The 57,671-nt window shown below is 58.8% G+C and carries 40 protein-coding genes and 4 pseudogenes (1 of these 44 cut by a window edge); 26 read left to right on the top strand and 18 right to left on the bottom strand.

What is annotated here, in order from left to right:
• Positions 1 to 1,247, top strand: partial view of an oxygen-independent coproporphyrinogen III oxidase gene (hemN, locus tag XH88_RS08720; RefSeq protein ID WP_271614999.1) — the 3' portion only. It extends 91 nt beyond the left edge of the window; only the last 1,247 of its 1,338 coding nucleotides appear in the window; its start codon lies beyond the left edge, outside the window; its stop codon occupies positions 1,245 to 1,247.
• Positions 1,248 to 1,655: 408 nt separating this feature from the next.
• Here the strand turns inward: hemN and XH88_RS08715 are convergent, their stop codons facing one another.
• A complete protein-coding gene (locus XH88_RS08715) occupies positions 1,656 to 2,174 on the bottom strand; it encodes a hypothetical protein (protein ID WP_271614998.1) in 519 nt (172 codons plus the stop codon).
• A gap of 408 nt (positions 2,175 to 2,582) precedes the next feature.
• Between XH88_RS08715 and XH88_RS08710 the strand changes: the two genes are divergently transcribed.
• Entirely contained in the window at positions 2,583 to 3,017 is a 435-nt protein-coding gene (locus XH88_RS08710) for a hypothetical protein (RefSeq protein ID WP_271614997.1), read from the top strand.
• A 759-nt stretch (positions 3,018 to 3,776) separates the two neighbouring features.
• Positions 3,777 to 5,066 carry a carbohydrate porin gene (locus XH88_RS08705; protein ID WP_271614996.1) on the top strand — a complete coding sequence of 430 codons (1,290 nt, stop codon included), beginning with the start codon at positions 3,777 to 3,779 and terminating at the stop codon, positions 5,064 to 5,066.
• Positions 5,067 to 5,309: 243 nt separating this feature from the next.
• Here XH88_RS08705 and nolL read toward each other — a convergent pair whose 3' ends face one another.
• The 3 genes and pseudogenes from nolL to XH88_RS08690 form a co-directional block, all read right to left on the bottom strand.
• Positions 5,310 to 6,395, bottom strand: coding sequence for a nodulation factor fucose acetyltransferase NolL (nolL, locus tag XH88_RS08700; RefSeq protein ID WP_333909241.1), 1,086 nt, complete (start codon positions 6,393 to 6,395; stop codon positions 5,310 to 5,312).
• A gap of 721 nt (positions 6,396 to 7,116) precedes the next feature.
• A complete protein-coding gene (locus tag XH88_RS08695) occupies positions 7,117 to 9,375 on the bottom strand; it encodes a hypothetical protein (RefSeq protein ID WP_271614994.1) in 2,259 nt (752 codons plus the stop codon).
• An 860-nt stretch (positions 9,376 to 10,235) separates the two neighbouring features.
• Positions 10,236 to 11,675 (bottom strand): annotated as a pseudogene (locus XH88_RS08690) (NEL-type E3 ubiquitin ligase domain-containing protein); the annotation flags it as partial.
• Positions 11,676 to 11,818: 143 nt separating this feature from the next.
• Here XH88_RS08690 and XH88_RS08685 point away from each other — a divergent pair.
• Positions 11,819 to 13,017: pseudogene (locus XH88_RS08685) on the top strand (NEL-type E3 ubiquitin ligase domain-containing protein).
• A 541-nt stretch (positions 13,018 to 13,558) separates the two neighbouring features.
• On the opposite strand, the pseudogene XH88_RS08680 reads toward XH88_RS08685, so the two are convergent.
• The 4 genes and pseudogenes from XH88_RS08680 to XH88_RS08665 form a co-directional block, all read right to left on the bottom strand.
• Positions 13,559 to 13,843 (bottom strand): annotated as a pseudogene (locus XH88_RS08680) (pectinesterase family protein); the annotation flags it as partial.
• Between the two features lie 15 nt (positions 13,844 to 13,858).
• The gene (locus XH88_RS08675; protein WP_271614993.1) at positions 13,859 to 14,443 is read right to left on the bottom strand and encodes a pectinesterase family protein; all 585 of its coding nucleotides are present in this window, start codon (positions 14,441 to 14,443) and stop codon (positions 13,859 to 13,861) included.
• A gap of 81 nt (positions 14,444 to 14,524) precedes the next feature.
• Positions 14,525 to 14,857, bottom strand: a complete 333-nt coding sequence (locus XH88_RS08670) for an IS4 family transposase (protein ID WP_271614992.1) — start codon at positions 14,855 to 14,857, stop codon at positions 14,525 to 14,527.
• Between the two features lie 288 nt (positions 14,858 to 15,145).
• A complete protein-coding gene (locus XH88_RS08665) occupies positions 15,146 to 16,021 on the bottom strand; it encodes an IclR family transcriptional regulator (RefSeq protein ID WP_271614991.1) in 876 nt (291 codons plus the stop codon).
• Positions 16,022 to 16,110: 89 nt separating this feature from the next.
• Here XH88_RS08665 and XH88_RS08660 point away from each other — a divergent pair, with 89 nt between their 5' ends.
• The 6 genes from XH88_RS08660 (at position 16,111) to XH88_RS08635 (ending at position 24,178) form a co-directional block, all read left to right on the top strand.
• Positions 16,111 to 17,295 carry an ABC transporter ATP-binding protein gene (locus XH88_RS08660; protein ID WP_271614990.1) on the top strand — a complete coding sequence of 395 codons (1,185 nt, stop codon included), beginning with the start codon at positions 16,111 to 16,113 and terminating at the stop codon, positions 17,293 to 17,295.
• A gap of 12 nt (positions 17,296 to 17,307) precedes the next feature.
• Positions 17,308 to 18,426 carry an ABC transporter substrate-binding protein gene (locus tag XH88_RS08655; RefSeq protein WP_271614989.1) on the top strand — a complete coding sequence of 373 codons (1,119 nt, stop codon included), beginning with the start codon at positions 17,308 to 17,310 and terminating at the stop codon, positions 18,424 to 18,426.
• Entirely contained in the window at positions 18,426 to 20,228 is a 1,803-nt protein-coding gene (locus XH88_RS08650) for an ABC transporter permease subunit (RefSeq protein ID WP_271614988.1), read from the top strand. Before XH88_RS08655 ends, XH88_RS08650 begins: the two co-directional genes overlap by 1 nt.
• Before the next feature lie 53 nt (positions 20,229 to 20,281).
• A complete protein-coding gene (locus XH88_RS08645; protein ID WP_271614987.1) occupies positions 20,282 to 21,415 on the top strand; it encodes a M24 family metallopeptidase in 1,134 nt (377 codons plus the stop codon).
• Between the two features lie 11 nt (positions 21,416 to 21,426).
• Entirely contained in the window at positions 21,427 to 22,200 is a 774-nt protein-coding gene (locus tag XH88_RS08640) for a gamma-glutamyl-gamma-aminobutyrate hydrolase family protein (protein WP_271614986.1), read from the top strand.
• A gap of 613 nt (positions 22,201 to 22,813) precedes the next feature.
• Positions 22,814 to 24,178, top strand: coding sequence for an MmgE/PrpD family protein (locus XH88_RS08635; RefSeq protein WP_271614985.1), 1,365 nt, complete (start codon positions 22,814 to 22,816; stop codon positions 24,176 to 24,178).
• Positions 24,179 to 24,773: 595 nt separating this feature from the next.
• Here the strand turns inward: XH88_RS08635 and XH88_RS08630 are convergent.
• Positions 24,774 to 26,114, bottom strand: coding sequence for an amidase (locus tag XH88_RS08630; protein WP_271614984.1), 1,341 nt, complete (start codon positions 26,112 to 26,114; stop codon positions 24,774 to 24,776).
• Between the two features lie 1,007 nt (positions 26,115 to 27,121).
• On the opposite strand from XH88_RS08630, the gene XH88_RS08625 reads away from it, so the two are divergent.
• From XH88_RS08625 to XH88_RS08600, 6 genes are all read left to right on the top strand, one after another.
• On the top strand, positions 27,122 to 27,940 hold the full coding sequence (locus XH88_RS08625; protein WP_271614983.1) for a hypothetical protein: 819 nt from the start codon (positions 27,122 to 27,124) through the stop codon (positions 27,938 to 27,940).
• 337 nt (positions 27,941 to 28,277) lie between these two features.
• Positions 28,278 to 29,303 carry a D-alanine--D-alanine ligase family protein gene (locus XH88_RS08620; protein ID WP_271614982.1) on the top strand — a complete coding sequence of 342 codons (1,026 nt, stop codon included), beginning with the start codon at positions 28,278 to 28,280 and terminating at the stop codon, positions 29,301 to 29,303.
• Positions 29,304 to 29,869: 566 nt separating this feature from the next.
• Complete coding sequence (locus XH88_RS08615) at positions 29,870 to 31,135, top strand: ATP-grasp domain-containing protein (protein ID WP_271614981.1); 1,266 nt, start codon at positions 29,870 to 29,872, stop codon at positions 31,133 to 31,135.
• Between the two features lie 228 nt (positions 31,136 to 31,363).
• Positions 31,364 to 32,359 (top strand): prephenate/arogenate dehydrogenase family protein, encoded by a 996-nt coding sequence (locus XH88_RS08610; protein ID WP_271614980.1) that lies wholly within the window; start codon positions 31,364 to 31,366, stop codon positions 32,357 to 32,359.
• Between the two features lie 538 nt (positions 32,360 to 32,897).
• Positions 32,898 to 33,404, top strand: a complete 507-nt coding sequence (locus XH88_RS08605; RefSeq protein WP_271614979.1) for a hypothetical protein — start codon at positions 32,898 to 32,900, stop codon at positions 33,402 to 33,404.
• Positions 33,405 to 34,204: 800 nt separating this feature from the next.
• Positions 34,205 to 35,644: an amidase gene (locus XH88_RS08600; protein ID WP_271614978.1), complete on the top strand. Its 1,440-nt coding sequence runs from the start codon at positions 34,205 to 34,207 to the stop codon at positions 35,642 to 35,644.
• Between the two features lie 514 nt (positions 35,645 to 36,158).
• On the opposite strand, the gene XH88_RS08595 is transcribed toward XH88_RS08600, so the two are convergent.
• Positions 36,159 to 37,124, bottom strand: coding sequence for a GlxA family transcriptional regulator (locus XH88_RS08595; RefSeq protein WP_271614977.1), 966 nt, complete (start codon positions 37,122 to 37,124; stop codon positions 36,159 to 36,161).
• An 87-nt stretch (positions 37,125 to 37,211) separates the two neighbouring features.
• On the opposite strand from XH88_RS08595, the gene XH88_RS08590 reads away from it, so the two are divergent.
• The 7 genes from XH88_RS08590 to XH88_RS08555 all read left to right on the top strand — a co-directional run bounded on the left by XH88_RS08590 (position 37,212) and on the right by XH88_RS08555 (position 45,203).
• The gene (locus XH88_RS08590; protein WP_271614976.1) at positions 37,212 to 38,462 is read left to right on the top strand and encodes a sarcosine oxidase subunit beta family protein; all 1,251 of its coding nucleotides are present in this window, start codon (positions 37,212 to 37,214) and stop codon (positions 38,460 to 38,462) included.
• A gap of 24 nt (positions 38,463 to 38,486) precedes the next feature.
• Entirely contained in the window at positions 38,487 to 38,759 is a 273-nt protein-coding gene (locus tag XH88_RS08585; RefSeq protein ID WP_271614975.1) for a sarcosine oxidase subunit delta, read from the top strand.
• Positions 38,756 to 41,725, top strand: coding sequence for a sarcosine oxidase subunit alpha family protein (locus XH88_RS08580; RefSeq protein ID WP_271614974.1), 2,970 nt, complete (start codon positions 38,756 to 38,758; stop codon positions 41,723 to 41,725). The genes XH88_RS08585 and XH88_RS08580 overlap by 4 nt, the downstream gene beginning before the upstream one ends.
• Positions 41,726 to 41,729: 4 nt before the next feature.
• Positions 41,730 to 42,263: a sarcosine oxidase subunit gamma family protein gene (locus XH88_RS08575; RefSeq protein ID WP_271614973.1), complete on the top strand. Its 534-nt coding sequence runs from the start codon at positions 41,730 to 41,732 to the stop codon at positions 42,261 to 42,263.
• Between the two features lie 68 nt (positions 42,264 to 42,331).
• Positions 42,332 to 43,219 (top strand): formyltetrahydrofolate deformylase, encoded by an 888-nt coding sequence (gene purU, locus XH88_RS08570; protein ID WP_271614972.1) that lies wholly within the window; start codon positions 42,332 to 42,334, stop codon positions 43,217 to 43,219.
• Positions 43,220 to 43,222: 3 nt separating this feature from the next.
• A complete protein-coding gene (gene folD, locus XH88_RS08565; protein WP_271614971.1) occupies positions 43,223 to 44,128 on the top strand; it encodes a bifunctional methylenetetrahydrofolate dehydrogenase/methenyltetrahydrofolate cyclohydrolase FolD in 906 nt (301 codons plus the stop codon).
• A gap of 859 nt (positions 44,129 to 44,987) precedes the next feature.
• A complete protein-coding gene (locus XH88_RS08555) occupies positions 44,988 to 45,203 on the top strand; it encodes a hypothetical protein (RefSeq protein ID WP_271614970.1) in 216 nt (71 codons plus the stop codon).
• Positions 45,204 to 45,492: 289 nt separating this feature from the next.
• Here XH88_RS08555 and XH88_RS08550 read toward each other — a convergent pair whose 3' ends face one another.
• The gene (locus tag XH88_RS08550) at positions 45,493 to 46,533 is read right to left on the bottom strand and encodes a pectinesterase family protein (RefSeq protein WP_271614969.1); all 1,041 of its coding nucleotides are present in this window, start codon (positions 46,531 to 46,533) and stop codon (positions 45,493 to 45,495) included.
• A 222-nt stretch (positions 46,534 to 46,755) separates the two neighbouring features.
• Entirely contained in the window at positions 46,756 to 48,054 is a 1,299-nt protein-coding gene (locus tag XH88_RS08545) for a glycoside hydrolase family 28 protein (protein ID WP_271614968.1), read from the bottom strand.
• A 323-nt stretch (positions 48,055 to 48,377) separates the two neighbouring features.
• On the opposite strand from XH88_RS08545, the gene XH88_RS08540 reads away from it, so the two are divergent.
• Positions 48,378 to 48,587: a hypothetical protein gene (locus XH88_RS08540; protein ID WP_271614967.1), complete on the top strand. Its 210-nt coding sequence runs from the start codon at positions 48,378 to 48,380 to the stop codon at positions 48,585 to 48,587.
• Positions 48,588 to 48,670: 83 nt separating this feature from the next.
• Here XH88_RS08540 and XH88_RS08535 read toward each other — a convergent pair whose 3' ends face one another.
• The 5 genes and pseudogenes from XH88_RS08535 to XH88_RS08520 all read right to left on the bottom strand — a co-directional run.
• Positions 48,671 to 48,934 (bottom strand): hypothetical protein, encoded by a 264-nt coding sequence (locus XH88_RS08535; RefSeq protein ID WP_271614966.1) that lies wholly within the window; start codon positions 48,932 to 48,934, stop codon positions 48,671 to 48,673.
• A gap of 747 nt (positions 48,935 to 49,681) precedes the next feature.
• Positions 49,682 to 49,957: a hypothetical protein gene (locus XH88_RS39040; protein ID WP_333909240.1), complete on the bottom strand. Its 276-nt coding sequence runs from the start codon at positions 49,955 to 49,957 to the stop codon at positions 49,682 to 49,684.
• Positions 49,918 to 50,388 (bottom strand): hypothetical protein, encoded by a 471-nt coding sequence (locus tag XH88_RS08530; protein WP_333909239.1) that lies wholly within the window; start codon positions 50,386 to 50,388, stop codon positions 49,918 to 49,920. Before XH88_RS08530 ends, XH88_RS39040 begins: the two co-directional genes overlap by 40 nt.
• Positions 50,385 to 50,951, bottom strand: a complete 567-nt coding sequence (locus XH88_RS08525; RefSeq protein ID WP_271614965.1) for a hypothetical protein — start codon at positions 50,949 to 50,951, stop codon at positions 50,385 to 50,387. Before XH88_RS08525 ends, XH88_RS08530 begins: the two co-directional genes overlap by 4 nt.
• Before the next feature lie 686 nt (positions 50,952 to 51,637).
• Positions 51,638 to 52,121 (bottom strand): annotated as a pseudogene (locus XH88_RS08520) (DUF932 domain-containing protein); the annotation flags it as partial.
• 8 nt (positions 52,122 to 52,129) lie between these two features.
• Here XH88_RS08520 and XH88_RS08515 point away from each other — a divergent pair.
• Together XH88_RS08515 and XH88_RS08510 are read left to right on the top strand one after the other, a co-directional pair.
• Positions 52,130 to 52,570 carry a hypothetical protein gene (locus tag XH88_RS08515; RefSeq protein ID WP_271614964.1) on the top strand — a complete coding sequence of 147 codons (441 nt, stop codon included), beginning with the start codon at positions 52,130 to 52,132 and terminating at the stop codon, positions 52,568 to 52,570.
• A gap of 82 nt (positions 52,571 to 52,652) precedes the next feature.
• Positions 52,653 to 52,952, top strand: a complete 300-nt coding sequence (locus tag XH88_RS08510) for a transposase (protein ID WP_442868424.1) — start codon at positions 52,653 to 52,655, stop codon at positions 52,950 to 52,952.
• Positions 52,953 to 52,985: 33 nt separating this feature from the next.
• Here XH88_RS08510 and XH88_RS08505 read toward each other — a convergent pair.
• On the bottom strand, positions 52,986 to 57,671 hold a 4,686-nt coding region (locus tag XH88_RS08505), incomplete at its 5' end, for an amino acid adenylation domain-containing protein (protein WP_442868423.1).

Genomic DNA, 57,671 nt, shown 5'->3' with positions numbered 1-57,671 from the left:
GTGCCAAGACTTGTGAGACATGGTTGAGGCGGCTGCCGCCCGACGATCCGGTGTCGCTATACATCCACGTTCCGTTCTGTCGTTCTATCTGTTGGTATTGCGGCTTCCCTACAAGCCTCACTCGCAGCGAGCGACCGATCCGCAAATACTTGGCGGCGTTGCATGCCGAGATACGTTTGGTCGCAGAGCAAGCGCCTCGCGCTCTGCCGGTCAGCGACGTGCATTTCGGCGGCGGGACGCCGACCACCGTTGCACCGGCCGATTTCCTCGCCTTGATGGGACTCCTGCGACGCTGCTTCGCGTTCAGCAAATCAGCTACCATCGCCATAGAAATCGACCCGCGTGCGTTCACGGCCGAGATGGTCGAAACATTACAAGTGGCCGGCGTCAATCGCGCGAGCATCGGCGTGCAAAGCTTCGATGGGGTAGTTCAAAGGTCGGTGAACCGCGTGCAGAGCGAGGTGCAGACGGCGTCTGTCGTCGAAACTCTTCGCCAGCATGGGATAAGCCGCATCAATTTCGACCTCCTCTTCGGACTGCCGCATCAGACGGTGCGGTCTTGCGTGGACTCTACACGGACGGCTCTGGCGATGCGGCCAGACCGGCTTGCGGTTTTCGGCTATGCTCACGTCCCCTCTTATATGAAACGCCAGCGCCAGATCGATGAGACGGCGCTGCCGGACAATGTCGCCCGCGCGGAGCAAGCTGCGGCCATTGCAGATACGCTGGTCTCGGCCGGCTACCGCCAGATCGGGCTCGACCATTTCGCCCTGCCCAACGACGAGCTCGCGCTGGCGCAGAAATCGGGTCGGCTGTGCCGCAACTCCTTGGGTTATTCGGCTGATACCTGCAACACCGTAATCGGCTTAGGTCCGTCAGCCATCGGCCGTCTGCGTGAGGGTTACGTCCAGAACGAGATCGCAACCGCCTCCTATCGCCAACACATTCAGGCTGGTCGTCCGGCAACCTCAAAAGGCTACTGCCTCTCCCCCGAAGATCGCCTCCGCGCCGCAATTATCGAGCGTCTGATGTGCGATTTGCAGGCCGACGTACCAGCTATCTGTGCTGCTCACGGATTTGATCCGATTCCTCTTCTCAATTCGGCCAACCGGCTGGGAATGCTTGCCGAAGACGGGATAGTTGACATTGAAGAGGGATTCATTCGGGTCAGACAGGAACACCGGTTTCTCATTCGTGCTGTTGCTGCCGCATTCGACACCTATCTCGACCGTACCCCTATTAATTAAGCCGCGCATGTGAGCAGATTTCAATAATTTTAAGCTCTTCGCGACGGAATGATCTGAAGAGGCACCTCCGGCAGACAGGCCAGATTCCGAGGATGCAGCGGCGGTGTCACGACAACGACATCTCAGATTGGTCCCAAACCGAGAGGGCTGACTAAAAGGAAGCTGATTTGAAGGAGAGGCGCAGCGGATTCCGCCGTTCAGGGCCACCGCTCGATCATGCCGAAAGGGCTCTGCCCCGCCTCCCCTTGAGCGCTCTTGATAATGGTGACGGCCTCAGCGACGTGCCGCTGGAGACGCCGGCGCCCGCACCAGTTTCGGGAATTTTACGGCTGGACGCAGCTTTGCGAAGCTACGGTCCACCTCCTCGATCACAATTGGACACTCGACCACGCCTGCAGTGTCTCAGACTCAAGGCTCGGCTGTCTTCGGTCCGACGATCACTGGCGCGCCTCCGACGGAAACAGGTCCCTGTGGTTTGGATCGCCCGAAGCGTTTCCTGGCGACGCTCGAAACAGCCGGCCCTGGCGAAGAAGGAGGCTCGGAAGCAGCAGAAGGGACAGACGTTGAACTCTGCAGCGCATCGATCCGCGAAGTGAGCATGGTGATCTGATCCAGGATCCCTTTGAGGACATCCCGCTGGGCATCGATCCGGCGGTTGAGTTCTGCGATCTCATCACCAGTTTTCTGCTGTGCCCACTTTATCTCGGACAAGGATGCCCTGTCCTCCGGAGGCAGGCTCATCGTTGAAGCGACTTCGCTGCTTTCCGGCGTCTCGATAGGCTCTTCAAGGTTAGCCCAAAGCCAGGCGCCGGCAGCACACGAGCCGACGAGGATAAGCGGGAGCACCAAAACCGGGAGAATCCGTCTTGACGGCCGGTGCAAGAGCGGCCGCAAGTCTGAAGCGGCCGCTAGATCAATCAAGTCCATTGTCCCTCGCTCAAGATCCCATGCCAGCAGGCTTATTTTGTCGACGCGATAGCCCGCGATGCTCCCGCGCTCCAGGAGCTGCCAGCGTCGACAATAATCAATCTTGGCGAGTTGCCCGATCGGCTTCGCCTGCTCCTATGAAACGCTCCTTCTCGAGCAACGCAGCGCGACAATTTGCGCACGTTCTCCATGATAGCGCCACCAGCGAGCAATGGTTCTCGACTTTGTCGGCGATGGCGCAGCATTCTCTCATCGTTCAGAAGAACCTTGCAGATTTTCTTACTGTGCCCCGGCACGAATGCAAACCGTCCACTGATTCCTGCAAGTGTTCGATGTCACGCATTGCCCAGACCAGCAACTTTGTCTGGGACGCGCCACGTAAGCGCCACGGCTGACGGCCGAGCCGCAATGGCGCGATTGGACCGGCAAACATTGCAGCTGATCAACTACCAGTTCCGGCAGGTTGTTCGAGATGACGGGCACGTGGCAAGCGTGATCAACGAACGCCGCGCACATCAAGGTTTTGGATGCAAGACAGGTTTTGCCGCGCCGACGGCAGCCAGCAACTGCTCGCCGATATCCGCCAAAGCTGCTCGATGGCTGATTCCTCTGGTCTCCTGGGCCATCACGTTGGACGTTGTGGTGTGGTTGCCGCGCGCGCAAATTCAAAGGCTCTTCGGCCTTCAAACCCGCCGATCGTCTCGTGGTTTGCTGACAACGATACCGATGAAGCGCTGCCTAAAGCCAAGCCTCTTGCACGGCGAACCTTGCGTTCTGGTAGCTGCCGTTTGGTCCAGAAAGCCGCCTTCGATGCAGATGCGCGGCACCGCCAGACTCGCCTGACTCACGGTGAGCAAGGTGGACATTCGCAATGTTCTGGTGGCCAGGGCAGCAAGCCCCCGCGCGCTCGCGAGCATTTGCCGAGCCAGCGCTCTCCGCTGGCTCTCCGCGCACCGGCGTCATGTACAAGCAAAATTTCGGACCAGATCATCATCGCGCCGCGAGCTGAGAGGTTCAGGACGCCTGAGTGGCTCTGTTCGGATAGATCGAGTTCTGGCGTGTCCCCCTCACCCTCGGACGCGAAACGACGCCGGCGATGCCGCTTGCTCGTCATTGCGAGGAGCGCTGGCGACGGCTCGATCCAGACCGCCCCGCCGCGGGGGGAATCTGGATTGCTTCGCTGCGCTCGCAATGACGATGTGGAAGCAGGCGCGTGCCACACTGGGCCGGGAGCTCGCTCCGGGCCAAGCAGGCCGCAGTTCAATCTATTCATGGCCGGCAGACATGGACCCGAACTACGCCATGCGTGATTGCCTTCTTGCGACGACCTCGCCCCGGACATACCCGGCTACGGCAGCACTCTCCTCCAATTTAAGACCAAGGGGAAAGCAATCTGGGCTTGTCATCGCAGTGTCGCTAGCGGCTTGTCTGGTCGGCAATTCCGTACTGGCACAAACCGCGAGCGGACTTGATCCTAGTAACCACCCTCTGGATCCGGCCAGCAAAAGAGGAAAGAATTCCGACGGGGCCACAAAGCTCCCGATCGACCTGATCCGTCAGGCAATCAGCTCTCCCGCCCCGGCGCCAGCCGCAGGTCCCGGAGTGCGTTTCGAGAAGCGCGCCAATACGGACAGGGGTACTCCGACGAGACCGCAAAAAACCGCCGATCCCTTCCAAAGGTACGACAATCTGCGTGAAAAAGGGTTGTGGTTCCCCATCCCTGGTCCTGCAGATACGATTGATCAGGACAAGGGGGGCGTTAGATCTGCGCTGGCGGACGTCGGCATCGGCTATATCGGGTGGACACATAACTCCTTTGCAAGCAACCAGCTACCGCATGCAGCCAGAAGCACTATCGCGAACCAGCTCTATATGGGCCAGAATCCGACTTTCGCGTCGGCGAACTTCATGATCGTCACCTACGATCTGAGCCGGTTTGGCATTGCCGACGGACAGATTGTCGTAGGAGCCGAGCAGCAATACTGGACGTGGGATCGCCCAGGGCCAGATCGAGTGGGACTCAATACGCTCGCCTACTATCAGACCTTCTTCGACAGGACACTAGAACTCAAACTTGGCTACCTCAGAAACCAGAATGAATTCACCGGCACATTGTTCGGAGGGATCACAGGATCGAACATGTCTGCCTTGTTCCAGGCTGGGATGAGCACCAATGCCGCGCCGACGCCCGCGGCCAACTTGAAGTACAATTTTGACGCTCGCTTGTACAACAAGGTCTCCGTCCAGCGCTCAATCAGTCCAGATGGTGCCTATGCCCATATAACCGAGAATCCCACCGGCTTGAACTGGAGCACGGCCAATGCAGGCATCCTTGTCGTCGAAGAAGCCGGCTACAAGAGCAAGGCTGCTCCCGGCGTACCCGACACGTGGCTGCGGGCGGGCGTTGGCTTGAACAGTAGCCGCTACACGAATTTGGCGGATCCCAAGCAACAAAGGGAGAGCGGAAATAATTTTTACTACATCGCTGCGGACAGGCAGCTCTGGCAGAGTGACGCCCTTGGGCCGCCGTCTCGCGGCATCTACGGCGGCTTCTCCGTCATGGGAGCTCCACCTGAGCGCAACAGGATCAGCCGGTATTACGAGCTTCGTCTTTATGCGAAGGGACCTTTTGATAACCGGCCCAGTGATCTGATTGCTCTCGTTGCGACCAACACGGCCTGGAGTAAGCTTGCAGTGGATGCTGCTCTGGCTAAAGGCCAGCTTGCGCACCGCGATAGCACAGCAGTCACGGGAACATACATCGCGCATCTCGCTCCGGGGATATATGCAAGCGTCGGACTGTCATACATTCATTACCCGACAAGCATCACACATACGCCCCAAACGGAACACGCTCTCAATCTGTTGGTATCTACGTTGATATTCTTCTGATCATCGCAAGCGCCGTTCTGCTCCGACGTTCGTGACGCATGGGACCGGACCTTCGCGATCCCCTTGAAGGGATCGGCCGCATCTGCGCTGGACGTTCGAGGGAAGCAAATTACGTGGAGCAACGACCCAATTTTCGAGGACATTTTTCCAGATTGTCTCGCGTTGCGTAGACAGCAGGTTCACAAGGCACGCAACCTACGATGATTTGCGAGAGCCTCCTGATCAGATCTCGGTTACAGCTACTTATCGAATTGAGCGGGGTGGCACTCCGAGCATGAGCTGGGATAGATAAGGAATGTCGCGCACGGTCCAGCGAACCGCCAGCGCGACGGCAACAATCATTGTCCCGAGAAATGCAGCCGCGGCAGACCTCATTGTGGGATCCCAAAGTTCTCCATACTGTATGGAATCCATGAGACGGAATACCGTACCCTGAATCAAGTACAGTACGAGCGTGCTCGGCCCCAGTTTCGCGGCGACAAAGCGGACCACCCGATTTGAGCGACCAATATTCCAGCATCGAAGCAGGACCTCAATCATTACCACTGAGGCAGCTGCGGAGCCGAGAAACATCAGAAGCACATTCTTTGCCGACTGCAAATCCTGGACCAAAGCGAGATTGTTGTAGACATAAGTGTCGTTGCGCCAGGCCAGAAAGCACATCATAGCCGCTATTGAGGCAGACATAATCAAGAACAGCCTGTGAGAGCGCATTATGCTCGTCCACCGTTCTCTCGACTGCGCAAATGAGAATCCCAGGCAAAAAAACGGGTACATATACTTTATAAGAGGGAATATGGAAAAAGTCAGAGGCGCAAGCACGACCAGAATGACGGATCCGAACAAGGTCCAGGGCGGCGACCAACGATTGAAGATCGAAATAGTTTTAGTGAGAATGAAACAAATGAACGCGGCCCAGACGAACCAGTATGTGCCGACGAACTCATTCAGGAGCTGCAAAACGGTGCCTGGTGCGTCCGTCGATCGGGGAAACACGGTAAACTTCAATGACTCCAGAAGAGAGCACCAAAACAGCATCGGCACCAGGAGCTGCGTCGCACGATCGCCGATAGCTTGCGTGAACGATTTTACCAGTAGCGCTCGGCAAGAAAGATAACCGCTTATCGCCATAAAGAGGGGCATGTGGAACATGTAGATCCATTTGAAGCATGCCGAATCCCAAAATCCTTCGTTTTGGTAGAGGATATATTGGATCAGGTGACCAACGATCACTAAAATGATGAGCACTCCTTTGATGAAGTCCAAAGCGAGATCGCGATCGTACGCTGTCTCAGGCACAACCTTTCCTGTTGCATGATGTATCAACATCTCGGCACACTTTATCCAACCAGCCGAATACATGCTGGGGTTGGCCAACACCTATTGTTAAGGGCACGTCGCTGTTGCGTAGTCTGTTTGCATGGAAATCGAGATATCCGACGACAGCGGAGACAATTGTCACCGAGAGTCTACGCTCCAATAGCTGACTGTGCGATAAAGACCGAAAGAAAGGGGGAAACGAGCTATACGATGGTTTATCGATTTTTGTCGCACCAAGCTCGCTTTCATCGGCTTCCCCGATCCAGCGGGACCTTGCACTCTACTCCCGAGCAGACCAGGTGTTTGCAGCGCAGCGCGAGGAGACTTTACATAGCGCAATACTGAGCTGCGCGTGAAGGCTTAAGCTATGCGTTGCGAAGTACCGCGCCCGCCGGGGAATTTGGGCCGCCATCAGAAAACGCCTTCGTCAGCAAATTTTCTTTTGGTGGCCATGTTCTTGGCACTTGTCCATCGCCTGCACTCGGCGCGGTGCTCCATCGATCACGAATGCGTTCGATCTGTCGTAGCTGCGGTTTTCAAGGATCAGGGATGCAGAAGGCAGGTCCGGGCATGCACCAAATTCGTAGAATTCCTTGGCAGATTCTACAAAGAGGAGGCAGGACGGTTCAGGCCGTGCCCCTGCAACCGATCCATCGCCTGCCAAAGGCCTCGCATAGAACGCTTTACGGAGCTGCCCCGCCGAAAGCCCGATTGCAGTTCTGCTGCCTCTTCAGCCACGTTCAGGATAAATGCGTACGCGCTGGCGACCTTCGCTGTCCACCAATTCGCCCCTGTAAGGCACTCCGCGGATCTCGAAATAGGTTGGGCGCCCAACTTCGGGCATGATGCGCTGGCCTTCGAGGGCGCGGACAAGATAATCCGGCAGGAATCGCTCGCGGTGCTCCCATCCCCCGCGGATCAGATACCCAAGATCAACGGGCCCCTCACCGGATTGCGCCGCTGGCACGATCGGCCGGGGACGATGGAGCGACTGAGACGGGCCAGGTTCATCCGGCTGGCTCAGGCGGGGATGATGGATCAGGCGAACATCCCTGCGGCCTCCCGGACCAAGCGTCGCCGAATAGCGCTCCCCATTGATCACAAACTGACTTGGCCCGAACTGGTTTGGCAGCAGATGGATATTGCCCAATACATCGATCAACACGTCTGAAGCCGCCTGAGAGCCGTGGCGCCAGCCGGCGCCAACGATCGCGCCAATATCCCGCAGCTCCGGAGCCGCCCCCGGCGGTCCCGCGAACGACGAAGCGGCTGCAAATTCAGATGCTGGCGCAGAGCGCGCATCGTCACGCAAGTCGTGGGGTGTGGGTGGATCCAGATCAACGAAGGAATCGAGACCGCCGTAGATGTTTGACGATCGAGGTCTCACGGACGACGGCGATGCGGGGTCTTGCATCTGTTGCCCAAGCCAGGCCCAGGCTCCCTGGCTGGGGGTGGCCGGTGTAGCAGGAAGCTCAAGTGGCGGAAGCGCTTGCGCGGCCCAGTGCGGCGCTGGCTCTGGTGAGGCAGGTCCGTGGATCTGCTCGCCAAGCCAGTTCCAGGCTCCGCCGCTCGGCGTCGCCGGGGTTGCGGGAAGCTGCTGCGACGAACCGGCCTGCCAGTGGCTGCGCGGCGGTGGCATCAAGATGTTGGGCCCGTGGACCTGCTCGCCACGCCAATCCCAGGCTCCCGCGCTCGGGCTACCTGGCGTTGCGGGAGGATCCTGCAGTGAATGTGGCTGTCGAGCAGCTTCCCGAGAAGGCTGGCCCGGATCCTCAGGAGGCCTCAATCCAAGCGCCCTGTTCGCCTCCAGGATTTGCGCGTATTGGCCAAGCTTGACCAGATCAGCGTTGATCTTCTTATCCTTGGTTTTGCGCCTGTACTCCTCGAGATCCCGGACAAACTCGGGGGTGGAAAGTCGGCCGGCCATCGGTGGCCTATTATTCGTCTGCAGCCACTCACTCAGCTTTGACATGCGGCGAGCTTGCCTGTCGATCGTCTCCGGCTCGATCCTGCGTGTCGCCTTTTCCGCCGTCGCCCACATGCCGATGAGGGTTGCGTCCGCGCTGTGAGGAGCCAGTCGGCGGAGATCAGGCGCCAGGGCGTTTCCGGCACAGACCTCACGGAGCTTCTTCAAGGCCGCCTTGATGCGCGTACTGCGGTCCTTTGCGTAGGTATCGACATCCTGATCGAGTTCAGCTTCCAGCTGCTCGTTTTCCACCTGCGGGTTGTCCTGCTGCGCGTTTTCCAATTCTCGGCGAATTCGATCCGCAATTGAGGGCCTGCCGGCCGTGCTCAGGCGCACGCTCAAATGGCGCAGATCGGCTGCCGCATTCTTGATCGTGCCGTCGGTGAGCTTACCCGCCGCGTTGTTTCTGAAATCTTTTATCAGCACCTCGTCCGCGTCAGGGACAGGCGCCCCGCGCGTCCGGCCCGGCTGCCTAGCGTAGTCAATGCGAAGATTCGTGGAAAAGGTGCCCGCCTGTCCCGCGTCGCGCGAGGACTTTTCGCTGCTGCTCCCGCCAAAAGCCTTGCCGACTCCCGACTTGAAGCGTGACCATAATCCGCCGCTTTTTCCGCTCTTAGCCGACGCGGCAGACTCTGCGTACGGAAAGCTGTAGCGAGCGCTGCTGAACAGATCATCTCGCAAACTAGGCTGCGGCACTTGCGCCGAAGCGGGAAGCTGAAAGCTGGGAATGTCTACGCTCCGGCGCCTGTCGCCCAGCGCACTCTCTCTAAAAGCCGAGGGCGGCGGCAGCCGCATCGACCCGCCGAAATTCTCCCGCCCGACTGCTCGCCCCTCTCCTTTGGGAGCCCGATCAGGCGAACTTGACTTGCTCTCATCAGAGGGATCGAGATGCAAACCCTCCAGCTGCCGTTCAAAATCACCGTGCTCACTTAAGTTGTCCCCTCGCTGCGCGGTCCGCCCCTGCAGCGCGGCGTACTCCCGCATCCAGGCTCCTAAATCGAAGAATGGGTCAACCGGATCCACCCTGCTCTCCTCATGTTTGTATAAGCCCTACAGCAATCGGTACGGCCTGGTAGCAGATCGTCTACGAAGAAAACGATTGTCGATTGTTGTAGCCGCAACCTTTCGGAAAGCTGACGAGATCAGGACATTGCTTCGCGATTAACGGCCTCGCATGGGCGCCGCCTGGCGACAGGATGGGGCACTCCAATTTTTCGCACCTCTTCGCAGGCCTGTTCCAATCGACGAAATTCGCAAACCGATCAGAACAATGGATGCCCTTTCGATCGTGCGAGGAATTCAACTTCACGGCCGGGCTCACTCAGCCGCGACCAGACTCCAATATGCGTGACGAGCGTCCTCTCGTCCTTCGCACAGCTTTGGCGGTAAGCTTGTTATCTTCAGGCGCCCTTTTGGCGATGACAAAGGCTTTTCCTTTGCGCAGATGCCGGCAGGCGTTCTCTCGTACCTTCGACTTCCACCTTTTGCGCGAGTATGAGCTTGGCAAGCCGACTCGACGAATGGAGATCCGGCAGGCTTCATTCGCCGACTTCAATCGGCCGCAGTCTGTAACTGAGGGTTCGCTAGGCTTATCGTGCAGTCACAGGTCTATTTGAGGTCATATTGTTCCCGCCCACTTGCGCTGCGCCCTCTTGGTCTCCTCAACCACTATTGACTGACGGAGCTCTCGTCCCGATGGACTGTCGGGCGGACGCGGATGCGTCTCGCCTTACGCGCGAGTTTTCGATCGCTCGGCAAGACCGAAAGGGGCGGATCGACGGCAGCGCACTTTCGGCATGCGAAAGCCCTTGGCAACGATTGGCGAGACTTCATCATCAATCTTTGCGGGGCAATGATAAACATCCCTAAGGCGGTTTGGGACCTCATAGTTCGGGACCGCCACGCTCGGCCAGCACACGGTGCATGACCTCGCGTTTGATCTCGCTGGCGAGCTCGTTGCGGACTTGAGCTCCGAGCACCCGCTCGGCATCCGGATCGCCTAGAAGGCCATACTCGGCCAGTCGCTTATTCAGGCGGGTTTGAAACTTCTCGTCCATGGCTTCGACGAGCCGGTCTTGCATCGCTTCATATTCAACAGGAGCAATTCGCCTCAGCACCGTCTCCCAGGGTTGCCAGCGGGTTGCCATGTAGTCAGTAAACTGGTTCGCCTCTTGCTCGCGAACCAACTCCAGCGCGCGCGCCGCATCATCGGATGTCACGTGAGAAACCGTCAGAAAGCGCATGTCAGGGGCGACGTGAATCAGCTCCAGCGGCTCGCGCAGAAGAAGTTGATAAGCCAGGTAGACCTCCACATCGTCTACGCCCGGGTCGAGGGTCACGAGCGCGTTGACCCTGTCGCGTGCGATCCCGTCTAGCGCGTCCAGGCGGAATGCAACGCGGCCACGCTGGATCAATTCGGCGAGCCTATCATCATATCCCCCCTCCTCGACGTCAGCATTAAGGCGCGCGGTCCGCATACCGTTCCAGTGCAGAGTAACGCGATCCTCGCAGCTCGCGTTGGCCTCTGAAGCCTGTGTGAAAAACTGTTCGCGCAATCTCGGATTGGTCGCCGCCTGCCGCAGATCATCCGCCACGGCCTGCCGAAACTCGTCACTGCCATAATTGACGGTGCCGCGTAGCCGATCTAGGAACCGGGCGTAGTCCTGGGCGCCAGGCTCATCCGCAAAGTGCTGCCATTCGGCCAACGCCGCCGGATCCTGCCCTAGCCAGTGCGCGGCAGCCTCGTACAGAGGCAGCTGCCCAAGATGCGGCGTCGCGAGGTGAGCGCGGACCTCGTCCGGGAATGGATTATCACCGAACTCGACGTTCTGCAGCGGCCGGCTCAAACTTCCAGGTAGGAGATCTTCAGGCAGGCTGGTCAGCCAGTTACCGGTCAGATTGATCAATTGAAGCCAGCTCGGAAGGGTTTCCGGGAGGTTGGCCAATTGATTGCTGCTGACATCGAGTTCAACGAGGCCCGATGGGAGGGACTCGGGAAGTGCGGTCAGCTGATTGCCACTAACCGCGAGCGAGGTGAGACTGCTCGGGAGAGCGTCGGGCAGGCTACCCAGTCGGTTGTTGTTTGCGTTCAGGATCCCCAGCTCCGATGGGAGGCTGTCTGGCAGACTGGTCAACCTGTTATCGCTCACCTCTAGGCGATAGAGGGTCGCCGGAAGAGCGTCCGGCAAACTGGTTAACCGGTTGTGGCTAACAAAGAGCTCGCGGAGCCCGGATGGGAGGCTAGCGGGCAGGCTGCTTAGCTCATTGTGCATGGCGCGGAGGTTCAGCAGCCTCGGGGCCAGGGCGTCGGGCAAAGCGGTTACCTGCCGTCCTGCCTGCCGGGCTCCAATTTCTTGGCGCCAACTACAATCGGTTGCTGAACCTACCCGAACCCCTCCCTGCTTCGCTCCAATTTCTCCACGTCAGCCACAATCAGCAGAAGAGCCTGCCGGTGGCACTGCCTGCTATGCTCGAGTTTCTCGACGTAAGCCAAAATCAACTGACGGATCTGCCGCCGGCTCTCCCAGCTTCGCTCGAGTTTCTCGACGTAAGCCAAAACCATTTGACGAGTTTGCCTGAGGACCTGCTGACGGGCTTCGGCGCTGCTGCCACCATAGTTCTGACTGATAATCCGCTATCTGAGCAGGTGCTGACGAACCTGAGTACAGTCCTAAGCGCGGAGGGTTTTGTCGGTCCGACTGTCCACCTTTCGCGCGACGTTGAAAGTGAAGCCTCCGAGACGGACGATGAACAGGCCGATGCGCTTGCTGAAACAGTTGCAGAATGGCTCAAGAGCGATCCACAGGAGGGCGATCGGGAGGTGCTTGCCGCTTGGCAGAACTTTGCGCAAGAGCCGGGCGCTCGGGAATACGGGCTTTTCCTCGGCAAGCTGTTCGACTCCGTCAACTCTGGCAATGAAGGATTCCGGCAATCGGTGGCCAACGATCTGCGGCACGCGGCCCCCCCCAATTGCGTGCCCAGTACTTTCAACTGGCATGGGACGCCAACCAGACCTGCGAGGATCGCAGAACATTAACCTGGAACGGTATGCAGACCGCCCGCCTCATCGCGGAAGTCGAAAACGGCCTCTATGACAACAAGGAACGGCTTGCCGATCTGGTCGATTTGGGGCGCGTCATGTTCCGCATGGACGCGCTCGAGGCGATCGCGCGCGATAAGGCTCACTCGCTCGGCTCGGTCGACAACGTCGAAGACATCGAGGCCATTGAGGTCTTTCTTGCCTATCAGAACAAACTGCGCGAGCGGCTGGGACTACAACACGTCGCTCCGGACATGCGATTCTTTGAGGTCTCCGGCGTCACCGACTCTGACGTTGATAAGGCAGAGACATCCGTGCGGGACAGGGAGGCGGCCGAATTTGCCGACTATTTGGCAATGGACTGGCAGCCTTGGGACGATGTGGTGCGTCGCATCGCACCGGAGGACCACGCCAGCACGCAGGACCAGCTCATTGCTGCAATGGGAAAGGAGTTCGACAGCCGGATGGAGCAACAGCTCGCCGACCAAGGCCTGACCGGGGCCGAAGCTAGCCTCATCGAGGATGCCAAGCGAGAGTTGGGTGCCGCAGTTCGTAAAGAAATCGCCCGTGAGATCAAGGGCGCTCTAAGAGACAAGGAGCTCAATGATCTCGGCCCTACCCTGTGAAGCCAGCTTTGCTGCAGGAGCCTGTTAATTCCTGCTACAGTTTCCCTCTGGTGCGCCGGTTTGTGCCCGAGAGCCTTCACGTGATGCGCAGCAAGCGGAGCGCCGCGCCGATCTAGAAACCGGCGCTGCTCGACTCATTCCAGCGGGTGTTTCCCTAAAGCGGCGATGGCCGATCTCGCGATGATGCGGATGCTCGTCGGCTGCTATCGCAGGGCCGCATGGATACGAGCGAATTGTCGAAATCGGAGAGCCGATACGCGCGTTTGTACGGGGCCGGCATGGAAGAACCACGGACTCCAACGTACTTGCACCGCGCGAATCGGCCGAGCGAGGCGACGGCTGCTGGCTGAGCTACGAGGGGCCTGACCATCCACTGGCCGAACGAAGATGGCCGCGAAGCATCAGCCCATTTCGTTCTCCGGAGATCTGCGCAAGGCGCTGAGCGCCCCTTCTGTCGGTTTGATTCCGGCGGCAGTTGGGTGGTGCTGTACACGACGCTCTATCACAATCAGACTCCCTCCCCTCATTCGTCCGAGGATCGTTATCGAACCCCTTCACCGTGAACGTTGCTCTTTGTTCCATCCTGATGGTTCGTTGGCAGCCAATCTGTGACACCCCCGAAGAACACGCTCAGCGACCATCTCGCAGCTTCGCCATCTGTCAGTTGATGGGAATGAGGCCTGCGGCCTGAAGGGTTAGCCCCGACGCCGAAGGATCTGTATTCAGCATAGTAGCTTGTCCTCAACGTATTGGTCTTGCCGGGCGTCCATTCGCGCCACCCTTCCGCGATCACGGGGGCAACTATCTTCGCCGACAGGAAGACTACGGCGGCGTAGAGGCGTCAGGGGCGGCCAAGTGCGATACAGCGCGCAGCATGCCCTTCGATGTAGCAGTTCGAGAAGTATCGTCGTGACATTCTGCCGTTTGGTCCCTTGCTGGCAAATAGCGGGTCCTGAGCGCCGAGCAGGCGGACGCGCGTATTGACGTTCCTGTCTCCGGTAACGGATAGCGCTACCGCCTGCGAAGGTGGATTGGCCGGATTGAGGACGTAGTCGTTCTGGATTGTCAGATTCTCAAGCCGGAAGTCATCGCCGGCGGCATCCAGCGTAGCCGAACGGGCGGTTCCTCCTACATTGATCGCGCCGTCGCCATACACAATGACCGTATCCTCCGGCTTCCTGCCAGTCCCTTCGATATGAATACCGGATTTGGAGATTTTGACCTTCTCGCGATAGACGCCCGGCGCGATCTGGATATTTTCGCCTTCCTCCGGCAATGCGTCGATGGCTTGCTGCACGGAGTGATAGTCTGCATTTCCGGCATGCGACACCAACAGTGGATGAGCGTACGCCGCGGGGATGCAGAAATATCCCGCCAGAAGTGCGAGTGTCACGTCAAGTTTATGCCCCTCGTCTAAGCCGCGCATCAGCAAACACCAGCGTCGCCATGCACATGACGGAGGACAATTTGCCGATAGACCGGAATCCTCGCGCCTTGAGCGCGCGGATCATATTTTGTACAGCCCGCGCCACATGACGGTATTGCCCGGCGGCGGACCGCTGGCGCGGGCGAGATACCCGCCGAGCCGGGCGATCTTGATCAGATAGTGCGAGAGTGCTTTCTGTCTTGCTTTTGGTTTGTCGTTGACGAGGCGATCGAGCACGCTGATTTCGGTCGCAGTCAACGCGAGGGGTGGCGGCGCGTCTGGGGTGGAACGGCTGAGCATCGTCATCCGGAAGACCCGCCAACTCAGGATGCAAAATAGCGAGATCAGATTGGTCAGACGCTGGGCAGTAGGATCTTGTGGAACACCTCGATCTTCCATCTCAAAGCGTACCATTCGAGCTTCTCAATGGCGTCAGTGCGGGAACCAACGGGCAGATCTTTGATCAGCTTCCACTGGATTTTCTTCCTGTTCTTCGGCGTCACGAAATGACATCACAGGCGGATGACCGTCGAGCTGTTTCTCACGGCTCGGAGCTTTGCGATCATTCCACCGCATCGCAGTAGCGCTTGAAAGCGGCGCCGCTTCATTGGAGGTCATCCAGATCGGAGCCAGGGGCCTCTCCTTTATTGACAGAAGCAAGCGCGCGCGATGCGCGCCTGCCACCCCTTCTAGACGCGACCATCATCTTCGCGGCTCGTAAAGCTTTGAATTTACTGCTGGGTGGCTGTCGGACGTACCTTGACCGCGATCTCCAGAGCGGGGCGCTACGTATCCTAGACGGCGAGAGATAGTCGTCGCCGCATTCACCACAAGAGGCGCCAATTGCTGTTCACTTTGTTGAGTAAAATGAAAGACAGGCATTGTGACTGCAATTGCGGCCGCAACTCGCCCTCTTCGATCGTAGATGACGGCCGCGATAGAGGCGATCTCAGGAATAAACTCTCCCACATTCACCGCGTATCCTCGTGCACGAATGGACGACAGTTCACGTTCAAGCATATCCACATCAGTTATTGTCCGCTCCGTATAAGATACGAGGCCGACCGCCAGAACATCTTCTAGAGTCGAGTTGGGCATTTGAGACAGCATCGCTTTTCCAGTAGCAGTGCAATGCGCTGGGTTGCGGCGACCTGGTGCCGCAACATGCTTAATCGATCCGGGGCCAAGAACATGCTCGATGTTAATGGCCTCTACCTTATTCCAAAGGCTGAGCGAGGCCGTTTCCCTCGAGCTCTCGGCAAGTTCTTCGAGATAAGGTCGCGCCACGCTGACCACATCGAGTTCAGCAAGGAGCGTGCTCGCGAGCGCGATAAGCTCAACGCCAAGCACAAACCGTCCGGTTTCCGCCTCGCGTTCGACAAATCCGTTGTGCTCGAGGGTTGCAAGAGTTCTCGAAACTGCACTTGCATGTTTTCCTAGCCGACGCGCGATCTCGTTCACACCGATCGGCTTCTCACTCGCGCCGATCACTCTGAGCAGATTCAATGCGCGTTGCACGGTCGTAACCTCGCCGCTAGCCGGGCCGCGACTGCGTGCGGAACGTTTCTCCAAGCTCATCGAAAGTTCCTTTGGTTCCGCTTGACAGGCATTCATGCGCCTGTCACTTTATGCAACATAATTGCACTATTTGCAACAGGGAGAGGTGAATGTCGGGTGGAGAACCGCTGCGCCTGGAACGGCTTTCTAAACAGTACGGCGGCGTGCAAGCGGTTCACGACGTCTCGGTTGAGATCGCGGCTGGTGAATTTGTCTCGTTTCTCGGGCCAAGCGGTTCGGGCAAAACCACGACGTTGATGATGGTTGCGGGTTTCGAAACACCGACCTCTGGCCAAGTTTTCATCGGAGCCCGACCGGTAATTGGGGTTCCAGTTCACAGGCGAAACATTGGGGTCGTGTTTCAGAACTACGCGCTTTTTCCACATCTCTCCGTTTTCGAGAATGTAGCGTTCGCGCTCAAGATGCGCGGACTATCCGGCCCCGACCTTCGAGCCGGTGTCGTCCAAGCGCTCAACCTCGTTCAGCTCGGCGGGTACGAAGGGCGTATGCCTCACGAACTGTCCGGTGGACAGCAACAGCGAGTCGCACTGGCGCGGGCACTCGTATTCCGCCCAGGCGTGATCCTAATGGATGAACCGCTCGGCGCGCTCGACAAGCAGCTTCGAGAGCACATGCAGCTCGAATTGAAGCGCCTCCAAAGATCACTCGGAACAACCGTAGCTTTCGTTACCCATGATCAGGGCGAAGCTCTCACGATGTCCGATCGGATTATTGTGATGAATGAAGGCAGGGTCGAACAGATCGGGACGCCGGAAGAAATATACGAGAGTCCACGAACGCATTTTGTCGCGAGCTTCATTGGCGAATCCAACTTCCTTGACGCGCAACTTGTTGCAAAAACAGATCATACCGTCGTTCTCAACGTGGGCGGCCTGCAGGTTCGTTCGACGTCGCAGGGGTTTGAGCACGATTCGGGAGCCGTCACTCTCATGATCCGACCCGAGAAGATCATTCCTCTTGTTGCTGGGTCGCGTGCTGACAATGAATTCGACGGTGTGGTCGAAGAAGTCGTATATTGCGGAAACGTCGTTAAATACCGCATCCTTTTGCGCGCCGCCGCTCCGGTGTTCGTTGTTGCGGCCGCTCCGCGCCACGCCTCTTCTCCCCGATTCCAGATTGGCGAACAATTGAGAATTGGTTGGGATGAGCGGGACGGGCGCCTTCTTGCCGGTGAGCCGAAAGGTCAAACGGAGCGTGCGGTTGGCAATGACAACGCCACGTCGGTAATGCCGTCGGTCACCACAGAACATCGTCTCGCAATCGTGCCTTCATAAGGGAGAGATTTCATGACGTACCCGATCATCAAATCCGGACGGCCGACCCGACGTCAGGCCTTAGCAGGCATGGGGGCGGCGGCGGGCGGAGCGGCGCTCGCTATTGGCGCCCCAGGCATCCTGCGGGCACAAGAATCAGCGCTTGTCGTAGTCTCCGGCGGCGGAGTGTATGAGGAGGCGATCCGCAAAGCAGTAATTGATCCCTTCCAACGCGAGACGAGTATCAAGGTGACTTATGTGTCTCCGGCCGAAGAGGCGAAGATCAAGGCGCAGGTCGATAGCAACAACGTGCAATGGGATGTAGTGGAGCTATCCCGGCCCGCTTTTCGACCGGATGCGCACAAGTACCTCGAGGAAATCGATTATGGGGCGTTCGACAAAGAAACGCTGGACAATCTGCTGCCTGAAGCAAAGGCAAAATACGCCGTAGGCTCGTACGTCTTCAGCACGGTTATGGGATTCTCAACGGCCGAATACCCCGCCGACAAGCCACGCCCGCGCTCATGGGCCGAGTTTTGGGACACCAGCAAGTTTCCGGGACCACGCTCCCTCAGGGCATGTGCGAACGGAGATCCTACCACGGTCGAGTTTGCGTTGCTGGCGGCCGGCGTTCCCAAGGACAAGCTGTACCCAATCGACTTCGACAAGGCGTTTATGTCCCTCGATCGCATCAAGCCGCACATTACGAAATTCTGGACCGATGGAGCCGCCGTAAACCAGCTGCTGTCGGATCGTCAGGTCGCACTGGCTTCAGCATTCAATGGCAATATAGAATACCTTAAGGCCCAGGGTGCCGCCGTTGATTACCAGTGGGACGAAGGGGAGCTCAGCGCGCTTCACTGGGTCGTGCTGAAGGGCGCGAAAAACCGGGATGCGGCTATGCGGTTTGTAGCCTACCAAGCCAATGCGCAGGCGCAAGCTCGCCTCAACAATCTCATTTTTTATGGTCCGCTAAATCGCGCCGCCTTTAAATACATCGAGCCCAAGATCGCCGCCAAGCTGCCCACGGCACCCGAGAATATTGACAAACAATTCTTCCGAAATCTGGCATACTGGGGTGCCCAATCCTCCTCTGGCAAGTCTAACATTGAAGTGCTCGTCGAGCGCTGGATTAAGTGGGTGGCCAGCTGATGGCCACGTCACTCCACGCCCTGAGATCGGCCGTCGCATGGCTGGCCGACAACCGCGAACCCTCGCTCTTACTTGCTCCGGCTGCGCTTCTGCTCGGGATCTTCTTCTTCATACCGCTCGCTGGTCTTCTATCTCTCAGCCTACTCGATCCCGGACCGACCTTCGCGCATTACCAAGAGTTCTTGGGTAACCCAACGAACTGGATCATCCTCGCCCGCACCTTTGCGCTGGCAACAAAGGTTACGCTGATCTGCCTTCTATTGGGGTATCCACTTGCCTTCTGGATCGTCTCGGCGCGAACCTGGGTTGCCGCGGCGCTATTGCTTGCGGTTATATTGTCGTTCTTCACGAGCTACCTCGTGCGTACATACGCATGGATGGTGCTCCTCGGACGCTTTGGCGTTATCAACCAGTTATTGATGGCGCTCGGCCTCACTGAACGGCCTCTTGACCTTATCTACAATCAGTTCAGCGTCCTTGTCGCGATGGTCTACATCCTCATGCCGTATACGGTGCTGGTGCTCACCAGCGTAATGAGAGGGATTCCGTTCGGTCTGACGCGTGCTGCTGCCTCGCTCGGAGCCCCTCCGGTTCAGAATTTCTGGCGTGTGTTCTTTCCCTTGAGCGCACCGGGCGTGATCGCGGCCGGGCTGCTCGTCTTCGTATTCGCGCTTGGGTTCTATATCACACCGGCACTGCTCGGCGGTCCGAACACAATCGTACTGCCGATGCAGATCGACACTTATGTGAATGGAACTCTTAATTGGCCGCTTGCCGCCACCGCTGCTACGGTGCTGCTCGCAGTCACGCTCGTGCTCTATTCAATTTCCAACTATTTCGTCGATAGCGAACGCCTGCTGAGCTCTCAGCAGGGGGCTGCCCAATCAGCAATATCTACCGCTCGTCATTCAACCAGCGCTTATGTGCGGCTCATTGACCTCGCTACAGCCTTAGTGCGCACCCTCGGAAATCACATCCCCTTTCCCGCTGGCCTCACAAGAAATTGGGAGCGTCTCGCGCTTGGGGGTAAGCTATTGCGAGGAATGAGCTTGATTCTTATTGCGTTCCTCGTCAGTCCCATCCTGATTATTGTTCCGATCTCGTTCAGCTCTTCACGCTTCCTCGATTTCCCGCCTCCGAGCCTCTCGCTACAATGGTACGAGGCCTATTTCAGAAGCGATGCTTGGGTCTCCGCCTCCGTTCAGAGCTTGGTTATCGGCATAGCTACCGCGCTTGTAAGTCTTGCCGTCGGTTCAGCAGCTGCGATGGCACTCGTGCGCGGCAGTCCGCGAATGCGCCGTGTCGGTTACCAGCTCATGCTCGCACCGCTAATCGTGCCGGTGATCATCAGTGCGGTGGCACTCTACTTCCTCTTTGCACGACTGCAACTCATCAATACGTCTCTCGCGTTGGTGATAGCGCACAGCATCGGTGCCGTTCCGCTGGTGGTGCTGATCGTCGCCGCTAGCCTGCAGGCCCAGAACATACGGCTTGAGCACGCTGCCGCGAGCCTCGGGGCCTCGCGTATCGTTACGATCTGGCGAATCGTGCTCCCATCCATCCGTCCTGCACTGATAGTCGCAGGGTTCTTTGCCTTCCTGGCATCATTCGACGAGGTGGTGCTGTCGCTCTTCGTAAGCGGGCCAAATACCAAAACCCTACCGGTTCAAATGTGGTCGGGAATTCGCGAAGAGATCTCGCCCACTATCGCCGCGGTTTCAAGCCTGTTGATCGCGTTCACAGTCTTCATCTACGCCGGCGTGGAAACTATGCGCCAATTGGGTGAGCGGCGGGGCAAATAAGCGAGCAGACAACCAAAGGAGCCGACCTGGTGAATAGATCTGAGCAGAGCGGGATGGATTTCGACGTCGCAGAATATCGAGAACGACTGCGGCGCACGCAAGAAGAGATGGCGAAGCATGATCTTCCCGTATTGCTACTGCATCAACCCGAAAATATTCTCTACCTGACAGGTTTCTATACGACTGGCTATTTCTCCTATCATGCTCTTGCAGTCCCAGGCAGCGGCGAGCCGACGCTGATCTTGCGCGATATGGAAATCCCGGCCGCGCGCAGCACGTCATGGGTAAAAAGCCATACGATCTATGCAGATGCGGCTGATCCAGTCCCCGTTTGGCTCGATGCAGCTCGGAGGGCGCTCGATGGCTTCGGCCTGGCCGGCGGGCGTATCGGGGTGGATGAGCACTCATGGTTCCTAACGGTGGAACGTTGGAAGATGCTGCAAGCGCTCCTACCGAAAGCAACTTTGGTGAGGGAGCCACGCATTGTCGACCAACTTCGCCTGATCAAATCGCCGCGGGAAATAGATTACTTGCGGCAAGCGGCCCGCCAAGTTGAGGTCGGCATACGCGCTGGCATTGAAGCAATCGCGCCGGGCGCGACGGAGCGGGTGGTCGCGGGAGCGGTTTTCAATGCGCTCGTGGGCGCCGGCTCGGGATTGCCCTTGAGCGGCATCATTATGTCCGGCAACCGAACGGATCAGCTTCACGGAGATTACTCCGACCGGAGCCTCGAACAGGGCGATGCGGTCTATTTCGAACTCCAGGGGATCCATCAGAAGTATTGGGCTCGCTTAATGCGCACGGCGGTGGTGGGCCAACCAACCGACGACCAGCGACGCATCGCTGAGACGATCATCCGCATCCAAGACGAAGCAATAGCGCTAATGCGACCGGGGACATCGGCTGGCGTAGTGGACCGAGCTTGTCGCGAGCCGCTCCTCGCCTCTGGCCTCCGCGAAACATACACGAACCGCGCAGGTTATTCACTAGGTCTAAATTACCGTCCTTCTGCCGGCGAGTTCATCCGGGAATTCGTTCCAGGTGTGGAGTGGGTGTTAGAAACTGGAATGGTGTTCCACATGTTGATGATGGCAGCTGGCATGGGCTTCAGTGAGACGGTGTTGGTTACGGATCAAGGACCGGAACGCCTAACTCGAATGGAGCGCAAGCTCTTCTCTCGCCTCTGAGGATCCTCCCGATGGCCAAGTCCGCTCGCCCCGTAATAGGCATCGTTAGCAACTTCGATGTCGAGAAAGACGGCTATTTCTGTTCCGCCCACTACGTGCGAGCAATCGAGAGAGCCGGCGCGCTGCCCGTCATATTACCGTACGTCAATGCAGATGAAGTGGCCGCGGTACTCGACCACATTTCCGGCGTCGTACTCACGGGCGGTGGAGATTTTCCGGCGGAGCTCTATGGCGCCTCGCCACACCAGGCAATTCAACGAATGATTCCGGAACGCGACCGGTACGAATTCGCGCTCGCCCGTTCAGCGCTTGATCGGAGAATACCCATTCTCGGCATTTGCCGAGGAATGCAACTTCTTAATGTAGTCGCTGGAGGCACTATTTATCCTCATACCCTCGATGAGCTCACATCTGCAATCGATCACCGCGACGGTACGCCCCTGGATCAGACCGTTCATGAGGTCCACGTGGAGCGCGAAACCCAATTATCGATGCTTTGTGGGGAGCAGTCATCGTCCTTCCGAGTAAACAGCCTACACCATCAAGCCATCAAGCAGCTCGCTTCAGAGTTCGTGATCTCCGCACGCGCTGCGGACGGAATTATCGAAGCAATCGAGAGGCCGGATCGACCTTTTGTGATCGGCGTACAGTGGCACCCCGAATGTATGTACGACAGCGAGCCCGCCTGTCGTCGACTGATCGACAATTTCGCGAAGGCTTGCAACCGGACGGAAAAAGAGCCCGCCTGGCCTCAGCGACCCACGCGGTCTCAGAAGCGGGCTTAATCAAGGGCAAACATCACTCGCCTTCACGAACCGGAACGAAAGCACGAACCGGAACGGAAGCGCCAATAGCCTCCCGGACAAGCTCCTTTCTCCCCGAATAGCGGGTCGCGGTGGTTATCCTCACTACATTGTTTTGCATGCCGAAACGCCAAAACCACCCTAGTGAAACAAGATGAGCTTCTACACCACTCCGACAAACATCGAAACTACCACATCTGGGAGGGTGCGCACGCCCGCTAAAAGTGCCGGCGCTGGGTTGAGGCGTCCCCAATCTGCGGGCCGAGATCGGTTTGCTTAAATGGCTGACGGTCTGTCCTCCCGGCAGGAAAGCGCAGTCCTCTCTCGTGCGGGTAATGCCGCACGGCAGGGGTCACTACCAGATTTGGCGGGTCGGCGGCATAATCGGGGTCGGTTTAACTTCTCCCGTATCCTCGTTGCGGCAGTTGGCCCACCCTAGTAATCACCGGCTTGAGATGGCGAGCTCTGCTGAAGAGATACATGGGAGGATTGCCTGATGGCCTCGACTGGTTACCGCTGCTCCAGCGCCCTGGTGAGCAGAAAATGCGGACGATCTTGCCTCATTCATCCAGCAACGTACCTATGGAGCACTTAAGTGCCAGTTCTAGACGAGCTAGCTAACTTCAGTAGCAACTACCCAACGAACGAATTGCCCGCAGCTACTCGGCGAGCGATTTCGCTGCTCATACTGGACCTGATCGGTGCAGCCGCTGCGGGTTTGGAATCGCCGTTGGCGCAAGCTGCCAGAAAGTCTGCACTCGAAGCTTACGGAACAGGGGACACAAGCATTTGGCTGACAGACGAACGGTCGAGCGTCGTCGGCGCGGCGATGGCAAATAGCGCTGCGGCGAGCGCGCTCGACATCGATGATGGTCATCGGGCCGCAGGCGGTCACCCCGGCGCAGGCGTCATCCCTGCCGCCATTGCAGTAGCTCAGGCCGTCGGTGCCTCTGTTTCGGAGATGATGACGGCGATCGCGATGGGATATGAAATAGCACTCCGGATTGCGAGTTCTCGTCCTGCTCAAACCATCGATACCCTCGCGAGCGGCCGTTGGGTTGGCTATGGGGCCGCTGCAGCAGCAGGCCGTCTCTTGGGTTTGAGTCCAACACAAACTGCTCACGCGCTTGCGATTGCGGGGTCCGAAGGACCAATAGTATTCTTAAGCGCAACTCCAAAGTTCGAGGGCAGTACGATCAAGGAGGGGATTCCCCCTGCGGTCGTAACAGGTCTGACCGCGGCCTATCGCGCACGGGCAGGCGCAACCGGACCGCTTGATCTTCTTGACGACAACGATCGTTTCACGCGTGATCTCCTAGTAAGTAATCTCGGATCTTCCTGGGAAGTTCAAAAATGCTATTTGAAGCCATATGCATGTTGCCGCTATATGCATGCAGCTATCGATGCGATCCTTGCGATGCGTACGGAAGGGGAGAAGATCCGGAGGCTGCGGATCGAGACGTTTCAACAGTCGATGCGCCTCGCAAATGACCGCGCCCCGAGCAGCCTAGAGGGGGGGCAATACAGCTTCTACTTTAATTGTTCACTGGCCGCTTTATACGGTTGGGAGGCGCTACAGCCTGTTCAAGCTGAGAGTCTCACTGACGCACGCGTACTCGACTTGTCTGCGCGTATCGAGCTTGAGCCGTCGCCCGATTTTGCTACCGCGTTTCCAGTCAGAACGCCGGCCCGAGTCATCATGGATCAGGGCAAAGGGCTGGAAGAGATGATCGTGTTGGATCCCTTGGGAGATGTCGCAAACCCGCTATCTAACGATCAGATCGTGGCGAAATTCAAAAACATCTCCAGAGCGAACATTCATACGCAGTGGCAGGACGAAATCCTCTCGGCGTTAGCTAGCCTTGACACCAAAGGCTTTCCGCCCCTCCTGGCTGCCCTGTCGCCACCGGGCAATCGTTATTCGACATATCAAACCCGCAAACTTGAACCATCGGTTTGAAATGCGGGCACGAGCAATGAGCAGTACGCTCTGACGGGTCCCTTATCAGCCAGTGGGTCGGCGACGACCTTGGCCATCGACCTGGTCGAATGCGGGAGCTGGCGAGTTTCGGAAACACGCAGTCTTGCAGCGAAGTTCCGATGCAGCATGGCTTCAATGAAGGCGCCGAAGACGCGACACGCGCCGGGCGGCATTTATTTCGGCGGGCTGCCGACGCGGTCGCGGACCGAGTAGCGCGGGATTTTCGTGGTTGAACTTGATAGGTTTTTCGACACCGAAGTCGTAAACGCCCCTCGCGGTCTTCTCCGACGCCTAAATTAATATCCGATGACAGCGTCCTCGAGTTCCATCCCGATCGCCTATCAAGCCGCGTCTGCACTTCGCCGCAGAGAAACGACGAAGGGACCTCGTTGACTTTCACCATCGGGATTCGCGTGGACCGGTGCGCTTACAGATTGTAAGGAGCTGCATTCGACGAAGCGGAAAACGGTTTCCTTGGTGCCCAGACGAAGTTTGCGAGTTGCAAGCTAAGTCGCCGCGTTCTTTAAATTTAGGACAGAAATGCGAAAATCTACAAAGCTGTCGTTCGGCCGGCTCACAGTGTAGGTGCGGACCGCCTTGTGGTTGTCAGTAGGTTTTCGATCATACGGGCGGCCTCGAAGAGCTGAGCATCAGAACCGGGTACGCCAACCATTTGCACAGCGACGGGCAGGCCGCTACTCGGCAAGGCGACTGGCAGCACCAGCGCGGGCGCGCCTACCAAATTGAAAAATGAAGTGAACAGCGTCAGCGCATTTCCAATCGGAAAAGTCTCCCCGGCAATGTCCACATCGACAGTCCCGACTTGCGGCGCTGTAATCGGGCAGGCAGGCGTCAGCAGGACGTCGAAAGTCTGCATGTTCTGCGCAAAGGCTCGCCTGTAAGTTCCCATCAAGCGCATACACTGGATATACTTTTCTGCAGGCAGCAACTGCCCCAGTATCATGGCGCCGCGCATATCGGGACCGAATCGGTCGCTCGCGCTGGCGAGATTGGGGCCGTGGTAGGCGACAGTCTCGGCCAATTGAATTATCAGCGACACTGTACGTGCCTCCGACTGGTCCGGGACTTCGATCGCGCCGAAAGTGGCCCCCGACCGTCGCAAGTGCTCCTTCGTTACTAGGAACGCGTCGCGCACTGGCGCCTCGCATTTCTGATCGAAGCCATCGACAAAGGCAACTCTCAGCGACGCCGCGGAAATCGTCGCTGGCGAGAGCCTTGTGATCTGCCTCACGACAAGCTCCAGGTCGTCAACAGAGGTCGCCAGTACGCCGGCGTGGTCTAATGACCAGCAATAAGGGATAACGCCGTCGAGACTGATTAGGCCGTAGCTCGGCTTGTACCCGGCAATGCCGCAGAGCGCAGCCGGAACACGACACGAGCCTCCTGTGTCAGTGCCAAGTGCGAATGGCACGATGCCTGCCGCCACCGCTGCCGCGGAGCCACTGCTCGAACCGCCGGCTAGCCTTGTCTCGTCATGCGGGTTGACGACCGTTCCGGCCCAGCCATTCTCGCCGGTCGCGCCATAGGCGAATTCGTGGAGATTGGTTTTGCCGATAAGGACGGCCCCCGCTGCGTCAAGCATGCAAATGGCCGCCGCCGACGTGCTCGGTATATTGTTCTCTAACACCCTGCTACCTGCGGTTGTGCGGATGCCGGCCGTTTGGAACATGTCCTTCACGGCATAAGGAATTCCGTCCAGAGGGCCCAGGGCGCGGTTTGCCCTTCGCCGCGCATCAGCTTTCCTCGCCTGGACTAGCGCATGGTCCGTTGCCACCGTAATAAAGCTGCGCAGCGACGGATTGGTCCGCTCCGCCGCAGCAATACAGTTCTCGACAATCTCGACCACGGACTGGCTGCCGTCCTCAAGTGCGGCTGCGATAGCCTTGATTGACATCGAGTTAGCCATGAAATGAGTCTGTTGCACGCACTACTGCATCGGGCGGGGCTTGTCTCAAGCCTCTGCCGACGGAAGTCGCTGCTACCGCCCGCATGTGAGTGGCTAGAATCCGCGGTAGATGGGATACCCGCGGCAGACTTTGCATGTCTGCGGCTTTTTCTGGCCAACAAAAGCCCGGCATTCGAACGCCAGCTTTCCGCGATCGCACGTCGATCGAATTTTTCGCAGCATTGTGCAATCGATGCGAGTACGGCTTCGTTAGATCGAAATGTTGGCAGGCCGAATCTGCTGTCGCATAGACCGAGTTAACAAGGCCCGTGAAGTCGCTTGTGCCAGCCGCCGCACCCGGTTGACGGTGTTCCCACAGCAGCGCCTCAGGATTGTCAGTATCGATACAGATCGTGTGGATGCTTTGCGCCGCGAGATAGTCGTACTGAGCCGACCCAGCAGAGAATAGACTCGGCTCAAAACGAGGATGCCGAGCGGCTTGGGCGTGCAGTAGATCATCTCCGTTTTGACCTTCAGAAAGGTTGAGTGCTCTTCCTACCATTGGCTATCAACCACAATTGTGGGCGCGGTTCGTCGGTGCGAGCGCAGATCGCTAGAGGCAATTTTCGCCGGCTTCTGACCTCATATTTTTGCGTTGAATGTATCCTTGTCAAGGATCGCGGTCGGCGCTCCAAGAATCATCTGCGTATCCCCAGAGCACGCACATGTCCTACCATCCGGCTACTTCCTGCCTAGTTGGCACGCATTTTGAGAGTCCCTCGTTGCGATGTGACATGAGCGTCGACCGATACTCATGTTGTGGTTCGCGTTGCGTCTATAGAACGAAGAAAGAAAAGAGCATGTCAGATCCATCTCAGATCGCATTGCGTGGAAAGGAACGTCTTGGCAACTCCAAAGCTCCCGCGGCATCTTCGCTGCTCCTGTCGACTTCAGCCAGAACCATTCTGATCGGCGGCTCCAACCTCAAGGCCACGGCGCGGTGAGGAGCAAGTGCGGTGTACAGCAACCTTCAAGGAACGAAGCATGATTTCACAGCTGCCTATAATTGCACCTGGCCTCACTCCTATTTTCGCGCCCATCTAGCCCTGGACTATGTGATTCCAGATCGGGCGAAGCCCGTCTTCGAAAGGATCTTCGCCGACTATCGACGTTGTCGACGCAAAACTAGGCTGAAGATTATCGATGTCGGTTGCTCCTATGGCGTGAACGCTGCTTTGCTCCGCACCGATCTCGATCTCGATGAACTCTATGCCGCCTATCTGCAACCCAGCGGATCTCTCTCGGGCCGACGGGAGATCGAGCATGCCAACTTTTTTCGCAATCGCGGTCTCCGCGACGACATCCAATTCGTCGGCGTAGATCCATCGTTCCGGGCTGTTCGCTATGCGCAGCGCCTAGGCCTTTTGGAAGCGGGCATCACGGCTGATCTGGAAACCCGTGACTTGACCATTGAGGAACATGGCGCCCTCGCGGATTCGGACATTCTCATTAGCACGGGCTGTGTGGGCTACGCCAGCGAGCTGACCTTTGGACGTGTATATCATGCTTCGGCGCCTTCACGCCCGTGGGTCGTCACCTTTGCAATGCATCCCTTCAGTTATCACGGCATAGCCGCTGTCCTTCGGGATTTCGGGTTGGAAACCAAGCTCATCGACCGGTTCAGACAGCGCCAGCGACGCTTCTCCACGCCAGCGGAACGTGAGACAATCCTGAACGCTATGGCCACACTCGGCATGGAGGATCGCCTAGAGCGCACGACCGGCTATGTCTACGCGTCCTGCTACATCTCCGCACCACCGGGCGAAGCGCTCTGACGCTCTCATGGACAGGCAGATCTCGGGACGCCTTGAACGCGGTTTGGGGGGCCAACCGAATCGAAGGTGGGGTTCCGGCGAGAAGGCTGATGGCCTCTCGGGAGGAGCTTTTTCGCGGTGTCCGATTGAAGACGCCTATGTTCGGAAGCGGACATAGTAAGATCTACGCGCTTCATCTGCGCAGCCCAAACCACATCCTTATCGCCTTTGCTCGCACGACCGCTTTCTTGGCGCGCCGATTGCAAGGAATGGAAGCGCTTTGGAGTCTAGATGCGCTATTGCTCTTAAAATCCAAGCGCGTGAACGTGATAGTGGGTAAGCATCCAGGGAGTCGCTCATGCGAGTGGCCATAGCGCGGAATCATGATCACACGGGTGTGATCAACCGATTCGGTCAATCTTGTCGTGAGGAATACGATCGCGATGCAGTTGAAAGAATAGTAGCGGCACTACATGAGGGCGGCCACGAAACATTGCTCTGCGAAGCCGATAAGGGACTACTCGCCGCGCTCGAACGGTTTATGCCACCCGATCCGCAAGCTTCCCCCGCCGGCATCGTCTTCAATTTGGCGAACGGAATTCAGGGCGAGTGCCGGTTGTCCCACGTTCCGGCCATGCTCGAGTTGGCGGGAGTGCCCTACACTGGTGCGGGACCGCTTGGGAATGCGCTGGCGCTCGACAAGGTGATCACTAAGATGCTGATGCGCGATCGCGGCGTGCCGACACCGAACTTTCGCGTCATGCGCCGCGCTGCCGAAACAACCTGCGATTTGCGATTCCCGGTGGTGGTAAAGCCACGTTCCGAATCCACCAGCTTCGGATTGCAGCTCGCACATGAGCCCGCTCAGCTGAGGCAGGCAGTAGAAGCGATCGTCACGCAGTATGCCCAGGATGCACTCGTCGAAGAATACATCGAGGGACGAGAAATTTATGTTGGCCTGCTGGGAAACGGGGAGCCCGAAACCTTGCCACTGGTGGAGCAGGATTTCGGCGACCGAGAAATGCGCATCTTTACCAACGAAGACAAAGAGCGCATGGCCCTCGCGCCTCTTTGCCCGGCACAAGTAGATAGGAGGCTTGCGACAATGCTGCGGGATATGTCGGTTGCGACGTTTCGTGCGTGCCAGTGTCGCGACTATGCCCGGGTCGACATTCGGATCGACCGCTTTGGCCAGCCATTTGTATTGGAGATCAACTCGATACCGGCACTGCGCGGCATTTTTGTTCAGGCCGCGGCCACCGCCGGATACAGCTTCTCGAGCTTGATCAATCGCATCCTCGATATTGCCCATACGCGATATTTCGGCGTCGGCGCTCCCCAGTCGGGACGCGCGTTGACTCGCGACCCGAGCGCTCCAAGTTAGCAGGATATCAGGCTCTCGCTCTGCTGCTCGCGCGGGTTGGATGCGGGGTGCTTTTTGGATGTGTGTGGATGCTTCACCTACCAGATGCCGTAGTATCGCTGCTTGCCCATTAACTGTAGAACTCTTTTTCAGCGAACGAATTGGGGTGTTTTGGGGCATGCAGAGGAATGCAACGACGCTGACGGTCTCGAATTACATTCGGGCAGCAGATGAACTGGGATGCAACTGCGGTCTCCAGCAACCGCTTGAGGAGTGTGTCCGGATTGCCGGCAGATTTCCTTAACTCACAGGCCCCCCCCAAAAAGGCGCTCGAACCGTTCAAATTCGCAGAATACGCTTTGATACGCCGAAAGCGTAGTCTTGTCGCCAGTCAAGCGCGAGTAATCAGTCCTTTCTCAACATAGCTACAGGACCTCTACGACCCCAGTACGTCGCTGATAATGTAACGCTCGCCGGAACGTTTGACGGCAAGCTAATCGCAGAGTCTGAGGTCAGGCACGGCTGAACAACTGCTGCCGATGTGAGCTCGGACCGAGCAAAGCATGCAACGTAGGAGTTAACAGCCAATGGCAAGAAGAGCGCTCATACTGCTTGAGGGCACAAGGAGCAATGGTCTGCGATACGTCCAAGCGGCCCAGGGTCTTGGTCTTCATCCAATCACCCTGTCGGCTGATCCGGCTCAGTACGACTATCTTGCGGCAGAATGCAATGAGGCAATCCATGTCGACACAGATAATCAAGATGCGCTGATCCGCGAGTGCGCCCGGCTACGTGCTACCCGTGACGTTGCTGGTATTACGAGCGCCGAGGAAACAGTCTATGCGACAGTTGGCAAGCTCTGTCAGCATTTCGATCTACCGGGACCAAACCCCACGTCGATTGAACGATGCTGCGACAAATTCGCTCAACGTCAGCTTCTCGCGGAGGCCGGCGTTCCAGTACCTGCTTATCGCTTGGCGGCGAATGCTACGGACGTAGAAAGCGCGGCTGCAGAAATCGGCCTACCGGTCGTTCTTAAGCCAGCCGTAGGCCGTGGCAGCAGTGGTGTCCGATTGTGCCGCAACGTCGAAGAGTTAGCCCAACACACGGCCTATCTATTGGGTGGGAAGCATACATGGCGATCGTCGCCAAGGATACTGGTCGAAGAATTCGCAAAAGGCCGTTATTATTGCGCCCATATAATGGGAGACGAGTTAATTGCGATTGCCGCCGCTACCTTCGGCCCCCCACCGCATTTTGTCTTCCTTGAGGGCACCTTCCCAGCCCCGCTGACTGATGACGAGCATACGCGTATCGCCGATGTTTCGCTGAACTGTTTGCGAGCTCTCAACCTTGGCTGGGGACCAACGAACATTGAACTCCGGTGGACGAAGCGTGGCCCAGTCGTCATTGAAGTCAATCCGCGCATTTCTGGAGGTCCTCACTCGATCCAGGCGGCTTACGGTATTGATCTCATCACAGAGCACATCAAGCTTGTCATCGGCGATGAATTGGATTTGCGGCGAAAGCAGTCGCACACTGCGGCTTGGCGCTCCCTAATTCCCGATCGCGATGGCGTCCTCGATTGGATTGATGGCGACGGTCGGGCAGCTGCTGTGCCAGGTGTCACCGAGGTCAAATTGTTTGTTAAACCCAAGATGTCGATCGTTAAGAATGGCGATTACCGAGACTCTATCGGACACGTGATGGCGGCTTCACCTAGCCGGGCCCGGACCGCGGCGATACTTCAGCGTGCCATCGACTTGATCGATTGGTCAATCACACCATTTCCGACGCTAGGCGCACAGGACTCCATGGCCCGCGAACCCTCACCAGGCGGACGCCGCGCCTAGTAAGGAATGATGTCGCCGAATATGAGTGCAATCGAGAGCAGGAGGGAAGGTTTTTGACGCGATCGTCGGCCGAAGCAAGAGTCAAGCCGCAGCCCCGCAAGCGCTCGACGATTATCTTCCAGCGCGGCTAAATTCGCCGGCGGTGGTCTCAAGGCGCTGCGATGGTCTGAACCGAAAAAGCCAAGCGGCCTAGTCGCCGTACTCATCGACTTTCCTGAAGAGCTACTCATGTCAACACCCATGTTTGAAAAGATCGCCTTGATCGGCATCGGCTTGATCGGCTCTTCGCTAGCACGCGTCATATGCCGCGAGAGGCTAGCCGGGCATATAGCCATTGCAACTCGTAGCGCCGAGACCCTGAAGCGCGCCGAGGAGTTGAAGCTCGGCGATGCCTACACGACGGACGCGAGGGGAGCCGTGCGCGGGGCCGACCTCGTCATCGTCTCAGTGCCCGTCGGAGCCTCCGGCGCGGTGGCTGAGGAGATCGCACCGGCGCTTAAGAAGGGCGTTATCCTCACCGATGTCGGCTCCACTAAAACCTCCGTGATCGCTCAGATGCAGCCCTTCGTACCGGAGGGCGTACATTTCATCCCCGGCCACCCGCTGGCCGGCACGGAGAAGTCAGGGCCTGATGCGGGCTTTGCCGAACTGTTCGAGAACCGCTGGTGCATCTTCACGCCGCTGGAAGACACTGACCCCGACGCGCTGGAGAAGCTTTCCGAATTCTGGCGCCGCTGCGGCTGCAACATCGATACGATGGACGCGCAGCACCACGATATGACGCTGGCTATCGTCTCGCACCTGCCCCACATCATCGCCTACAGCATCGTCGGCACGGCCGATGACCTGGAGACGGTCACAAAAAGCAAGGTTATCAAATATTCGGCCTCCGGCTTCCGCGATTTCACTCGCCTCGCCGCTTCCGACCCCACAATGTGGCGCGACGTATGCCTGCACAACCGCGACGCGATCCTCGAAATGCTGGGACGCTTTTCGGAGGATCTCGCTTCTCTGCAGAGGGCGATCCGCTGGAGCGAAGCTGACAAGCTGTTCGGCCTTTTTACCCGCACGCGCGCCATCCGCCGCTCGATCATCGAAGCGGGGCAGGATATTGACATGCCCGATTTCGGCCGTCAGGCAATCGGGCGTCCGCAGGCCGCGCAACCGCAGCAGTGCAAGGCTCCGGGCGTCTGCCTTGTACCCAGCTCCGGAGCGGCGCCATAGCATCGCGGTTTTCAGATGCGCAGAAGGCGTTCGCCAGTCGCAGGGCCACGAAAAATGTTGACGCCTTTTAACTGCCGGTGGAACCCGATCAATGTCGTTCGACAGCGTCCCGATGTCGTGCTTGGTAACCTCACCAGCGATCTTCTGCTTTTTATTCGAGAGCTTTTTAGTTTGGCCTGTAGACGTGTGGGCCGCGCCATGGCCCTCGTCTTCAAGGTAATAGACACAGGTGGTTCTGACCCGAACGAAGCGACGCAAGTGGCCTTCGAATCTCTCTTCCATGCAGCAATCACCTTGCTTCGAGAAGCAAAATGCAAAGAACTTCGGGCATCTAACTGTCGCCCGTGACGCCTCGCGAAGACGCTCTTCTCATATGGCGATCGGTGTCGGCATAGCGTTCAGGTTCAGACGTTTCGGCCTTCTGCGGCGCGCCGCGTGTTTTCTGCAGGCGTGACACCAGTACTCGAGAACGCAAAACGACAAAACTACCAATGTTCGTAGTGGCCCATACTTCAGAGCTGCGCATAGATCCTGAGGTTTGACGCGAGTCGTCGAAATCAGAAAGTTGAACGCGCGGTTCTCGCAAATCGCATTGGCACACGATCTGATTTCCGCAGCCTTGCCTCCCATTCGCGCCGAGTTGCTGGTTCGGCTCGGTGGCGGTGCGGTGCTGGAAGTTACCTTACTGCTGTCCTGCGGCATGCTCGTGAGTCTGGTCTTACTGCGCGGTCAACCTCAACGTTTCGCCGTCGTGGCTACACTGAAAAGAGATGTGCAAAGCCGCCATCAAGCTGCGAATAGCTGGAAAGAAGGACTGGGACGCCTGACCTACAGGCCAATTGCGAAGCTGAAACCAGAGCAAGGACGCCCCGATCCGCTCGTCAAAGCCAGGTCACAGTACGTGAATGGTTCGAGGCTGAGCCGTGGCGGACGAGCAGCGAGCTCCAAGCTTCGGGTAGAAAACGCCGGGCTTTTTCCGCGCAAAGTACTCATCGTCGTCTCAAAAATTGTGTCGCAGCGAGCAATCATTCGCACTGGTGTTTAGCTCCAGGAAAAATGCCGGCCAAAACGGCGTTTCACATCGCTGGCAAGCCCCGCGCGGTCGACGGAGGATCGGTGGTCTGAGTAGGGGTGATCGACCGTGCTCAAGGCTGGGGCGGCCCGCTATGATTCCTCGCTGGCTGGACATCGATACGAGCTGATAGTCCGCCAAACGACGCGTCGCAGCGTTTGGCGGCATCGCTGCGGATGCGCTGGAGCTTGTGGCGGTCCTTGAGCGGCAAATGAAAGCTGTCGGCTCGGTCAGCGGCGCCACCCCGAAGAATCGATACGACAAGCTTAGCCATTTCGCGATCTGGTTTACACCGATCGGCCTTCACGCGCGTTGAAAACTTTCAGCAAACTTAATGCGCGTTGCACGGTCGTAACCTATCCGCCGGCTATCTTGGGAGAGGTTCTCCACTTGACAGGCTATCCCGTGCCTGTCACATTATGCAACACAGTTGCACTATTTGCAACATCGAGAAGGCCGTAAACGCGGGCTTAGGCGGCTTTGTAAACAGTACGACTGCGTGCAAGAGGTTCATGATGTCTCGGGTTGAGATCGACCGGGCGAGTTTGTGTTGGATTCGGCGACGTTGATGATGGTTGTGGGATTTGAAACACCGACTTTTGGCCAGATCTTCTTCGGAGCTCAGTAACTGTGTTGCGAAACGCCCAAGCCAAGGTTTAGTCGAAAATCACGGAGGATTGGGTACGCGCTAGCACAGCTACGGGATCGCACGGCGAAGGTCATAGGACCGCGTTGTGAACACCAGTTGGGTTCGCGAGTGAGGTATTCTCCAGATGAGATTGAGCGAATATGTCGAGCATGACGCCACCGCTCTAGCGTCTCTTGTGAAGGGCGGTGAAGTTACGCCTTTGGAGCTGACGCGGCTGGCTCGGGACGCACATGACGAAGTGAATCCCCGCATCAATGGCGTGATCGAATTCTATGAAGATGCCGAGGCCGTTGTCGGCGCGGATGGGGGCCTCTTTCATGGTGTACCTTTCCTCCGCAAGGATATCGGCGCTACCGAAGCTGGCCGCCTTCAGGAACAAGGGAGTCGTCTATTCAAAGGCTATCGTCCCCAGACTGACAGCTATTTTTTTTGTCGCGCGCGAGATGCAGGGCTCCGTACAATCGGGAGAACAGCGTGCCCGGAGCTTGGTACCTCCGGAATGAGTCAATCCATTCTCAACGGCATTACCGGCAATCCATGGAATTTGGAACGATCCGCAGGGGGCTCGTCCTCTGGAGCTGCCGCAGCTGTTGCGGCCGGCATCACTCCTATTGCACATGCCAGCGACAGCGGCGGGTCGATTCGCATTCCCGCTTCTTGGTGCGGCCTTGTCGGGCTGAACCCATCCCGCGGGCGTGTATCTGGTGGGCCGAACAACCAAGACGAACTGCTTGGCTGCAGCCGAGTGTTTGTCCTCTGTCGGACGGTGCGCGATATGGCCGCCGCATTAGACGTCTTTTCAGGTGCTTATCCCGGCGATCCATTTATCATCGTCCAGCCGAGCCGCCCCTATGTGGACGAGCTATTTCGACCTACCGGCACTCTCCGGATCGGAGTCGCGCGAACCAAATGGGGAGGGATTGATGTCGAACTGGAGGTCCTTCAAGCCGTCGATACAATCGCCTCGCTCCTGGAGGAAATGGGCCATCTTGTTATGGAGATCGACCCTCCGTATGATCCCGACGAGAGGACAAGGATATCGCTGGGCAGCTGCGCTCTTAATGCGAAATCACTTGAAGATGCGGCGCGGGCCATGGGCCGAACAATCGACGCGAACACTCTGGAACCGGTCAATCTCAAGCTTTACGAGTATGGCCGAAACTCTCCAGCTTCCATGGGAGACCTGCTTGAGGATATCCGGAGATTCCGGTTCCGCCTCGGCGAGGCGATTGATGGCTTCGATATTTTGCTGACGCCTACGATGCCCGTCGTTGCCCCGTCGCATGCAGGCATCTACTGTACGACAAATCCAAGGGTTTCCGCAGTGGAATTCATGGATGCGGATGCTGCAGCCGCGATCTATGGGTTCATGGGTGCGTTCAATATCACTGGGCATCCATCGGTGTCGCTGCCATTGGCTCATAGCGCTAACGGCTTGCCAATCGGCCTTCAAATCGTTGGCCGTTTCGGTGACGAGGCAACGTTGGTGCGCATCTCGCGCGACCTGGAACAGGCATGCCCATGGCGCCACCGAACACCAAGCGTGCGAGCGGGGCGCAGCTAACAATTGTCGCGGTGGTTTGGCTTCGGATAACGCAATAACAACAAAGTCCAAGATTCGAATTCAACATTACGTGCAGTGCCGGTGCGATGTCTCCTTGTTCGGAGCTCTACCGCGTCGTGGCCTATGACGGCGCGACGGGCCTTTCCGTTTTCTAGTCACCGCCGCTTATTTGTCCTCCTCGCGAAAGGAGCGCTGTTGGAGGTTCCAGCATTTCCTCGGCATCGGCCACTGGACCGACTTGGGTGCCGCTTGACTTCGGAACGCCGATCATCGCATGGAGTGCTCCATGCCGCCCACGGTTGAGGCGACAATATCGCGCAGATCACTGCTTTCACTCGACAGTCGTGGCGACGGGCCTGGTGCCTACTCTGCGGCCGCCGCATCGCCGGCGCGGTCGTCTGAGCGAGCACTAGCGGCGAGGTTGATGCCACCCTGTTTACCTGGCTTTTGGAAGGGCGATGTTCGCTTGGCGTGCCGCTTACACTGAAATGCCTAACGTTAGATCGCGCGATAGTTAAGGAGTACGCGGTCGGCGCTCTCTTTTTGGGGTCTTACCGAACAAGCTTACATAGGCGCGTGAAAAATGCGATGCGCTGGAAAAACCCGTGGCGAATGCGATCTCTGAAACGGAAAGCGGGCTCTGCTGCAGTAATCGTCGGGCGTGAGTCAGGCGCAAATTTCTATAAACCTCCGAATAGCCTGCATTCAGATGCTCGGAGAAAAGACGGTCCAGGTGACGCAGGCTGACGCCCGCATAGATGGCCATCTGGGCACGATCCAGTGGCTGCTCGATTGCAGCCTCCATCTTTTCCAATATGTTTAGCAGGACGGGTTGGTTGACATGAAAGCGCTCCGCTGCCGAAGCCCGCTGGGGCGCGGCCGGCTCGGCCACTGCAGTGTGAAGATACCAATCGCTGACGCGTCTGGCAAAATCTTCGCCCATCCGATCGGCGATGAGGGCATGCATCATATCCAGCGGCGCTACGCCGCCACCGCAGGTGATGCGGTTGCCGTCGAGTACGAAGCGAGCCTGTCTTGGAGTGAGATGAGGAAAGGCCTCGATGAGAGCCGCCGCGTGCTCCCAGTGAACGGTAAAAACCCGCCCGTCGAGCAGTCCTGCTGCGGCCAGTATGTAAGGTCCGCCTGAAATTCCTCCCAGCCGCACCCCGCTTCGGGACAGGTGACGAAGAGCCGCATAGAGCGGCGCAGATCCCAAGGTTGAAGGGTTTCCGCCTGCGCAGACGAAAATCGTGTGCAGCGGCGATTGATCGAGACGCTCGCAAGGGACAACGGCTCCCGATGAACTCGCAACGGCAGCTCCATCCAGGGATAGCGGCCTGACATCGTAGAGAGACTGGCCGGCAAGTAGGTTGGCGGCGCGCAACGGCTCGGTGGCGGAGGCATAGGACATCAGCGCGAAATCGGGCAGCAACAGGAAGCCCATGGTTTGTGTCAATCTGCTGCTGCTCTGCTGAATCATGGCTGTTATGTGACTTTTTCTGTCTCTCCTGTGAAATTTTGACCTAAAAATCGTCGCTATACAAGGCCGAACGACGTGGAACACACTATGCGCTACTCAGCCTTCTCCATTCTCCTGAACGGCCTTCGCGGCAACACGGCATGGAAACCTGCATGGCGCGCCCCGAAGCCGAAGCCCCATTATGACGTGATTATCGTAGGCGGTGGCGGTCATGGTCTCGCCACCGCCTACTATCTCGCCAAGGAATTCGGGATCCGCAACGTCGCGGTCCTGGAAAAGGCTTACATCGGTTCGGGCAACGTTGGCCGCAACACGACGATCATTCGCTCGAACTATCTGCTGCCGGCCAATAATCCCTTCTACGAGCTTTCCTTAAAACTATGGGAAGGGCTGGAGCAGGATTTGAACTTCAATGCCATGATCTCGCAGCGTGGCGTCTTGAATCTCTTCCATTCCGATGCTCAGCGCGACGCCTACATGCGGCGCGGCAATGCCATGCGGCTGCACGGCGTTGATGCAGACTTGCTGGACCGCACGAAGGTTAGGCAAATGCTCCCATTCCTCGACTTCGAAAACGCGCGCTTCCCGATTCACGGCGGCCTTATCCAGCGACGTGGCGGGACGGCCCGCCATGACGGCGTCGCGTGGGGCTATGCCCGCGGCGCCGACTCGATGGGGGTCGACATTATCCAGGAATGCGAAGTGACCGCCATCCGTCGCGAAAATGGCAAGGTAACCGGCGTCGAGACCTCCAAGGGCTTTATCGGCTGCAGCAAGCTCGCCGTTGCCGTTGCAGGGAATTCCTCCCAAGTGGCTGCGATGGCGGACATGAGATTACCAATCGAAAGCCACGTGCTCCAGGCTTTCGTCTCAGAAGGCCTGAAGCCCTTCATCGATTGCGTCGTCACCTTCGGCGCCGGCCATTTCTACGTCTCTCAGTCCGACAAGGGCGGCCTCGTCTTCGGCGGCGACATGGACGGTTACAATTCCTATGCGCAGCGCGGCAATCTCTCCACCGTCGAACACGTCATCGAAGCCGGTAAGGCGATGATCCCGGCTCTCTCGCGGGTTCGCGTGCTGCGCTCGTGGGGCGGCATCGTGGACATGAGCATGGACGGCACGCCGATCATCGACCGCACCCATATCGACAATCTCTACCTCAATGCCGGCTGGTGCTACGGCGGGTTCAAGGCGACGCCCGGCTCCGGTTTCTGCTTCGCCCACCTCATCGCCAGAAACGAACCGCACGCTGTGACGCGCGAAATGCGTCTCGACCGGTTCGAGCGCGGTTATCTGGTCGACGAGAAGGGCCAGGGCGCCCAACCGAATTTGCACTGATTTCGGGAAAGCAAGGACACCGAAATGGCGAGCCTCATCCCCTGTCCCCATTGCGGGCAAAGGCCCAGGGAAGAATTTACTGTGAAGGGCGCGGCACTCGTCCGTCCCGCTGCGGATGCCGGTCGCAATGCGTGGTTGGACTACGTCTATCTGCGTGACAATCCGCGAGGCCGCTACGACGAACATTGGCACCATACCTCAGGCTGCCGCCGCTGGCTGGTGGTGACGCGCGACACCGCAACCCATGAAATTGAAGGCGCGCGTGACACCGCCGCTCGCACGGAGACGGTGGAATGACGTCCTATCGTCTCGACAAGGGCGGTCTAATCGACCGGTCGAAGCCGCTGTCTTTCACTTTCGACGGCAAGGGCATGATCGGAGTCGAAGGCGACAGCCTTGCCTCGGCCCTGCTGGCCAACGGTCAGATGCTTCTGGGCCGTTCCTTTAAGTATCACCGGCCGCGCGGCGTGATTTCGGCCGGTGCATCCGAACCCAATGCGCTGATGACCGTTGCCCAGGGCGGCCGTACAGAGCCTAATACCCGCGCCACTATGCAGGAACTTTATGAGGGCCTTGTCGCGCAGAGTCAGAACCGCTGGCCCTCGCTTAACATTGACATCAGTTCGCTAAATAGTCTGCTGTCGCCCTTCCTTTCCGCCGGCTTCTACTACAAGACTTTTATGTGGCCGGCAGGTCTTTGGGAGAGGCTCTACGAGCCCCTCATCCGCCGGGCCGCCGGCCTCGGCAAGGCGACCTACGAGGCCGATCCTGACCGCTACGAAAAGTGCTGGGCCCATTGCGATCTGCTGATCGTCGGCGGCGGCGCCACCGGCCTTGCCGCAGCGCTGACTGCCGGTCGCGCCGGCGCTCGCGTCATTCTCGTCGATGAGAATGCGATGATCGGCGGCGGGCTTCTCTCGGAAACCGCGACGATTGGCGGCGTGTCCGCAGTCGAATTCGCCGGCCGAACGGTCGCGGAGCTCGAAAGCCTGCCCAATGTGCAGGTTCTTTCGCGCACCACAGCCTTCGGCTGGTATGACGGCAACGTCTTCGGCGCCGTCGAGCGAGTCCAGAAGCACGCTTCTGAGCCGCGCCCCGAGGTACCAGTCGAGCGGCTGTGGCGCATCGTGGCAAAGCAGGCCATTCTCGCCGCCGGCGCTGAGGAACGTCCATTGATCTTCGGCGGGAACGACATTCCCGGGGTGATGATGGCGAGCGCTATGCGAGCCTATCTCAACCGCTACGGGGTTGCGCCGGGCAAGTCGGTGGCGGTCTTCACCACAAACGACAGCGGCTACACACTGGCCCGCGATCTCGAAAAAGCTGGTCTGCGGCTCGTGGCCATCGTTGATAGCCGCCGTTCCGGCGCGACAGCGGGGGTCTATGAGGGTTCGGCCCGTATCATAAATGGCGGCTTCGTGCCCGACGCGGAAGGCGGCAAGGCCCTCTCCTCCATCACAATCCTCCAGGACGGCAGGAAGGAGAAGCTCGCCGTCGACTCGCTCGCCATGTCCGGCGGCTTTAGCCCGGTCGTTCATCTCGCTTACCACCGTGGTGGCAGGCCGGAATGGTCGGATGCCGAAGCCACTTTCGTAGCGCCGGAGGATCACAAGGGACTTTCGCTTGCGGGTGCCGCCGCCAAGGCAAGCGGTCTCGCCGGCTGCCTGGAGGCCGGAGCCAGGAAGGCCGAGGCGCTACTTGGCAAGCTGGAGATCAAGGCGGATCCCGCGGCGTTCGGCGCGGTTGAAGGCGACATTGTCGCAGCGCCTACAAAGCCGGTCTGGATCATTCCCGGTATAAAGGGCAAGGCCTTCGTTGATTTCCAGAACGACGTCCATCACAGGGATATCGGCCTTGCGGTTCGCGAAGGCTATGGTCACGTGGAGCTTGCTAAGCGCTACACCACCAACGGGATGGCGACGGACCAGGGCAAGCTCTCCAACGTCAATGCCATTGGCCTTCTCGCCGAGGCGCGCGGCGTATCTCCCGCCGACGTCGGCACCACGACCTTCCGCCCGTTCTATACCCCGGTTTCCTTCGGGGCGCTCGCCGGCACCTCGCACGGCAAGCATTTCCAGCCGGTGCGCAAGTCCCCGCTGCACGATTGGGCGGTCAAGAACGGGGCGACTTTCGTGGAGACGGGTCTGTGGTACCGTTCCGCCTGGTTCCCGCTTGCCGGGGAAAAGACCTGGCGCGAAAGCGTCGACCGGGAAGCGAAGAATGTGCGCCGCAATGCCGGCCTTTGCGACGTCTCGATGCTCGGCAAGATCGAGATCACGGGCAAGGATGCTGCGGAATTCCTCGATCGCGTCTACTGCAACGCCTTCAGGAAATTACCTGTCGGCAAGGCACGTTACGGCCTGATGCTGCGCGAGGACGGCTTCATCTTCGACGACGGGACCACCAGTCGCCTCGAAGACGAGCGTTTCTTCATGACGACCACGACCGCCTATGCGGCGGGCGTGATGAACCACCTGGAGTTCTGCGCACAAGCGCTGTGGCCGGAACTCGACGTGCGGCTTGCCTCGGTGACTGACCAGTGGGCGCAGATGGCAATCGCAGGACCGAAATCGCGCCTCATCCTGCAGCGGATCGTTGACCAGGATATTTCAAACGAAGCGTTCCCCTTTCTCGGCGCCAAGGACGTCTCGCTGTTCGGCGGCAAGCTTTCTGGCCGGCTTTTTCGCATATCCTTCTCCGGCGAGCTTGCCTACGAGCTGGCCGTTCCCGCCGGCTACGGCGAGGCTGCGGCCGACGCGTTGATGGAAGCGGGCAACGAGCACGGAATTTGCGCCTACGGGGTCGAGGCGCTCTCGGTGCTGCGGATCGAGAAGGGTCACGTCACACATAACGAGATCAACGGTACGGTCGTGCCGACCGATCTGGGCTTCGGCAAGATGGTTTCGGCCACGAAGGTGGACTTCATCGGCAAACGGTTGCTCGAGCGCGAGGGTCTCAACGATCCGAACCGGCTCCAACTCGTGGGCGTCGTGCCGCTCGATTCCGGTACGTCCTTCCGCAGCGGTGCCCACGTCCTCGAAAAGGGGGCGGAGGCAACGCTCGAGAACGACCAGGGTTATATAAGTTCCAGCTGCTACTCACCGCATGTCGGGTCAACCATTGGCTTGGCGCTCGTCAAGCGCGGCTCCTCACGGCATGGCGAGGAAGTTCAGGTCTGGAATGGCCTTCTGAACGAATTCACTGCCGCACGCCTCTGCCATCCGATCTTCGTCGATCCCGCCAACGAAAAGCTGAAAGGCTGACCCGATGTCCGTATCTGCGATCGAACACCGCGCGGCGCTCGGCGGCAAGGCCCCCCTGATCTCGACCGGCGTGACCCTCCGCACGCTTCCCGAAGGCCATGTGCTGCATCTGCTGTCCGCGAGCGCAGATAGCGATGTTTCGGCCACCATCTCCGCCGTGCTCGGATGCGATGCGCTTACCAAAAGGAGCGTGTCACCCGGCCAGTGGTTCGTCGTCGGCGACGAGCCGCTGTCGGCGGCCGCTCTTGCCGACATCGTGAAAAAGGTAAAGCCGCATGCCGAGGTCGTGGACCAGAGCCACGGCCGGGTTCGCATAGCCATCGCCGGCGCAAAAGCGACATCGGTGTTGGCCAAGGGTACCGCCGCGGATCTCGCCTTGAACGTCTTCCCGGTCGGCCATGCGACGACGACGCTAATCGGCCACATCGCCACCCACATCACCCGCGTCTCGGAAGACGGATTTGAGCTGATGGTGTTGCGAGGATTTGCGGAAAGCTTGTGGGAAGAGCTCGCCGAACTGAGCGTGGAATTTCGCTGATCCCAAATTGACGGACGAGCGCTGCGCCGCCTTCGTGGCCGGTTTGCTGTAGTTTGACAGGAGTAGATATGACGAGCAACCTTGTCCTGACTGTTAAGTGCAAGTCGGCGCGGGGAATTGTAGCCGCGATTTCGACGTACCTGGCAGAAAACGGCTGCAACATTGTTGCCAGTTCGCAGTTCGATGATTGCGACACCGATACATTTTTTATGCGGATCAGCTTCATTTCCGAAGAAGGCGTGAAGCATGCGGCTCTTATGGAAGGCTTCAAGCCTGTTGCCGGAAAATTCGGTATGGATTGGGAGATCTTCGACACGTCGAAGCGCATGAAAGTGCTATTGATGGTCTCTCGCTTTGGGCACTGCCTCAACGACCTGCTTTACCGCTGGAAGATCGGTGCACTACCAATTGACATCGTCGGCGTCGTCTCGAACCACTTCGATTATCAGAAGCTCGTTGTCAACAACGACATCCCTTTCCACCACATCAAGGTGACGACGGAGAATAAGCCTCAAGCGGAAGCGCAATTGGCAGAAATCGTCGAAGCGACAGCGACCGAACTCGTCGTGCTGGCTCGCTACATGCAAATCCTGTCCGACGGACTGTGTTCGAAAATGTCAGGCAAGATCATCAACATCCACCACTCCTTCCTACCGAGCTTCAAGGGGGCAAACCCGTACAAACAGGCTCATGAGCGAGGCGTTAAGCTGATCGGCGCGACGGCCCATTACGTCACCGCCGATCTCGACGAAGGTCCGATCATCGAGCAGGATATCGCGCGCATCACTCATGCCCAGTCGGCTGAGGACTACGTTTCGATCGGCCGCGACGTGGAAAGCCAGGTTCTGGCCCGCGCCATCCACGCACATATTGACCACCGCACGTTCATTAACGGTAACCGAACCATTGTCTTCCCGGCGAGCCCCGGCAGCTACGCATCCGAAAGAATGGGTTGAGCGATGGTACAAGTAATCGACGGCAAACGGATCGCTGCGTCGTTGATCAATAAAGTGAAGACGGCCTCCGCAGAGCTTCAAGCGCAGAATGGGGTCAGGACCGGCCTCGCCGTGATTGTCGTTGGCGATGATCCTGCAAGTCATACCTATGTCAGCGCGAAAAGCCGCATGGCCAAGGAGTGCGGCTTCAATTCGGTCCAACACACTTTGCCGACCGAGACTAGCCAACACGACCTTGCAACCCTCGTGAAGATGCTGAACGCCGATGAGAAGATTCACGGCATTCTCGTGCAGCTGCCGCTTCCGAAACATCTTAACAGCGGACCGATCATCCAGTCCATCCTTCCGGAAAAGGACGTCGACGGGCTTAACGTGGTCAATGCCGGCAAGCTTGCGACGGGGGATCTCGAAACGGGCCTCGTGTCCTGCACACCAGCCGGTGCAATGCTTCTTATTCGCCTCACACATGGCGAGGACCTTTCCGGCCTTAACGCAGTGGTCATTGGGCGGTCGAATCTCTTCGGCAGACCGATGGCTCAGTTGCTGCTCAACGCCAACGCTACGGTTACTGTGGCCCATTCGCGGACAAAAAACTTACCGGAGGTATGCCGCGGCGCCGACATCCTTGTCGCCGCTGTCGGCCGTCCGGAAATGGTCAGAGCCTACTGGGTGAAGCGAGGCGCGACCGTCATCGATGTTGGTATCACTCGGATCGACGCGCCTGAACGAGGCGAAGGCAAGACCCGCCTGGTAGGAGATGTTGCCTTCGCGGAGGTGTCCGAAGTCTCCGAAAGTATCACGCCGGTTCCCGGAGGTGTCGGTCCAATGACGATTGCCATGCTAATGGCTAACACAGTGATCGCAGCGCATAGGACCGTAGGACGACCGTTGAAGATATTCCAAGCATGATGATCGAAATGACGCCCGGCACGACTGCCTAAACCGGACACAGAATCAGTGAAGGCGTGCCTGCGCCAACTTGGTCTCCTAAAGCGGCATATCACTTCTGGAGCTATAGGGTACGCGCGACACTGCCTCGGGCATGAACTTCCAATCCACTCTGCTCGCCCGACAATGACGCGTGACATTCTGCCAGAGGCCAAGCAACGCATCCGTCCGCCGTTTACGCAGGAGCAGGTCGCGGCGTCGGCGGAGCGGTTTCTCGACGGACGGATCCGTAACGAGCAACGCGAGACAGGTTGCGCGCGGGCGCAGGCGGCCGGCGGTCCAAGGCCCTTCGCCAGCGAGCGATCTGGGTATAGCGCGACAATCTGGGGCGGGACCCACTGTCACCCTGATTGCCGAGCGGCACTTCGGCAAGTGCCAGTGGCACGCCGATGCGCTGTGCGACATTGTACGTAAGTATGTGCTGGAAGCGCGGGGCGACGGGGACGCCATCAATGAGGCCGGCGGCTAGAACGGGGGACGTCCTCTGCGGCGTCGCGCACTTATGTACTGGGGCTCGGCGGGCCAAATCGCCAGTTGCGGATCTTGGTGTTTGCTCCTGATGTGCCGCGGCATGGGTCATGGGCCTGCCTTCATCGGCTGGACACTCACTGAGGTGTCCGCCCAGCACCGGTTGGCGGTCGTGAGCCTTCGCGTGATACGCAGCGAGTGCAGCGGAGCGCTGATCTAGAGACCGGCGTTGCTCGACTCATTCCAGAGGGTGTCCCTAAGCGACGATGGCCGATCTGACGATGATGGGGATTCTCGTCGGCTGCTATCGAGGGTCGGATGGATAGGGCCGACTTGTCGGAAGAGCCGATACATGCGTTTGTACGGCTCCTGGAGCTGGCATGGAAGAACGTCAGACCCCACCGCACTTGCAAGCGCGTACCGGCTAATCGAGGAGATGGCTGCCGAGCTGACCATCGCCGGCCGGACAACGATAGCCCTGAAGCATCAGCGCACTTCGTTCTCCAGAGATCTGCGCAACGCGCTGAACAAGCAAATCAGCCGTTCCCAAGCGATGACGACGTCCTGACGTGACGGTCCGTAGAGTCTGCCGACCTGATCCGTCAAGAGGGACAAGCTGATCTGCGAGCTGGAGCGCGCGCATGTGGGCGGACCGCCTACCGATGAGATCGTCGAGCCGGACGGCCCGTGGCTGTCAGTTTAGAAAGCTGACGGACTGCAGGAATTCGCAGCGAGCAATGGAGACCGTAACGAACTTTTCTGAGCACTCAGCAAAAGCCGGCGCGCTGCCACGTCGCACCCACGGCAGTTGGGTTGCAGCACAAGACTCTCCATCACAATCACGCCCTCTCCTCCCCTCATTTCTCCGAGGATCGCCGTCGAAGCCCTACACCATAGACGTCGCTCTGTGTTCCATCCTGATGGTTGGTTGGCAGCCAATCTGTGGCGCCCGCGAAGAACACGCTCAGCGACCATCTCGCAGCTTCGCCGTCTGTCAGTTGATGGGAGTGAGGCTCGCGGCCTGAGGGGTTGGCCCCGACGCCGAAGGATCTGTATTCAGCATAGTAGCTTGTCACCAACGTATTGGTCTTGCCGGGCGTCCATTCGCGCCACCCTTCAGCGATCACGGGGGCATCTATCTTCGTCGACAAGAAGACCACGGTGGCGTAGGGGCGCCAGGGGCGGCCAAGTGCGATATAGCGCGCAGCAGGGTCGGCGCTTAGCCTGCAATGATCAAAAACATAGCCACTGTCCTCATCCGGCGTTGCCTTGCTCTGAGCGGTATAGATGACCGCTTGATTGGCGATGCCGTGCAACTCACATTGCCGGAACCAGGCCCTGGCGTTGCCAAATATGAAATCGACATGCCCTTCGATGTAGCAGTTCGAGAAGTATTGTCGTGACATTCTGCCGTTTGGTCCCTTGCCGGCAAACAGCGTGTCCTGGGCGCCGAGCAGGCGGACGCGCGTAATGACGTCCCTGTCTCCGGTAAGGGACAGCGCGACGGCCTGCGAGGGTGGATTGACCGGATTGAGGGCATAGTCGTTCTGGATGGTCAGGTTCTCGAGCCGAACGTCATCGCCAGCGGCATCCAGCGTAGCCGAGCGGGCGGTTCCTCCTACGTTGATCGCGCTATCACCATACACAATGACGGTATCCTTTGGATTGCTACCAGTCCCTGAGAGATGAACACCGGATTTGGAAATTTTGACCTTCTCGCGATAGATGCCTGGCGCGATCCGGACATCTCCGCCTTCGGCCGGCAATGCGTCGATGGCTTGCTGCACGGAGTGATAGTCTGCACTTCCGGCATGCGACACCAACAGTGGCTTAGCGCACGCCGCGGGGATGCAGAAACATCCCGCCAGAAGCACAGCGGAGGAAACGAAAATACGCATGTGATCCTACACTTCGTTGAGCCAGCGGCACGCTCAACACGGTCGTAGAGCGTATCTCAGCTGGATAGCCGTCACGCTGGACAAGAGATTTTCAGCGCCAAATCAGAACCTGCACGTCACCTTCACTTTTTTCGACCTGCGCAAGCCGAACTTCGTCAACACCAGTAATCCCGGCCCGGATACTGAATGCACCGCCTGCGTTTCGCTTGCCGGGGGTAGTGCTTATCGATTGCCGTCGCCGAATGCCCTGGAACATACCTCCGATCCGCGCTGCAGCGGTTGTGTAGCTCGGCCGGGCAGCGGCGGCGATACGTCAGAGTGATTTGCGGTGGCCTTGACATGTTCAACTTGCCAAGTCGCGGAATTGGCAAACCGGACATCTTCGAGTGTCACGTCAAGTTTATGCCCCTCGTCTAAGCCGCGCATCAGCAACACACCAGTGTCGCCATGCACGTGACGGAGAACAATTTGCCGATAGACCGGAACCCTCGTGCCTTGTGCGCGCGGATCATATTTTGTATCGAAAGCTAGCGGCCACCGGTTGCCCCTCAGGCACACGTACTCATAAGTCACGCTCTCGACGAGACCGCCTCGGCTAACATCGCTCTTGATGCGCAGGCCCGACGTCGTACCATCGAGCGTCAGATTACGCACCAATATGTCTCTGACCCCGGAATTCACCTCACTGCCGATCGACATGCCATGCCCCCAGCCGAAATAATTATCAATGATCGAGATATGGCTGCTCGAGCCATTGTCGCCGGCCTTGATTGCGATGTTGTCGTCACCCGTACGGATCGAGCTATGGGTGATGGTTACATCCTGACTGGCGCCAGGGTCGATACCATCCGTATTGCGGGCATCCGCCGGTGAATCGATCGTGATGCCCCAAAACGTGGCGCCTTCGACCCGGTTCATCGCGACATGAAAATTCGGAGAGTTGCGCAAGGTGACACCGGACAGCGTAATATCCTGCGCATGATCGATCTGGATCAAGCGCGGCGCGTTCTGGTTGCCGCCCTCCGCTTGGGCGCGGCGCGCCAGCTGCCACCAGGTTTCCGCTCCGCCGCCAATCGTTGCGCCGCCCTGACCATCGATGATGCCCTCCCCGTAGATGCCGCCGCCACGCGTTTTGGAAAAGCTGATAAACGGCCGGCAACCGTCGCCCTTGCCTGCAATGCGACCACATTGTCCGAGGCCTCTATCGTAAGCAGCAGGTTCGGGGATGGCGATCAGCATCGCACCGCGCCCCACCCATAAGGTCACGCCCGATTTCATCTCGAGTGGGCCCGACCGGAACTCGCCACGCCCTAAATACACAGCGGCCCCGGAGGGGCATTGGTCGATTGCATCTTGCAACGTGGTCGTATCTTCCTTGCCAGACGGAACGGGGCGGTCGCACACCGTATGAGGTGCAACAGGTTCGGTGATAATCCGGCGGTCTTGCGCTTTCGCGGCGGGGACGACAACCATGGAGATAAGTGTGGACAGTAGGGCCCAGTTGCGAAAACGCTTTGTCATTGACCTCCTCGTACTTTGTCACGCATCCCCGCCCCGTCCCTGTCTGGTCTGGAGCGCTAACTCGATCGAGCCGCCGCGCGCGTCACTGGCCCGCGCAGGCGCACCCTTTGCGCTTTATTCGACCGAAAACACCCGGCCACAAGAACCGACAGGGGTGCTCACTGCACTAGACACCGCAGAAGCTTTGCCGGCTGCTGGATGAGGAGTTCGCTAAGCGGCGCATCCGCGTCACTTGGAGCAACTGGCGCGCGCCCAGTACGGCCCGGAGCCGAAGCACGCAAGCGCCTGCCCCTGACTGCTGCTGTTGAACCCCCGCGCTGTTCTTGAAGCGGCCGCAAGGCCATACCTACGTGCTTGTTCTGCTTCAAGAGCGTGTTAGCGAGCTGAATGTAATCATGATCCTCGCGCGAGACATTCAACCGCGGTTTGCGACCGGGGCACCGGGCAAGGCCGATTCGATCGGCCACGCGTGCTGGATCCAATTGTTGCTCAAAGGCATCTTCTTCCGCCTGGTTCGCTTGCTGATCGTCTAGAACGGCTTGCTGTACCGATGGCGGAGAGGCAGCATTGGATATAGCGAAATTGTGCGAGTCCACGCCAGCGTCCCGTCCTAACATCAGTGGGCTGTGCGTATTCGGAGAAGCTTTCGAAAAGCTGACGACCGGATTGCATTCGCACCGGCAACGCTCCGCCTGACGTCCGGACTTAAGTTGACCGCCGTTAGCCGACACCTCCAGGACCGCATCTTTCCGATCCGGGCCGTGAGCGCATTGATGAACTCGCCGCGCAGCAGGGTGGACGCCTTCTCCGCCGCATCCCGCGCCGGCCGTTCATATTGGCGCAGCTCATTGGATTCGATATCCGAGATGAGATGTTCCATCCATGGTTCACCTCCCGCAGCGGCTCGCTCTCCGCGCCAACAAGCATCTGGACGTCGACTACAAAACTTTCTCGCGACGTACGGTGGGGAACAGCAAGATACTCGAGCGCATCGAGGGTGCCCTTGTCCGACTTTTGAGCGGCATGATGGACTTTCCGTCTGGCGCCCGCCCCCGCGAGGCACTGCGAGCGATCGGGCTGGAGCGCTTCGCGCCGTCCCTGCTGATCGCGGGCAAGACCGACCTCGGCGGAGCCGACCGCTTGGGAGACATCGTCAGCCAGTATCATTCACGCGATGCCGGACTGGCAGGACTCCTGGCAATCTCGTCAAACGGGACTTCACCTATCGGATTGGCCAGCGTATGCTGCTTGGTGAACCAATGTACCGCGCCGGTTTGCTCGCGGCTTCCTAACATACAATCGCCAGCGTGCATAACGAGCGCCGTCCCTGTGTTCGCTAAGTGGGTGAGCACGTAGCTCGCGCTGTCGCGCGGAAACCGCGGAGATAAACTGCGATGAGTGCGGCGCAACTGCGCGCTGAGGCTTTCTATCGTTGCGGCTTCGTCTGTGGCGACGTACCAATCTACGACATCGCGGATAATCTGCCGGGCCCGCTTGTTGGGCCAGAGGTTGAACCGTCGAGAAGGAGAAATAACACGGCATCGGCGCGCACTCCGACTCCCCCGCAATCCCGGTTATCGCGCGTCCTCTTTCCTTGCTCACTGCGCCAGTTGATCTCCATTCCCTCTCACTCGCCAGCATCGCTCTGGCTTATGGCGACAAAGCGCTCTCGTACAATATCGACCCGGCCTTCAGGTCCCTTGATATTCCCGTCGAGGAAGTGGTCAAAATCCTCATGGCCTAAGAGCGCTTTGAACTTCTCTGCAATGTAGCAGCGAACATCATCGTCTGCGTTTTGGATTTCAGCCACGAGTTCCTCTCGCCCGTCAACGACGAGAAGGATATCCTCGATGTCACGGCTGCCTATGAGATCATCGTTGCCGCGGCCGAGATATGCTTCCACTTTGTCGCCACGAATAGTTCCGGCGTGAGGCGCTTGATGTTCAGTGCCTCGTTCAGGGGACACGTGACCGCCGTCTCGATGCCTTTGGCGTACCAGCGATTGCTAAAGCCGAGAATGCTTTCATCATCCGGCATGAAATCGACTTTGAGTTCGCCGAGCCGCATGCGGCAAATGACCTCGTCTTCCGGAGACTCCACGAACCCCTTCTGACGCAACTGGTCTTGCAGTTGAGCCCATTGCGCATGTCCAACGAGATCAACGATGAGATCTACGTCGTCGGTTGCTCGAACGCCTTCGAGCACGATCTCGTCCGTAATGAAAAGGGCTGTTGTGCAACCGCCAACAAATACTAGCCGCTCGCGCAGTTCATCTCCCAAAGATTGCGCGACCGTTTGCAACATTTGAAGCAATTGGCCTTTAACGGTGGTCATTTTCTGAGAAGCCTTTCCGATAGACGCTCGGCCGCGAACCCAGCCTCCCTTTGATTTCCAAGCCTGACACCATCGATAAGGGCCAGATATTCATACAGACGATCGTCTTTTTGAATGGCTTGGGGTACGCTTTTGTACAGCGGTTCTACCGCCTGCCCCATGTCTTTGCCTTTTGCGTACGGCCAGACATAAATGTACTCTCCTGCGCTGATAAGAAGATTTTTAAGGGGCGCGGCGGCAAAGGCGGTGGGGATGCCCCGGGTCATCGCACCCGGTTTAGCCGGAAAAACGAACTTCAATCCGTGCACCACAAAATTATGGAGATTGCGGCGGTTAGGCTTTGCGTGGCCGGATTCCCGATCTTTGACCGCAAGTCCCGACGAAAGGCTCCGGTTGATCGAGGTATTGATCTCTGTCTTGCTGATACCAAGGGCTGATTCCAGGCTGCGTACTGAGTAAGGGTCATCGTGATACGCAGCCTCCCCAGGATGCGCATCGCCCTCATGTTTGGCCTGCTCAAGGCTCACGAGCTTCAGCAATACAACAAGGTCTTGACTTTTCATACAAATTCGCCTTCGTCCTTTGTCCTAGGACTAAGGACAATAGACCATATGGCGGGCCTTTCAAGGATAGAACGTACTTCTTTGTGGCCGACGAGGGGAGGTCTGCCGCGCCTGCTGGTAGCATCTTCGGTTTGCAGTCACTTCAAATTGTTGCCGCATGGCTCGCGGGTCCACTGGTGTGGAACGAAGGGCGAAAGCTTCCAGACGCATGTAGATCGGCAAGCACTCATCAAGCGCGACCGCCAGCAGACATTCGTCGGATAGCTGTGTCGGATCTAAATGTCCGATGAGTAAAGATATAGCCTCCAGGTCCTTTTCGGACGCACCGTCGCGACGGGCACGAGTGACCTACATGCCGAGAGCTTCATTACCGATTGCGCTCACTGCAGGCTGCATCTCGGCAAGATTGAGCAGATGATCGATATCTCCGGCAAGAAAATCCGCGAGAATTTTAATCTGTGCGACGATGGTCCCGGCCCCATGGTGCAGGAGCCAACGGTTGGACAACAACGCGCAACTCAGGAATCATAGGATCACAGAAGGCGGCAGCAATCAGCGCTCCAATTCGACCACGCAGCCGCCAAGCGGCTGAAGGCCACAGCCGACACAATCTCCGCGTGAGTTCAGTTTTCAGCGACGGCGTCACGCTCATACCGTTCGCGACACAGCCGGCCAGTCGAGCACGCCAACTTCCAGCGCGTGTCGCCCGTGCCATTGCCGGCGATGCCCTGAACGGCGGCCACAAGTTCGTGGTCAAATACGCGCCCGTATTCGGGGCCCGCAACGGCGCGAAGCTCGACGCGACCATCCTCTATCTCAAGCGTCTTCACCTGCTCGGCGGAATGGGAGGTCAGGCCGTACTGCAGATTGATGCCGGCCAGCGGTGCCGGAAGCTGCCGGAGGTAGGCCGCTGGCGCTCCGACCAGGCTGGCGAGTTGGCCGAAACTCGTGGGTCGGTGCAATCGGCGTGTCAGAGCCGGGCAGCACCAGCGCCAGGCGCTCGGCATCGTCGCGGCTGGCCTCAATCCGGATTGCAGCGCTCTCGACGGTTCGGGTCCGACTTCGCTCGGTCCGTCCACGCACTGCGGCATGGAGGTCCGACAGGGACAGATAGCGCTCGTCCGCTGGCCGCGAGAACCATTCCGACGCTACTCGGCAGACGGGCGAAATCCTCCCCGGTGAAGGATATCACCTCATCTTATCTGCGGACCCGAACGGAGCAGAACAATCCCGTCGGCGGATTTCACCACATTGTGCTAATCGAAAGCGACTATCTGGATCAACGCGTGAACGAGCAGCGCGACGATTTCGACAACATTCCTGACGAGATACCTAGTGGGGACGTGTTTTCAGTCGAAAAGCTGTCTTATGCCGCAATTCACCAGGCAATTGATCCGATCATCGAGCAGATGGTCGTGCCGGCAGATTGGGAAAAGGACGAGATTTTGAAGCAAGTCAATGACCAGTTTGGTGTCAGCGAAGCGATGCTCCAGGATACCTCGACGCGCATCGTTTATGGGGAAGCGGCCCAGTCGGTCGCTGAGCGCGTCCTAAAAAATATCAGGAAAGAATCATTGATGAGACTGCGGAGATCTTCAACCACAAAGAGGAAATTATAAAGGCCGAACCGATTCGAAGGAGTTTCGCACCACGATCAATGAGCTTTCATGGAAATATACGTCATCCCTCAAAGCATTTGACATGGCTAACGCCGACATAAGCGCGAAGCGATATACCTTTGCGCGCGAGCCGCTGATGGCGTGGTGCGAGGACAACCACGTGGATTATCTGCTCGGGTTCGCCCCCAACACGCGGCTGCTCACCATGATCGCGGACGAACTGACGGCGGCCCGGGCTACGGCCGAGAAAACCGATCAACCCGCACGCCGCTTCAAGGACTTTCAGTGGAGCTTCAAAATGAACGCCTTCTGGGCGCCCGAAAACTTCGAGCCTTCATCGTTCTTCGCTCCTCCCGGCCGGGGAAATCGCGAAAAACTCTAACCAAAAATGGTCCAGTTCGCCGGCGGCCTCAGATCACGTCGGTGAGCTATTTAAGGCTCTTGATAACGAGCGTGCCAGGACTTTGCGGTTTTCTGGAGTGTTCATCATCGTCGCGTGATTGCCTGGAATCGGTGTGGTATCAATGGCCGCTGCACTCAAAACCCTGTCCCAGCCTCGCATCGGCGAGCTCATCTCTGCAGCTATTGAGCTCTTGTCTAGTCGTGCGCGACAACTTACGGAAGAATCCGTCGCGTAAAACTGATGTACCTCAATTGGCAGCGACGGAGCCCGATATAGCTGCAGCGCCCTTTGAAACTGCTCAATTCTCTCGTACATCAAAGCATCATTGTGATCCGGAGGTATAGCTCCTATTTGATGAGCCTTCTCAAGTAGTTGAGCAATTGAACTGTGCCGTGCAAAGCGCTTTAATAGCTTAAAGTGCTCGTCCTCTAGGGGTTCAAGAGTTTCCAGGATCACTTCGCACACCACCTGGGTGGGCGTCATGCCGGCTGGCTTTGCGGGTAGCGCAACATCAATGAACGCCATAAATGAGACGGTTTCATTGAGGCTCAGTAAGTGCTCGGCTATGGCGTAAGCCAATATTCCGCCTGATGAGTATCCAGCAAATCGATATGGACCCCGGGACCGTATCTCCCTGATCGCCGGAATGACTTGCGAGGCTATCGCTTCAAGAGTTGGTGAACAAACTTCACTGAAAGAAGGCCACGGTAGACCATAGATTGGACAGTCCGCGTCCATTTCCTCCACCAAGTTGAGGATATACGAACAATCTCCTAAGCCTGTGGGAACAAAGAACAGCGGCGGCTGCGATCCGGTTGCGCGAACACAAATCACTCCCGGACTACTGGGTTGTGGCTCCAAATGAACCTTCAATGCAAGTTCCTTCAGAACCGGAGCTTGGAAGATATCGGCGGCGGTAAACTTGAACCCGGCATCGAGCGCTCGACTGAGAAGCCGCACCGCTAGCAGTGAGTGCCCGCCCAGTTCGAAGAAGTCGTCGTGGCGTCCGACCCGCTCAACACCCAGAAGCTCGGCCCAGATCTGTGCCAGCGTGGTCTCGATCTCGCCTTGCGGCGCCTCATAGGCGGCGCGCGCATACGCCTCGTCGTCCGGCGCAGCCAGCGCCTTGCGGTCGAGCTTGCCGTTCACCGTCAGCGGCAGGGCCGCCAGCCGGACGAACGCCGATGGCACCATGTAGTCCGGCAGGTGCGCACTTATGTGCGCGCGCAAGGCGCCGGCAAGCTCGCTTCCATCCAGGCCGTTCGAAGCTGCTTCCGGCGCGCACACCACATAGGCGACAAGACGCTGCTCGCCGCCGGGGCCCTCGTGCGCCACCACCACCGCCTCGCGCACGAACGGATGCTCGCAAAGCCGCGCCGCGATCTCGCCGGGCTCGATCCGGAAGCCGCGGATCTTCACCTGGTCGTCGTTGCGGCCCAAAAACTCAAGATTGCCGTCCGGCAGATAGCGCGCCAGATCGCCGGTGCGGTACAGCCGGTCGCCGTCCACAAAGGGACTGGCGATGAACCGCTCCGCGGTCAGCTCGGGCCGGTTCAGGTAGCCGCGCGCCACCCCCGCCCCGCCAATGCAGAGCTCCCCCACCGCACCGAACGGCACCAGCCCGCCATGATCATCCAGCAGATACACACGCGTGTTCGCAATCGGGCGGCCAATCGGGACGATAGCGCCATTAAACCCATCGGGGCAACTCCAGGTCGCCGCACAAACTGTTGCTTCGGTAGGTCCATAAGCATTGATAATGGATGCTGGAGCCAGACTCCGGATGAGTTCTGCCTTCGGCAGCTCTCCAGCAAGAATGAGAACTTGCGATCCCAAGCCTTCCAGCTTCTGGCTTCCCTGAAGCAAGGCTGGAGGCAGCGTCGCGTGCGTGATGGCTTCGCTTCGCAGATAGTCCGATAGCTTGTTACTCGCTTGACGGAGCTCATCCGCAGGCAAATGCAATGCGGCTCCCGAACCAAACGCCATAACAAGCTCCGAGGCGCTTGCATCAAAACCGAAGGAGGCGAACTGCACCACGCGGCTGTTGCAACAAACGCCAAAAAGCCCGATCTGAGCCAAGCTGAGATTGACCAAGCCGCGATGCTCGACCATGACCCCCTTGGGGCTGCCTGTTGATCCCGAGGTGTAGATCACATAGGCGAGATGGCGCGAGGTCAGGCCGAGCGCACGCGGGTCCGGATCCGACGCCGGCAGATTTGCCCATTCCGGCGTCGCCGCCAGATCCACCACCGTCAGATCGCGTAGCGCATCGTTGCCCAGCGCCGATCGCCCCGCTGCATCGGCCAGCAGCACTCGCGGCGCCGCATCCTCCAGCACCTGGTGCAGCCGCGCCGACGGATAGGCCGGATCCAGCGGCAGATAGGCGCCCCCCGCCTTGAGGATCGCCAAAAGCCCGACCACCATCGCTACGCTGCGCGCAACGCAGATCGCCACCGGCTGATCCGGCTTCGTCCCGAGCCCGATCAGATGATGCGCCAGCTGGTTGGCGTGCGCATTGAGCTCGCCATAGCTGACGCGCTGGTCCTGATAGACCACCGCCACCGCCTCCGGCGCACGGCGAACCTGTGCCTCGAACAGCTCGTGGATGCACACGTCCGACGGATAGGCCGCCGCCGTCCGGTTCAGTTCCTCCAGCAGATACGCGCGCTCGTCGGCTGGCAGCAGCTCAATCCGCCCGACCGCTTGCTGCGCATCGGCAACCATCGCCCGCAGCAGCGCCAGCAGATAATCCCGCTGCCGCTCGATGGTCGCGCGATCGAACAGCGCCGTGGCATAACCCAGCGTCCCGGCAATCACCTCACCCTGCTCGCCAAGGCTCAGCTCCAGATCGAACTTGACCTGGTCGTACCCACCCCCGGCCGCCTCCACCATCAGCCCGGCAAGATCGAACGCCCCGCCGGTGTTGGTCTCCCAGGCCAGCATCACCTGGAACAACGGCGTGTGATCAAGAGCCCGGGGCGGCTGCACGATCTCCACCACCTGCTCGAACGGCAGGTCCTGGTGCTCCTGCGCTCCCAAGGCCGTGCGCCGCGTCCGCGCCAACAGCTCCGGGACGCTCGGCTCGCCCGACAGGTCCAGCCGGAGCGCCAGCGTGTTGACGAAGAAGCCGATCAGCTCTTCGATCTCGCGGTGCCCCCGATTGGCGCTCGGCACGCCAATCACAAGATCGTCCTGTCCCGACAGACGCGACAGCACCGCAGCCCACCCCGCCAGCACCGTCATGAACAACGTCGTGCCATGCTGCAGGCTCAGCCGCTTCAGATCCCGCGTCAGATCCGCATCGATGACGATCGGGACCGAGGCCCCCGCAAACGACTGCTGCGCCGGCCGCGGCCGGTCCGTCGGCAGCGCTAGACGGGCCGGCGCGCCGGACAGATGGCTGCGCCAATACTGCGCCTGGCTCTGCAGCCGCGCGCCCGACAGCCACTGCCGTTGCCAGGCGGCATAGTCCGGATACTGGATTGCAAGCGGCGGCAGCGGATCGCCTTCTCCGGCCACGAACGCCCGGTACAGCTGACTGAGTTCACGCGCCAACACCCCCAGCGACCAGCCGTCCGAGACAATGTGATGCTGCGTCAGCAGCAAGACGTGCTCCTCATTCGAGACCCGGATGAGCCGGCCGCGGATCAGCGGGCCACGCGCCAGATCGAACGGCGTGCACGCCTCTTCCCTCCACAGACCCAATAGCGCCTCGTCCGCATCCGCCCTGTCCCGCAGATCGTGCTCCACAACCGGCAGCCCCGCATCCTCCGGCAGCAGCTCCACCCAGGGCTTGCCCTCCGGCGCGACAAACACGCTGCGCAGCGCCTCATGGCGCGCCAACACACGGTCCAGGCTAAGCTGCCAGGCGCTGCGGTCGAGCCCACCCTTGAGCCGCCACCCGAGTGGAATGTGATAGTTCGTGCTGCTCTGATCCAGCTGCGCCAAAAACCACAGCCGCTGCTGCGCAAACGACAGCACAAGCGGCGCTTCACGCGACACCGGCGCAATGGCTGGCAGGTCTTGCGCCCCGGAGCGGCTCAACTCATCCATGATACTCGCGGCCAGATCGGCCAGCACCGGTTTGGCAAACAGCGTGGTCAGCGGCAGTGTGAAGCCAATGGCCTGCGAGACCCGGCTCAACAGCTGCACCGCCAATAGCGAGTGCCCGCCGAGCGCAAAGAAGTGGTCGTGCCGTCCAACCCGCTCAACACCCAGAAGCTCGGCCCAGATCTGTGCCAGCGTGGTCTCGATCTCGCCTTGCGGCGGCTCATAGGCGCGATGCGCATACGCCTCATCGTCCGGCGCAGCCAGCGCCTTGCGGTCCAGCTTGCCGTTCACCGTCAGCGGCAGCGCCGCCAGCCGGACGAACGCCGATGGCACCATGTAGTCCGGCAGGTGCGCACTTATGTACGCGCGCAAGGCGCCGGCAAGCTCGCTTCCCTCCAGGCCGTTCGAAGCTGCTTCCGGCGCGCACACCACATAGGCGACAAGACGCTGCTCGCCGCCGGGGCCCTCGTGCGCCACCACCACCGCCTCGCGCACGAACGGATGCTCGCAAAGCCGCGCCGCGATCTCGCCGGGCTCGATCCGGAAGCCGCGGATCTTCACCTGGTCGTCGTTGCGGCCCAAAAACTCAAGATTGCCGTCCGGCAGATAGCGCGCCAGATCGCCGGTGCGGTACAGCCGGTCGCCGTC

The sequence above is a fragment of the Bradyrhizobium sp. CCBAU 51627 genome, from assembly GCF_028128765.1.
Classification (GTDB): domain Bacteria; phylum Pseudomonadota; class Alphaproteobacteria; order Rhizobiales; family Xanthobacteraceae; genus Bradyrhizobium.
Note: the sequence above shows the minus strand (reverse complement) of the source record. Positions and strands in the feature narration are given on the sequence as shown.

Bases quoted from the DNA above. Each gene is read 5' to 3' on its own strand.
- XH88_RS08715 (WP_271614998.1), bottom strand. From the start codon at position 2,174: ATGGACTTGATTGATCTAGCGGCCGCTTCAGACTTGCGGCCGCTCTTG.
- XH88_RS08710 (WP_271614997.1), top strand. From the start codon at position 2,583: ATGGCGCGATTGGACCGGCAAACATTGCAGCTGATCAACTACCAGTTC.
- nolL (WP_333909241.1), bottom strand. From the start codon at position 6,395: ATGTTGATACATCATGCAACAGGAAAGGTTGTGCCTGAGACAGCGTAC.
- XH88_RS08675 (WP_271614993.1), bottom strand. From the start codon at position 14,443: ATGCGCGGCTTAGACGAGGGGCATAAACTTGACGTGACACTCGCACTT.
- XH88_RS08670 (WP_271614992.1), bottom strand. From the start codon at position 14,857: ATGGTACGCTTTGAGATGGAAGATCGAGGTGTTCCACAAGATCCTACT.
- XH88_RS08665 (WP_271614991.1), bottom strand. From the start codon at position 16,021: ATGAGCTTGGAGAAACGTTCCGCACGCAGTCGCGGCCCGGCTAGCGGC.
- XH88_RS08660 (WP_271614990.1), top strand. From the start codon at position 16,111: ATGTCGGGTGGAGAACCGCTGCGCCTGGAACGGCTTTCTAAACAGTAC.
- XH88_RS08655 (WP_271614989.1), top strand. From the start codon at position 17,308: ATGACGTACCCGATCATCAAATCCGGACGGCCGACCCGACGTCAGGCC.
- XH88_RS08650 (WP_271614988.1), top strand. From the start codon at position 18,426: ATGGCCACGTCACTCCACGCCCTGAGATCGGCCGTCGCATGGCTGGCC.
- XH88_RS08645 (WP_271614987.1), top strand. From the start codon at position 20,282: ATGGATTTCGACGTCGCAGAATATCGAGAACGACTGCGGCGCACGCAA.
- XH88_RS08640 (WP_271614986.1), top strand. From the start codon at position 21,427: ATGGCCAAGTCCGCTCGCCCCGTAATAGGCATCGTTAGCAACTTCGAT.
- XH88_RS08630 (WP_271614984.1), bottom strand. From the start codon at position 26,114: ATGTCAATCAAGGCTATCGCAGCCGCACTTGAGGACGGCAGCCAGTCC.
- XH88_RS08620 (WP_271614982.1), top strand. From the start codon at position 28,278: ATGCGAGTGGCCATAGCGCGGAATCATGATCACACGGGTGTGATCAAC.
- XH88_RS08615 (WP_271614981.1), top strand. From the start codon at position 29,870: ATGGCAAGAAGAGCGCTCATACTGCTTGAGGGCACAAGGAGCAATGGT.
- XH88_RS08610 (WP_271614980.1), top strand. From the start codon at position 31,364: ATGTCAACACCCATGTTTGAAAAGATCGCCTTGATCGGCATCGGCTTG.
- XH88_RS08600 (WP_271614978.1), top strand. From the start codon at position 34,205: ATGAGATTGAGCGAATATGTCGAGCATGACGCCACCGCTCTAGCGTCT.
- XH88_RS08595 (WP_271614977.1), bottom strand. From the start codon at position 37,124: ATGATTCAGCAGAGCAGCAGCAGATTGACACAAACCATGGGCTTCCTG.
- XH88_RS08590 (WP_271614976.1), top strand. From the start codon at position 37,212: ATGCGCTACTCAGCCTTCTCCATTCTCCTGAACGGCCTTCGCGGCAAC.
- XH88_RS08585 (WP_271614975.1), top strand. From the start codon at position 38,487: ATGGCGAGCCTCATCCCCTGTCCCCATTGCGGGCAAAGGCCCAGGGAA.
- XH88_RS08580 (WP_271614974.1), top strand. From the start codon at position 38,756: ATGACGTCCTATCGTCTCGACAAGGGCGGTCTAATCGACCGGTCGAAG.
- XH88_RS08575 (WP_271614973.1), top strand. From the start codon at position 41,730: ATGTCCGTATCTGCGATCGAACACCGCGCGGCGCTCGGCGGCAAGGCC.
- purU (WP_271614972.1), top strand. From the start codon at position 42,332: ATGACGAGCAACCTTGTCCTGACTGTTAAGTGCAAGTCGGCGCGGGGA.
- folD (WP_271614971.1), top strand. From the start codon at position 43,223: ATGGTACAAGTAATCGACGGCAAACGGATCGCTGCGTCGTTGATCAAT.
- XH88_RS08555 (WP_271614970.1), top strand. From the start codon at position 44,988: ATGCGTTTGTACGGCTCCTGGAGCTGGCATGGAAGAACGTCAGACCCC.
- XH88_RS08550 (WP_271614969.1), bottom strand. From the start codon at position 46,533: ATGCGTATTTTCGTTTCCTCCGCTGTGCTTCTGGCGGGATGTTTCTGC.
- XH88_RS08545 (WP_271614968.1), bottom strand. From the start codon at position 48,054: ATGACAAAGCGTTTTCGCAACTGGGCCCTACTGTCCACACTTATCTCC.
- XH88_RS08535 (WP_271614966.1), bottom strand. From the start codon at position 48,934: ATGGAACATCTCATCTCGGATATCGAATCCAATGAGCTGCGCCAATAT.
- XH88_RS08530 (WP_333909239.1), bottom strand. From the start codon at position 50,388: ATGACCACCGTTAAAGGCCAATTGCTTCAAATGTTGCAAACGGTCGCG.
- XH88_RS08525 (WP_271614965.1), bottom strand. From the start codon at position 50,951: ATGAAAAGTCAAGACCTTGTTGTATTGCTGAAGCTCGTGAGCCTTGAG.
- XH88_RS08510 (WP_442868424.1), top strand. From the start codon at position 52,653: ATGGCTAACGCCGACATAAGCGCGAAGCGATATACCTTTGCGCGCGAG.